Genomic DNA, 57,671 nt, shown 5'->3' with positions numbered 1-57,671 from the left:
GTGAAAGCAGGACCAGTGCCATGGCGATAGGCAAGGTGGAGATGAATCCGAAATACTTGAAGCCGAACGCACCCAGCAGGCCACCGCTAAAAAAGGCTGATACCAGCATCAGGTGCAGACGTAGTTTCTGCACGTTCGCATCCACTTCATGATGATGACCAGGTTGGTCCTGGTGGCGGTTCCAATAAATCAATTTACCCATTTCGATACCGATATCAGTCACCAGACCAGTCACATGCGTGGTACGGATTTCTGCATTTGAAATCTTGGTGATCAGGGCATTTTGCAGGCCCATGACGTAGCACAGCAATACCGTCGTCAGCGACACGGTAACGACCGCATGTTCTTGCAGCCGGGTGCCGACCAGGCCAAACAATAGCAGCAGCAGTGCTTCCAGCAAGAGCACCGGGGTGTACACATAGCGAAACTGATTGCGTTTGGCGTAATTGACGATTAAGGCTGTACAGGCTGCCCCCCAGGCGAACGCGAACAGCATAAAGAGGGCAGCAAAGGCTGGCAGGAATTTGCCAAGAATAAAATCATCTGCGGCCGATGACAACATGCCCGTCATATGGGATGTGTATTGCCCGACTGCCAAAAAACCACCTGCGTTCAGGGCACCAGCCACGCAAGCCAGCGTGACGCCCAGATGCCGGTTGGATTGTGGCGTCCGTTTGGGGGAGGTCAGGCTGGACAAATAATGTAAGGGCATGTGCACTTCAAACTAAGGTACTAAGGTACTAAGGTACTAAGGAACTAAGGCCGTCGAAGCCTTAGTGTAGCCGAAAGTACCCTTGATAGGCCAGACCTGCCGCTGGATCGCAGTAAGCGCAGTGCTTATATCACCTTGCTCTGGGCCGCCAGTACCTGACGATGATCCTTGAAGTTCAGGGCGCAGCGCTGTATGAAATCACCCAGCGGGTTTACCTTGTCCTGGCCTGAGTCAGGCGCTTTTGCGTCCACTTCCGGGAACAGGCCCATACCGGCCATCAGTGCATACCATGAACCAATGGGATAATATTTTTCTATATCCTGCCTGCGTATTTCATCGCCCAGATCGCGCCCTTCCAGCCAGGCGGCGAAGATGTGTTTCAGCGAATCGGGGATGCCATTCAGATTGGCTGCATTGGCTTTCCAGTATTCTGTATCGGTCCGGGTATTGGTTTTGTAATGCGCAATGATGTAGTTGCGATGGCCATCAAAATAGTCATTGATTTCCTGGTTATAGACTTGCTGTGCCTGCTCGCTGAGATCGCCTTTTTCCAGGAAAAGGCAAAATATGGCAGCCGTCATTTGCGTCAGGTAAAGCGCAGTGGCTTCCAGTGGTTCCAGGAAACCCTGTGACAGGCCAACTGCAAGACAATTTTTATTCCAGTGTTTTTCGACACGTCCCAGTTTCATCTTCAGGTGACGTGCCTGGGTGTCTGATTCCAGCAAACCCAGTTTGGCACGCAATTCATGTTCTGCCTGCTCTGCCGTGGTAAATGAAGAGCTGTACACATAGCCGTTGCCAAAACGGTTTTGCAAGGGAATGCGCCAGGACCAGCCATGCTTCATGGCAGTAGATACGGTCTGTGTGGGTATCGCGTCACCGATATCCGATGGCATCGCAATCGCGGCATCATTGAACAGATTGTCGGCATAGCTGACAAAAGGGGTCTTCAGGGTTTTGCCTATCAGCAGTGCCGCAAAGCCGGAACAGTCAACGAAGAAGTCCGCTTCCATACTGCTGCCATCGTCCAAAATAACTGCAGCGATGTTGCCACTGGCATCTTGCCGTGCATCGGTGATATGGGCGCTGACGTGACGCACACCCATTTCCAGTGCTTTCTTGTGCAGGTATTTGCCCAGCAACATGGCATCAAAATGATAGCCATAGGTGGTGAAGAAAGGGAAGTGATGGGCGGCGATAGGGGCCAGGTACTGGTCCGCCAGTTCAGATGAAAGGAAGAACTTGTTTGGCAGGGCGCACACGTCTGCACCTCGCAGGCGCGCTTTGACGTTGTTGACAAACACCGGCAGGGTCAGGTTATCCACCATGGTGGCAAACTGGTGGAAATAGCTTTCATGGCCAGCTTTGGTCGACCAGCCATCAAAAGTGATGCCGGCCTTATAGGTGGCATTGCATTCTGGCATCCATTCGCTTTCCTGTATGCCCAGGTTGTCGAAGAATTTTTTCAGTACCGGTGTGGAACCTTCGCCTACACCAATGACGCCTACCGTCGGTGATTCGACAACAGTGATCTCTACACCCTTGTCTTTGACCGAGTTAGCAATAATCAGGGCAGCCATCCATCCGGCAGAGCCGCCGCCGACGATCATTATTTTTTTAATGGGTTCTTGCATGGTCACGGTCCTGGTCGGTCAATGAAAAAAAGTGATGGAGCAAAACGCACCATCACTTTAAAAAAATCGGGAAGAGGGCCAAAGCTATCCGGGCCCTCCGCCTGATCGGAGCAAATTACATCTTGGCGTGCAAAGTCAGGAAGATTTGACGGCCATTTTTATACAGGGATGCTGGCAAATCTGCTGCGCCTGGAGTTTTGGTGACCGAGCTGACCAGAGGATTGTTCAAGTCCTTGCCATCCAGAGAGATGGAGAAATTGTCGCTGATCTGGTAAGCCAGAGTGGCAGACAAAGTACCGATATCGTTCTGGTAGGCAGCGCTGTTACGGCTGGTACCATTCAGGAAGCCGGAACGATAGCTGTATGTCAGACGTGCGCTGAACTTGCTGTCTTCATAGAACACACCCAGGTTGTACGCGTTTTTGGATGTGCCGATCAAAGTACAGTCCGGTGCCAGTACATCGCCGCACTTGGAACCAGGAGCCTGACCGGTTTCCTTGCCCAGTGTGTAGGTGTAGTTGGCATTGATACCAAAACCAGCTGGCAATGCCTGGATGTAAGACAGTTCCAGACCTTTGACTTCAGCTTGTGTATTGATCGGCGTGCTCATCGCATACACAGTGTTTTTCTTCTGGATCTGGTTATAGAAGGTACCTGTGCTTGCGCCATACGTCACGTAGCCATCCAGCGCCGAATAGAACACGTCGGCAGACACCATGGATTTTGGAGCGAAATACCATTCCACGCCCAGATCAACCGTGTTGGCACGGATAGGTTTCAGGTTAGGGTTGCCACCGTTACCTGTACCTTGTACGTCACGCAGATCCAGACCCGCCATCTGACCCAGTTCAGGACGTGCCATGGTGCGGGAAACACCAAAGCGGGCGACGATATCCTTGGTCACATCCAGACGGAAGTTAGCACTAGGCAGGAAATCGACATAGCTGTTTTTATAGGTTTTCGGTTCAAAATTGCCGGATGCCCCGATCTCATTGCGTGTAACTTCTTCGCTGGTGCGGGCAACGCGTACACCAAAATTACCGCTGAAGCCTTCACCACCAAAATCAGCCATCACGTAAGCAGACTGAGTTGGTTCCTTGATGGAAAACTCATTTTGCAGCAGGTGACCACTGTAGTTGGTGTACTGTGACAGCCAGGCATTCACGGCAGACTGAGAGAAAGTCCAGTAGCCAGCGCCATTTGCACCCAGATCATTGAAAATGCCAGGGAAAGATGTCAGGCCAGACATAGGCAGGTTGGCTGCATTCGACAAACCTGGCAAAGCATTGACACCGATAGAGCTCAGGTCACGCTTGTGTTCTGCTGCGCGGAAACCGAAGCGTACGGTAGGAATGCCGGCAAGGTCGGTTTTATATGAGCCATCAATCTGCGCGTAATCTTCTTTATCGTTGGCAGTAACGTGGGAACCGTAGGTGTACGGTGCGCCAGGTGTGCCAGGTGCACCGTTGTTGAAACCACCGATAGAGAACTTGTCTGCACCAGGTGTAACATAAGTGACTGCCTTGTCAGAACCATTGATGGTGTAGCTGCCACCTGTCCACGGCATCCAGATACCCATGGCACCACTGACGGTATTGCCCAGACCTTTTGTGGTACCCAGTTTGCCGCTCAGCGTGAAACGATCATTGACGCGGACAGAACCGTCGATGTTAAAGAATTGCGACTGGCTTTCAGCAATAGGGCGTGAGAAGATTTCCTGCACGGCGCTGGACATGCCACTGCACGGTACGCAACCGGCCGGATTGCCGACGTTCAACTGGCTGATCACGCCCTGGCTCAAAGTACCGGATACAGCACTGGTAGGGAAACCCGTCGTTGCCCAGGATGGACCAACGAAACGACCCAGTGACTGCATGAAGTTGTGGTTGATGTTAGGAGCGTCCAGGTGTGACTGGAATGCGGTCACATCAATGTTCACATCCTTCGATGGTTTGAACTGGAAGTCAATCAAACCACCCTGACGGGTACGCTGCTGTTCAAACCAGGCCGTACCACCAAGGAAGTTGGTGATAGCGCCAGATGCTGGCGAAGTTGCTGTATTGGCGGTACCCGCACCCTTGATGGCATTGTCGATAGGGCTGCCGACATCAACTTTGTCCCACCAGATCTGATTTTCCTGACCGGCACGGCTCAGTGTACGTTTTTGATGGAAACCCTGCACCAGGATACCCATGGTGGATGCATCATTTTTCCATGCGACCATGCCACTCAGTTGCGGATCGGATTTGCTGGAATTTTCAGAGTTGACCATGCCAATACTGGCCTGGGCATTGAATTGTTTTTTGAAATCCAGCGGCTTGCGTGTTTCGATATCCACCACGCCCTCAGCGCCGCCTTCCAGCAAATTAGCCTGTGAACCTTTGTGTACCGTCACACGGCCAATCAGTTCAGACGGGAACAGCGAAAAGCTCACGCTGCGGCCACCGCCAACGATATTGTCGGCAAACCAGTCACCGCTGGATACAGAATGGCCGTTCAAGGTTGTCAGCGTCAGGCCAAACGGTGTACCGCGCAGGGCAACACGGTCATTTTCACCAAAGCTGCCTTCGCCACCACCGGCTGCAGCAACGCTGACGCCAGGCACGCGTTGCAGGGAATCGGCAACGTTTTTATCCGGCATCTTGCCGATGTCTTCTGCGGTAATCACTTCAACGAAAGTATCAGCATTACGTTTTTGATTCATGGATTGTTGCAGCGATGCGCGGATACCAGTAACGACCACTTCTTGTGGTTCTGTCGGTTTTGCAGCTTCTTGCGCCTGCGCTTGCATGGCCACACCCATGACCAGGAGTGCAACTGCAGATGCCATCGGCGTTAGATTACTTCTCATCGGACTCAATTTATTTTGCATTTAATTCTCCTTCGGTTTGAACCCGTCGACTACTCAGGCCCGTTACAAAAAATTGCTTACTCCCCCAAATACCTTACGCACTTGACGTAGACGACAGTGACTATTTTCGGTACCACCCGCTGCATCGTAAAGTTCATTCTGAGTTAACTACCACTCGAAACAACTACACCGGATGTGATGAACTTTAGTGATGCCTAAACAGGTTGTCAATCGGTATCTAAGTGGTATCTATGCGATGTTTAATTGGTTTGCAATCTGTCATGTATATATCATGTATGCATATGATTTTATTGAATAAATTATTTTTTTTAATTTACCAATTAAAGAAGTGGACTGATGTTTTAAACCCACAGCATGAACTTTGAGGCCAAGTTTTTACCTGGAAAAGTGGATTTAAAGTGGAATTGATTTTGGTTTTATTTCGTGAATTTCCGTGCGACAATTTTCAGCACGTTTTTGCCTTGGGCAGCGCTGCCTCTGTCACATTGCAGGTCAAAAGGCGAGATTTTCCGGGTGGGTAACGCAGGTTTCAGAGCAGACGAAACGGCGAATAAAGCGGGTCCGTAAATGACATCCTGTGAGTATCGTCGATCGTGAACTGGTCTTTGTGCAGCATGTGCTGCACGTGTAGCATTTTAGAATTTGCCGCCAGCGAAAACGCAGGCGGCGGATAGAGTGAATGAATACGTGGTCTATGCAAAGACTTTGGTGGCGTAGCTCACCTGATAGTGGTGGGCGCTGCGCATGCGGCAGCGCCCCAGACCATTTCTCTTATTTCCAGCAGGCTGACTTGTCCTTTGCGTCAAAAGAATTACCGGGCATAGGTTCCAGCGGAACGAACGAGGCGTGGTTCTGTGACTGTTTGCGTATGGTTTCTGAATAAGTGCCAAGCGCTTTGTTCATAGTATGCAGCCGGTCTATGGGCTTCACCTGCTGCAAGGGCAATGTGACTACGCCTGACTTGTATACCTCGGCATTGCTATAGGCTGTGCCACTGACGATGGTGCCGACCAGTATCGCCTTTAAATCTGACGCACTATAACCCTGTGCATTTTTACCGCCAACCACATCAGGCGGCAACAGCTCGCGGTTGACTAGCCAGCCATCTTCTTTGCTTGCCACGGTATTGCCAAAATTGATCAGTTCGTCAACGGTGTTGTTGAGTGCGATGTAGTCACGCAAGGGCAACGACTTATCGCCCGTTCCAGTTTCCTGGACATGGCTGGCCAGGTGAGGGCCTGCCGCGCAAGAGTTGCCGAATGAAAGCTGAATGCCGCTGCCATTGTTAAACATGAAGGTGCCGCGATCGGTACCGCCCGGTGGTGACGGTGCCTCATCACCGCAGTAGGTTGCATGGGATGATGTATCTTGCAAGACATGAAGAAAAAGTCCGATACGTGCGATCTGTACGGGAACGGGCACGGGAGCCGGGGCCTTCCACAAGGTGCCGGTAGTCTTTTGTTTATCGTCAAGATAGGCGCCGAGTTTCTCGTAATAATCTGAGCTACCTGTATTGGTATCGTAGTTCAAGACTTTCTTGCCGGCCGGTACATTGAGCGCTATTCCCTTGTCGCTCTTCATGATCACGGGGACAGTACCACTGATATTCATGCCGGTCAGGCAATCAAGACCGTTGGATGAAGTGAGTCCGACGGTACAAAGCAGACCCGGGTCGCGTGTCGGTAGCAGTGCCCAGGTCCGCATGTTTGCCAGCGTTTTCTGGTAGGTGTCGTCAATGCGCACGGGATAGCCGGGCTGCGGATAATGCAGAGGATACAGTGACTGCACGCCGCCAGCGCCATGCACATCGGTGCCGTATCCATTTGGTGAGAAAGATACGACATAGTGATCAAGAGGGCCATCGGTTTGCGCATTCGTTCGTACGAAACCGTTGAAGCTGGTGCTGATGTAATTTTTTCCTGAGTTCTGAGCTGATGCCTGGACACCGCACTGGTCAATCGGTATGTACTGGCCATAGTCAGTCACTTCGTCGTAGGCAGCGATCCAATACGCAACGTCTGTTCGAAACCCAAGTGCCTGCGCGATGAAGTAGGTGGCATCAGCATGGATCATGCTGCGGCCTGGCTTGATGGTAGCAAAATCAATCAGTTGTGCCGGGCAGGAGCGATTTGGCGAAACTGCCGACGGGCAAGTAGGTTTTATGCACCAGCTAATTACATCCTTTTCATTTTTGCGGGGTAGACAAATATCCTCCAGAAACGCGTGGGCGGTGGCTGGGCCGAGCAACAGGCAGAAAGACAGGGTGAGGGCTGGGAGGCGCATAATTTAACTCATTCAAGGTTGTCAGATGGCAAGCAGGCGACTGCAAAGCGCTACAAGCATCTGGACCAAAGAAATGAACAAAACGAACAAAAGCCGGGCTTGCCCAATGCCAACGCTAATTCCAATGCTAATTCCAATTGGCATTGAACTTGCCGCTTCCAGAAGGGGCAAAGCGAGCTTCCTCTTTGTGGTAACTTGGTAACTTGGTAACTTTGTAAGGCATGCAGTTTGCGACGAAGCGCGTCTTCACTACCAACTATCCGCGCCAGAGGCTAACAGTAGCACATTGTGGGTATATTTACATGTCTTTTTTGCATGCAAATAAGATAAATAATCAAAACCTATGCATAGCTTCCTTGGAGGGGAGGGGGCGCATTGCACGCCACACCTACACTGCACCTTCAGCCAGGCAAATCTACCTGGCTGACTGTCTCATGTTCTGCCGCGATAAACGATTCCAGCGACGCCACCAGGTTTTTGAGTGCAGGTTTGCCGATGGCTTGTTCAAGATGCTGATATTGCTGATCAATCAGCGTCACCATCTGTCGCATGATCTTAATGCCGTACGGTGTCAGCCTGACCATGACGCGGCGCTGGTCTTCGGGCATGCGTTGGCGACTGATCAAATCCATCTCTTCCATGCGGGCCAGCATGCCGGCCATGCTGGAACTCAGCATCAGGCACATGTCGCAGATTTCTCTTGGCTCCAGTTGCGCATGTTCGTCCAGCACCCGCATGATGCGCCATTGTTGTTCCGTCAGGCCAAAGTGATGCAGGACAGGGCGAAAATGCGCCATCAGGCTGTCACGCGCTTTTAAAAACAGTTGCGGTAGGTTGTGGCTGAACACTTGTTGCTTCATGGGGGCACCTGGCTGTGCTGGTTATTCTGGCAAGCCTGAATTATACAGCTTGACTTACTCACATGTGAGTGAAATAATTACTCACATGTTAGTGATATATTTTTCATCGTCCTCTATTTGCCTCTCCGGATCGTTCAGCAACCGGGGGAGGCAATCATGATCGTACGCGACCGCCCGTCCGGATTCAGCCTGTTCCTGATTGCACGCGGGTCTATCCTGCCGCGCATACGCTTTGCACTGGTCATCAATATTCCGGTTGCGACGCTGGTTACCTGGTCGCATGGGGATTTGTTCAGACTCAAAATCACGCTGACGACGATACCCTTCAGCCTGATCGGTCTGCCATTGGCCATTTTTTTGGGCTTTCGTAATACTGCGGCCTATGACCGCTATTGGGAAGGGCGCAAGCTGTGGGGTGAGCTGGTGCTGCGCAGCCGCAATTTTGCGCGTCAGTGTCAAAGCCTGATTGGTGGCGCAGAGCCTGCCGTCGCCAGTCTGGGCCTGGCCGATATAAGAGTACGTATGGTCTACCGCGCCATAGCGTTTTCACATGCCTTGTGTCAGCAATTACGCGACCTGCGTCAACCGGACGAATTGCGCGCTTACCTGCTGGCCGATGAATGGCAAAAAATCAGCCAGGCGAATAATCCATCTGTTTTGCTGATGCTGCATATGGGCCTGGACCTGGGAGCCTGTCTGCGCGAGAAAAGAATTGATGAATGCCTGGCTGCCACGATTGATGCCAGCATGAGCGCACTGACCGGTGCAGCCGCTGCCTGCGAGCGTATCAAGAGTACACCCATCCCTTTTTCATACACCTTGCTGTTGCACAGGACCGCCTACATCTATTGTTTTTTGCTGCCTTTTGGTCTGGTTGACTCCATCGGTTTCATGACACCGTTTGTGGTGGCAATTGTTGCATACACCTTCTTTGGTCTGGATGCACTGGGTGACGAAATTGAAGAACCCTTTGGCCTTGAATCGAATGATCTGCCGCTGGATGCGATTTGCCGCACCATAGAAATTAATTTGCGGGAATCGCTGCAAGATACGAACTTGCCCCCGGCACTGGCACCGGTCAATTTTTGTCTGACTTGATCCAGGCCAGGCTGGCCAGATTGACCAAGGCTCAACCACTGTTTTCATTACCCATCAATAACCTACAGGTGCACCATGAACGAACAAATCCAGGCACGCATACGTCATCCCCAACTGCTTGAGCGCATCACCAGCGCCAGCCAGGCGGCATCCTGGGTGAAGGATGGCATGACCATAGGCATGAGCGGATTTACGCGTGCGGGCGATGCAAAAAAAGTCCCCCTGGCCCTGGCTGAAAGAGCCCACACCGAAAAGCTCAATATCACCCTGATGACAGGTGCGTCGCTGGGCAGTGATGTTGACAAGACACTGACACAGGCAGGTGTGCTGACACGGCGCATGCCATTCCAGGCCGACCCGGTGTTAAGGGCCGCCATCAATGCGGGCGAAGTCATGTTCATTGACCAGCATTTGTCAGAAACCGTGGAACTGCTGCGCACCCGGCAAATTGCCGGTATTGACATCGCCATCATTGAGGCGGCGGCGATCACCGAAAGCGGTGCCATCGTGCCGACTACTTCGGTGGGCAACAGTGCCAGCTTTGCCATTCTGGCCAGGCAAGTGATTATCGAGCTGAACATGGCCCAGGCCGCCGAACTGGAAGGGTTGCATGATATCTTCATCCCCAGGCAAAGGCCTCTGCGCGAGCCCATGCCACTGATGTCAGTCAGCGATCGCATAGGCACCACCAGCATCCAAATACCGCCAGAAAAAATCATAGCAATTGTTATTACGGATCAGCACGACAGTCCATCCACAATACTGCCACCAGATGCAGACACGGCGCTCATCGCCAATCACCTGGTCAGTTTTTTCAAAAACGAAGTAGAGCAGGGGCGGCTGGGCAATAGCCTGCTGCCCATCCAGGCTGGCATAGGAACCATCGCCAATGCCGTCATGACAGGCTTTATTGATAGCCCGTTTGAGCATCTCAGCATGTATTCTGAAGTCTTGCAGGATTCAACTTTTGATCTGTTTGATGCGGGCAAACTAGATTTTGCATCCGGCTCCTCCATCACCTTGTCGGCAAAAAAATATGACCAGGTGTTTAGTCACTTTGCACGCTACAAAGACCGTCTGGTGTTGCGCCCGCAAGAGGTCAGCAATCACCCTGAAATCATACGTCGTCTGGGCATCATCGCCATCAATACGGCATTGGAAGCCGACATCTATGGCAACGTCAATTCCACCCACGTCATGGGCACTCACATGATGAATGGCATTGGCGGTTCAGGCGATTTTGCCCGCAATGCCTATCTGGCCGTCTTCGCTACCAAGTCTCTGGCCAAGGACGGCAAGATATCCAGTATTGTGCCCATGGTGTCGCATGTTGATCATACCGAACATGATGTCGATATCATCGTTACCGAAGTTGGTCTGGCCGATCTGCGCGGTCTGGCACCGCGCGAGCGGGCACAACTCATCATCAATAATTGCGTCGCCGAACCCTATCGCCACATGCTGCAAGATTACCTGACGCGCGCCACCGCCCGCAGTGGCCATACACCCCATATACTGGAAGAAGCATTGTCATGGCATGTGCGGTATCAGAATACAGGGTCCATGCAGAGACAGACAGGCGGATAAAGGACCTGGCCAGAGGGAGAGAGCACTGTCGCGCCGGTCGTTGACAGTTATCATTCCTTCGGCTGGCGGTTTTCGTAATTGCGCGTGCAGGCAGCGCGCAGCAGAATGCAAGCTCAAATAAAGCTGTTTATTCTAATAACGAGACTACCACCATGTTCAAGCCCCTGCTGTTGGCTTTGGCGACGCCGCTGTTGTTTGGCGTGTCGCACGCTGCCGATCTGCGCAGCATCCACATTGATGTCACCTCGCCGACAACACAACGCGATCACTTCACAGATTTTTCCGTCGGTTCTGACTACCCCGGCACGCTGATGCGCGAAGATAGTCTGGCGCAGTTACAGACCGTTAAGACCGAACTGGGTTTTCGTTACCTGCGCTTTCATGGCATTTTTCATGATGTACTGAACACCTATACCGAGCGTGACGGCAAGCCGGTATATGACTGGACCAAAATCGATTATTTGTATGACCGCCTGCTGCGCATGGGTATCAAACCTTTTGTCGAGCTGGGTTTTACACCGCAGGCGATGCGGGGTTCTGACAAGACTATCTTTTACTGGAAGGGCAATATCTCGCACCCCGACCCGGTCAAATGGACAGCCCTGGTGGACGCCTTTGTACGCCACCTGCAAGCGCGTTATGGGCGTGAAGAAGTCAGAAGCTGGTATTTTGAAGTATGGAATGAACCCAATCTCGCGATTTTTTGGGAAGGGGCTGATCAGGCTGCCTATTTTGATTTATATGAAAGAAGCGCCCGTGCCATCAAGGCCATAGACCCACAGCTGAAAGTGGGCGGGCCCGCCACCGCCGGTGCGGCCTGGGTGCCAGAATTTTTGGCGTTTACCCAAAAGACCGGCGCACCGGTTGATTTCATCACTACCCATACTTATGGTGTTGATGGTGGTTTCATTGACGAGCATGGCGTCAGTGACACCAAGCTATCCACTTCACCCCATGCTGTGACAGGTGATGTAAAAAAGGTGAGGGCGCAGATCAAAGCCTCTGCACGCCCGGATTTACCACTCTTCTTTACCGAGTGGAGCAGCAGTTATACGCCGCGTGACCCTGTGCATGATTCTTACATCAGCGCCGCCTACATTTTGAGTAAATTGAAATCCAGCGAAGGTCTGGCGCAAGGCATGAGCTATTGGACCTATACCGATCTGTTTGAAGAACCGGGTCCACCGACGGCATCGTTTCAGGGTGGTTTTGGTTTGCTCAACCCTGAAGGCATACGCAAGCCAGCCTACTTCGCCTACAAATACCTGCACCAGTTGGGCGAAGCTGTCATTGCCACCCAGGACCCGCAAAGCTACGTGACACGTACCGATGACAGGGCCTTGCAGGTGCTGGCCTGGGATTATCGCCAGCCCTTACAAGACAAGAGCAACCGTGGCTTCTACACCACTGTGCTGCCATCCAAAAACCTTACACCCCTGGAACTGGATGTCAGTGGCCTGCAAGCCGGGGATTACACCGCATATATCTATCGCACGGGTTTCAGATCGAATGATGCTCACACCGCATACCTGGAAATGGGTTCGCCCGCCAGGCTGAACACGACGCAGTTAAAGACATTACAGGATGTGACGACGGATCAGCCAGAGCTTCGCCAGTTGAAGGTGCTGCAATCAGGCAAAGCCAGCATCAAAATTGATATGCACGAGAATGATGTGGTTCTGGTCAGGCTGCTACCCCGATGACGAAAATGGCCTGCCAGGATAGTCTCTGGCAGGCCATAGTATCGACAGACAACTGGCAGGTTTAATCTACCAGAGTGATGAATTCAGCACGCGGGCGACGTACTTTTTTCAGGTTTTGCAGCCAGTCACCTTCGGTAGCGCGATAGCCCAGCGGCAGGATCACGACGGAACGCAAGCCTTTTTCGCGCAGTTTCAGTATTTCGTCGACTTTGGCCGGATCAAAACCTTCCATAGGCGTGCTGTCGACTTCTTCATAGGCAGCGGCGATCAGTGCTGATCCCAGGCCGATGTAAGCCTGACGGGCAGCGTGCTGGTAATTGGTTTCGGCATCACGTTTTGGGTAGCTGGCCAACAACATCTGGCGATAGTTTTCCCAGCCTTCGTTTTTGAAGCCGCGTTCTTCATTCACCAGGTCAAACATGTAATTGATACGTTCTTCGGTGTAGTTGTCCCATGCTGCAAAAACCAGAAGGTGGGAGCAGTCGGTAACCTGTGCCTGATTCCAGGCGTGCGGTTTGATTTCTTCACGCACAGTCGGGTTGGTCACAACGATTACTTCGTAAGGTTGCAGGCCACTGGAACTGGCAGTCAGGCGCACTGCTTCCAGGATACGGTCAACTTTTTCCTGTGGAACAGCCTTGGTCGGTTCCATTTTTTTGGTGGCATAACGCCATTCGAGCTTGCTTAACAATTCAGACATGGGTTCTTACTTTCTGGGCAATAAGGTTAAAAATTACTTCAGCAATGAAATGAGTTCTGATTATATGTGGGTTTGCCTGAACGCGTTTCAAGTGCTGATTTTTTAAAATTGATTGATGAATTTATATCGCGAAATAACAGCTGCCTAATGTATAGCCACGTATGGCCAGGCTTGGCCAGTCATGGTTCTGATTACTTCGCCTGCTACGCGGCAAAGAATTGACTTCGTTGTTAGCAGTTGCTGTAATGCCATGAGCCATCAACAGTCGTTTCGTTTAGTGTGTATTTGCCATCCCTTATCAACGGAGTGAAGTAAATCATGACCAAAAAGTTCATTGTCAATCAAATGGCGGCGACCGCAAAATTCAATCGCAGCAGACGCAATTTGATGCTGGGCATGGCTGGCCTGGCTGGCACGCCAACATTGGTCATGGCGCAAAACAGTGAATCGAAAAAAAACACAAACACGCTCTGGTATAGGCAACCAGCATCGTGCTGGGAAGAGGCACTGCCAATCGGCAATGGCCGCCTGGGGGCAATGGTTTTTGGGCGGGTAGGGCAAGAGCGCCTGCAACTGAATGAAGATACCTTGTGGGCAGGTGCGTCCTATACGCCGGACAATCCGGATGCGCGGGCAGCATTGCCAGAAGTACGGCGGTTGATCACTGAAGGCAAATTCAAAGAAGCGACTGATCTCGCCGGCACCTATATGATGGGCAAGCCTCTGAAGCTGATGCCCTATGGCAGCCTGGGTGACGTGTTGCTAACCTTGAACGGTGCCGTGCAGCCAGCGAAGTATGAACGCCAGCTTGATCTGGCGACGGCGATCAACACTACTACATACCAGACAGCAGATGGCGCATTGGTGCGTGAAACATTTGTTTCGGTACCAGATCAGGTCATCGTCATGCATATGACGGCGGAACAAGCACGGCTGAGTCTTGAACTGGCTTACCGCAGCCCGCGCAAGGTCAAATATCCGTCTTCTGACTATCAAGGTGCCGATGGTTTGATCAAACAGGCAGCGGTTGATTGGCTGAAGACGGAATTGGCAGACGAGCTGAGCGCTGGCTCCAGCATGGCAGCAGAAGGCAAAGACGCCGTCCTGATCACAGGTAGCAATGAACCTGGCCCTGACGGCAAATCCGGTTTGCGTTATGCCCTGCGTATCAAATTACTCACCGATGGCAAACTTGCCTTGAGTAAGGGTGGAATGACAGTCAGCAATGCCAGCACAGTGACACTACTGATCGCCGCTGCCACCAGCTATGTCAATTACCACGATGTCAGCGGCGACCCGGTTGCGCTTGTAAGGCGTCAAACCGAACAGGCTGTAACCAAACCTTATGAGGTGCTCAAGACTGAACACATCCGCGCTCATCAGGCGCTGTTCAACAACATGTCCATCAACCTGGGTAGCACGGCGCAGGCCGCACACCCTACGGACATTCGCATTGCTGCCGCCGAAACGGCAGACGACCCGGCGTTGTCTGCCCTGTATGTTCAGTATGCACGTTACCTGATGATTTCTTCTTCGCGCCCAGGCACCCAACCGGCAAACTTGCAGGGTATCTGGAATGAAGGCACCAACCCGCCGTGGGGCAGCAAATACACCATCAACATCAATACGCAGATGAACTACTGGCCCGCTGACCCGGCAGGACTGGGTGCCTGCGTTGAACCATTGCTGCGCCTGGTAGAAGACCTGGCAGTGACCGGTGCCAAGACTGCCCGTACCATGTATAACGCCAGCGGCTGGGTGACGCATCACAATACCGACCTGTGGCGGGCTGCCTCGCCAAATGATGGGCCACGCTGGGGCCTGTGGCCTTGCGGTGGCGCATGGTTATGCAACTCTGTATGGGATCATTATGATTACAGCCGCGATGCCGACGTGCTGGCGCGCCTGTTCCCGGTCATGCTTGGTGCTTCAAGGTTTTTTCTCGACACCTTGATTGAAGACCCCAAAGGCCGTGGCCTGGTGACATCCCCTTCACTGTCACCAGAAAACTCGCATCCGTTTGGAACGTCCTTGTGTGCCGGCCCGGCCATGGATCGCCAGATCGTGCGCGACTTGTTTAAAAACACCGTAGAGGCCGCACGCCTGCTGAAGCAAGAAACTGACTTGACAGTCCGCATCGCCAAGACGCTACCGCGCATAGCAATCGATCAGATTGGAAAAGCCGGACAATTGCAAGAATGGCTTGACGACTGGGATACCCAGGCCCCCGATCAACATCATCGCCACGTTTCCCACTTATATGCTGTCTATCCTAGCAGCCAGATCAATGTGCGTGATACACCAGATTTGTTGCAAGCCGCAAAAAATAGTTTGCGCCAGCGCGGCGACTTGGCCACAGGCTGGGGCACAGCATGGCGCATCTGCCTGTGGGCGCGCATGGGTGACGGCGACCATGCGCACAGCATACTAAAGGCCTTGACCGGCCCCAGGCGCACCTACCCGAATATGTTTGATGCCCACCCGCCATTTCAGATCGATGGTAATTTCGGCGGTTCGGCCGGCGTGTTGGAAATGCTGCTGCAATCGTGGGGAGGGGAAGTGTTCTTGCTGCCAGCCTTACCAACTGCCTGGCCATCAGGTGAAGTCAAGGGCATGTGTGCACGCGGTGGCTTGATCGTCGATATGCAATGGCGGGGTGGCAAGTTGGTATCAGCGATATTGCAGGGGCAGCCTGGTGCAGCCGTGCGGGCTGATTATCGTGGTGTGAAGATGGATGTCAGCCTGGATGCAAAGGGTATGCATCGTCTGAAACTACCTGCTTAACTGGCTTAAAAAAGCTGATATTTTTCAGGCAGCTTCAACATGATCGGCGCTACAGCCAAAACTGTAGCACCAATATTTTATGGCTGATCAATCAGGCCTTCTCAGCCGGTACCTTCCAAAAGCGTACCGCCAATGCTGCTAGCGCTGTTGCAGTCGCAAGGCTGGTGACACCTGTCCAGCCCCATTGTGCCAGCAGGGCACTGCCCAGAGTAGCACCAGATGCCATGCCGATGAACATGCCGACAAAAAGTACCGCATTCAGACGGCTGCGTGCACCGGGGTCTATGCTGTAGACGATGGTTTGATGAGCGATCAGCGTTGCCTGTACACCCAGATCAAAACCGACCGTACCTATGCCCAGCAACCACAGTTGCGCAGTGGGTGACAAGAAAGGGCTGAAGTTCATTGCCGCAAAGGACACAGCAGTCAGGCCCGCACCAAGTTTGGTGACCAGGCCCGGCCCATGTTTGTCGGCCAGGTGACCGGCCACTGGGGCGGCCAGTGCACCTACAGCCCCAGCCAAACCAAAGGCACCCGCTACTGCACTGCCCATATGAAACGGCTCTGCATGCAGCATCACTGCCAGGGTGGACCAGAAAGCACCGAAACCCATCGCCAGCAAACCCTGTGCCAATGCGGCACGACGCAACATGCCGTGGCGGCGCAACAAATCCAGCAGTGAACCCAGCAAGGCGCGATAGCTCAAGGTGGTTGTCGGTGCAAAATGCGGCAAGCCACGCCATATGGCAACACCTATCAGCGAGACCCCGGCAGCAGCCAGCACAAACATCGTACGCCAGCCAAAATGCTCTGCCACAAAACCGCTGATCACACGCGACAGCAAGATACCCATCAACAGCCCGGTCATGACCGTGCCCACCACCTTGCCGCGCCTTGATTCATGCGCCAGCGTGGCCGCGGCGGGCACAATATCCTGCGCCATGGTCGCCGTCAGCCCGATAGCCAGGCTGGCAATCAGCAATATACTGAGTGACTGCGCAAACGCCGCCGCAATCAGCGACACCACCAGCAAGCCAGCCTTGATAAGGATGATGTTACGACGATCATGCTTGTCCCCCAGCGGTGCCAGCAGCAAGATACCCAGCGCATAGCCCAACTGCGTCAGGGTCGGCACAAAACCGATATCCAGATCGCTGACACCGATGTCTGTGGCAAGTACACCCAGCATGGGCTGGCTGTAATACAGTGATGCCACCGACAGACTGGCGCCACTGGCCAGCAACAGCACCATCGATGATGACGGTTGCTGGTGCACTGCGTTGGCGCCAGCTGCTGCATGAGAGACAGGTGCCGTTGCTGGTGTCTGTAAGGCCAGAGCAGGACCAGACTGGCCCGATATATTCTGGTTATGCGAATTATGAATGGAAGACATGATTTGTTCCTTGTTTTTTGCTGGTGATTACAAAGGCTGCTTGAGTAAATGCAGTGTATTGCGCCGCAAAATAAAACGGTAGTAGCATGGCTCGCAGATTTGTTATACATTTGACGTATGACCAAAGCCCGCGCTTCCCGCCTCGACAATACTGCCAATGTCGCTAATGCCGTCAATGTCGCCAATGTCGCAACAGCGGCCCTCATGACAGGGGCTGGTGACCGCATAGAGCTGATGCAAACCTTTGTCCGCATCGTTGAAGCGGGCAATCTGTCTGCTGCTGCCGTCCAGTTGGGCACGACCCAGCCCACCGTCAGCCGCCGCCTGCAATCGCTGGAACAGTTTTTGGGTGTACGTCTGTTACATCGTTCCACCCACAGCATGCGCCTTACCGCAGATGGTGAACGTTGCTACGAACATGCCAGAAACCTGCTGGTGAACTGGGCCACGCTGGAATCGGATATACGCGGCAGCAATGAAGAGCCAGAAGGCGTGCTGCGGGTAGTCGCACCCCACGCCTTTGGGCAAGAGCGCCTCATCAAGCCTTTGGCCGACTATCTCAAGCGCTATCCGCGCGTGTCTGTTGAATGGCTGCTGCATGACGACACTTCACTGCAAGACTTTATCGCCGCCGGCATAGACTGCGCCATCCAGGTCGGTGAAATCGCCGATTCGTCGTTGGTAGCCATCAAGCTGGCCGAAGTGCCACGCATCGTCGTCGCTGCGCCATCCGTGCTGGCAGGTAGACCCATGCCGCAACATGCTATGGATCTGGCAGGCTTGCCATGGTTATCGCTGCGCACGTTTTATCGCAATGAAGTCTTTCTGCATCATGTACAAACAGGAGAAATCCAGCGCCTGGCCTTCACCCCGCGCCTGAGCACAGACAACCTCTACGCCCTGCGTACCGCAACACTGGAAGGCCTGGGCGTAGGCATAGGTTCCGCCTGGATACTGGTCGACGATCTGGCCACAGGCCGCCTGATACAACTGGCCCCGCAATGGCAGGCCACACCATTGCCGGTAAGCTTGGTCTACCCCTACGCAAAATTCTACCCGGCACGCCTGCGGCGGTTTATTGAAATGATACGGGCGGCGGTGCCGACTACTTTGCATTGTTGAGTTGTTGAGTGGTTTAAATTGCATTTATTTTTGTTACAATCACTGGCCTTTCTTATTTCTTGATTTTTATTTTCCTCTTCCCCGAGACTCACTTGACTGGTACGCAAGATAGTCAAGGCAGGTCCATTTTTAATCTGACATGATGAAATTTCAAAATACAGCAGTACTTTCTATCGCTCTTGTTTTATCTGCCTGCGGCGGCGGTAGTGGCGGCTCTGCAAATAGTGGCGGTGCCACGGGTGGGGCCAACTCCGGGATTGTGTCGGGGCAAGGTTGTACCAATAAGTTCGGGCGCAATTGGACTGCGGTGGATGGGGTAAAGCAGAAGTTGGAATACTTTAATAATGTTGTCTATGGCAATGGCGTTTTTTTGGGAATAGGGTACGGAAAGGCAGTAATAAGTCGGGATGGCGAAAACTGGGTTAACGTGGCTTCTTCCGGTGTACATGGTGGCTATGCATTGACTTATGCCTTGGGAAAAATCTACATGGTAGGCCAGACTGGTGGACTAACGGATAATCGAATGATGGCATCAAGCACGATCGATGGTACAAGTTGGGATAACGTGATTATAGGCGACAGCGCGAATCCATCTCTGCAAGCACTGCCAAATTTTGACCCCAAAAGCATGTCCTATGGTAATGGGAGATTTGTACTGGTCGGTGGTGATGGCAAAATCATCTGGAGCGCAGATGCCCGGAGTTGGCATGCCGCAGCAAATGCGGCTGATCTCAAAGTTTATGTCTTTGGCTGGAGTACATTTGCGAATGGAAAATTCTATACTGGGGCAGGTCTCAATGTATATGTCAGCAGTGATGGCAATACGTGGCAGCAACAGAAAATCGTTGGCGACGGGGCATTCCCGGCTTCGTATATATCAGGCATGCGGTATTTTAATGGCATGTATGTTGCTACTGATGGACTAGGCAATATTGCCAACAGCAGCGACAGCATCAACTGGAAAACTGTCGCGAAGGGGCGAACCTTCCTGCAGATAAATGGTAATGCGCTGGTTGCTGGCGGTGGACAATTGATGGCGGTCGATTCTGCGTCCAACTTTACTAGAGATGGCGATGATATTTTTTACAGCTGTGACGGCATCCAATGGGAAAAAACGAAAGTCCCAAATGGCAATTATAGTTACTCAATAGCGATAGGCGACAGTATTGCTGCGGGTGTGGGCAACACGCCAATTTTTTCCAAGTATTGATTTGTACGGATGTTGTAGTCTGGGTTCGCTATAACGGGGACACGCACATTCTGAAACCTTGATTCATGAAAAGCGAAACACTCTGAACTTGTTTCGCTTTTCTACCGCCTCACCCCCTGCCGATCCGACGTAATAAACTGCCCCATGATCGCCGTCAACGAATTGGCTTGCGTCAGCAAGACTGTAGAAGCGCTTGCCAGGTTGTTGACGACGCTGGCGTTGCTGTTGACGGTGTTGCTGATGGTGCTGACTTCGGTATGGACTTGTTCGACGCCTGTTGCCTGTTCTATGCTGGATTGATTAATGGCAGAGATCATCTGCGACACCTGGTTGACGCTGGCGACGATTTCTTCCATCGTTAAACCAGCCTTGCTGACCAGGGTATTGCCCAGTTCGATGCGTTGTGTGGAATCGGTAATCAATGCCTTGATTTCTTTGGCGGCACTTGCACTTCGCTGCGCCAGATTTCTGACTTCGCTGGCTACCACGGCAAAGCCGCGTCCCTGCTCGCCGGCTCTGGCGGCTTCAACTGCGGCATTCAACGCCAGGATGTTGGTTTGAAATGCGATGCCGTCGATGACGGAAATAATATCGACAATTTGCCGGGAACTGTCTTTGATCGAATCCATGGTCTGCACGACTTCGTTGACGACATGCCCACCTCGTTGCGCTACTTCAGAAGCTGCTTTGGCAAGTTCGTTGGCACTGGTAGAATTTTCCCGGTTTGCTGCAACACTGGATGTCAGCGATTCTATCGACGATGCCGTGCGCTGTATCGATATGGATTGTTCTTCGGTACTGTCGGCCAGTGCATTGCTGTCAGCCGTAATTTGTTCGGATGAGCTATGTATCGTGTGGGCGCTTTGCGATACCTGCACGATGGTGGATTGCAGTAACTGGATTACCGCATCCAATGACTTGCCGGAATCGCTGATGGCGTCATGTGGATGGTCTCTGAGGTTAATGATGCCGCCACCCGCGTTCAGGCTTTCTGTGTAAGACTTCAATTCAAATTCTTGTATCCTGTCATTGCGGATAATCGATGCAATGTAAATCAGTACGGCGGCTTCTACCACAACATAGCCGGCATGGATGAGCAATATCACCAGCCCTGGTTTGGTGAAGCAAAACACGCCAAATTCCAGCGACTGCAAATAATCAAAACTGACATGATGAATGGCGATGGTGGCGGCTGCTGCCGCGATCACTTTCCAGTCTGCGTAGATGAGCAAAAACGCCAGAAAAGCAAAAATTCCGAAGTGGAATTCTGTCATCCCGCGTGCCTGATGGATATGCAGTGCGCAATACGCCATCAACAGTACAGCGTTGCTTAATCGTGTCAACACAGCGCCTGGAAATTTAAAAGTGAAGAAACCAGAGATCAGCAGAAAGGGGATGCCCATCCACAATGCCAGACTCCAGGTGTCATACCAGTTGGCGATGGCAAACGCGAAAACCTGCATGCCGATCAATACAGAAAAAATGAGTTTGTCGGCACGCGCATAGGTGCCGGCCATGTGTTGGGTTTTTTGATAAGTCATACGTAAGCAGGAAGAATGTTTTTCTTCCTGCTCAGCCTGTTGCGAGGGGAAGAATTTATTGACCAGAAATTATTTTGATAAGCGCATTTCTGGCGCATGTGTTGACTATATATGGATTGCAGGAAACAAACTGTAAAAGATATTCAAGCAGCTTACTCATGCCTTGTCCTGAATGTTATGCATAAGAGCAACATGTATTTGTGATTCCACAAGATCCCTTGCTTGCCACAGAGAGTGGGGTGGCTTTTTGAGATGTCGAATAAGTAAGTCTGAATGTTGCCTGTATTGACTGAAAATAATCCTTGGCTTGACTACGAATGTAAATGATATTGATTCTCATTGTTAACATGTGTATCATTCTGCGGATGGAAGATGGCAATGCAGTAATAAATTGACATCGCACGCAATCAATTTCGATACACAAGCAGAGGCATGTTTTGAACCACTCAAACCTTAAACAACCAAAAAACCTTCGTCTTACTGATGATCTGGTCATTAATTCAATGAAAAAGACGACATTGGCATTGGGTATTTCCAGTGCGATGTTCATGCCTATGGCTGCCATGGCGCAAGAAGCTACGCCACCTGCTGCCAAGACACAGAAAGATGCGCAGAAATTGCAGGAAGTGGAAGTGTTGGGCAAGCGCGTTGAATCCAATCCAAATGCTGAAATTGGTGCTCCTTATAAAGCAAAATCATCTGCTGATTCCCGCCACACCCGCCCGCTGGCAGAAACGCCACAAACCATCTCGGTGTTGACCCGTGCAGCGATTGATGACTCTGGCCTGACCGATCTGAAACAGGTATTGGGCGCACAGCCAGGTATTACGCTGGGTACCGGCGAAAACGGTAACGCCTTCGGCGACCGTTACATCATCCGTGGCCAGGAAGCGCGTAGTGACGTGTTCGTCGATGGCTTGCGCGATCCAGGTATGTCTACACGTGAAAGTTTCGTGATCGAACAGCTGGAAATTGCCAAAGGCCCCAATTCCAGTTTTGCCGGTCGTGGTACTGCCGGTGGTGCGATCAACGCTATCACCAAGCAAGCTACCCTGGATCATGATTTTGAGCGGGTTTCTATAGGTATCGGCAGTGATTCACAACGCCGCGTTACTGCTGACATCAACAAAGGTTTTGGCGATCATTTTGCTTTGCGCGCCAATGTGCTGTATGGCGATGAAGACGTGCCTGACCGTTCACCTGCTAACCGCAAGCGCAAGGGTATTGCCTTGTCCGGCCTGTATGAAGTCAGCAAGGATTTGTCTGTTACGCTGGATTACTATGGTCTGCGCACCAAGGATACATCTCCGGATCTGGGTTACTACCTGGTTGGCACAGTGCCTAACCGTGTACCGGCAACCAATGTGCCAGTGTATGGCCAGGCAAATGATTTCCTGAAATCTGATGTAGACACGGTTACAGCCCGTGTGAACTGGACGCTGGCGCCTGACCTGAAGCTCACCAGCCTGACGCGTTACGGTAAATCCGGCAACGGCTATGTCACTACAGGTGCATCTTCTGCAACGCGTTACAACGGTGCAACCGGTGTGGCTTACACCACGGGCGTTCTCGATGGCGGCCACACTGGCTGGCAGGATATCGATTACTTTGCACACCAGAGTAATCTGCGTTGGGACAAAGTGCTGGGTGGCCTCAAGCATGAGTTCATTTTCGGTGCTGAATATGCTGACCACAAAGTGGTATCCGGTACCTACGCCATTACCAATACTGGCACATTCAATTGCAAAACCACAGCCGGCATTGGCGCCAACAATGGCTTCTGCTTTACTGACAGCAATGGCACACCAGTTGCTAACCTGAGCAATCTGGCTGGCCGTAATTCCAGCCGTCTGACCTGGAACCAGGATTGGCATATCAAGGCATTGGCACTGACGCTGATGGACACCGTTGATCTGACTGACAAATTTACGGCCTTTGGTGGCTTGCGTGCAGATTCCTTTGACCTGAACCTGACACGTCGCAATAACACGACAGGCGCCATCACTGGCGACTACGGTTACAAAGACACACTGGTGAATGGCCATCTGGGTCTGAGCTACAAAATCACTCCCAAGCTGATCGTCTACGGTTCTGTTGCCAGCGCACAGGACATCAACGGCGGTGAAGCCGATGCCGGTACCAGCAGTGGTTACGGTGGTGCTGTTCTGTATCAAAACCAGATCGCTGGTGCCAAGCCTGAAACATCGATCAACTATGAACTGGGTGTGAAGTGGAATCTGCTGGACGACAAATTGCTTGCTACGGCAGCCTTGTTCCAGACCCAGAAATCTGATGTGATGGAAGGTGCCAACTATGACACAGTCGGTACATTCAATTCCGGTAAAAATCGTGTGCAAGGTCTGGAACTGGGCCTGAGCGGTAATCTGACCGAAGACTTGTCCGTACAGGCTGGCGCGGCTTTCATGGATTCCAAAGTGCTGGCTTCTTCTACACCGGCAAACATTGGTAATCCATTGAGTAACTTCGCCAAGAAAACCTTCTCGATACAGGCCAAGTACCAGTTGACCAATGCGTTCTCGTTTGGTGGTGCAGCACGTCATGAAAGTGATCGTTGCGGTGGTCAGCCTGACACAGCGGCAGGTTACACAGCTGCTGGTCTTTGCTCGCAACCAGTACCTTCGTTCACGGCATATGATGTGTTTGCTGCATATCGCTTCTCACGTCGCTTTGATGTCCGCGTCAATGTATTGAACGTCACGAACAAGGACTACTACACAGCCGTGTACCGTTCTGGTGCCTTCTTGTATAAAGGTGACGCACGTGCAGTACGCGTCGCGCTGAACTACGAAATGTAATCTACGAAATGTGAAGCATCTGCCAGGCGAACTGGTGATTCAGATAAAATACGGGTTCTTTGTTGAAATTGTCCATTGATGAATAAACCGTCCAGCTCTGTTAATCAGCCAGTCGCCGGTGGTGCCACTGGTGGTATTCCGGCAGATATACGCTGCGCCCAGGATTATGAAATCGTGGCGCGGCGTACCATGGCAGAACCCAGCTACGCCTATGTAGCCGGTGGCAGCGGACGCGATCTTACCGTGGCAGCCAACTTGGCCGCGTTTTCACAATGGTCCATCTATCCGCGTGTGTTGCGCGACGTCAAAGACGGGCATACGCGCCTTACATTGGGCGCACAAAGCTTTCTTCATCCCATACTTTTAGCACCCGTGGCTTTCCAGAAGCTTGCCCATCCGGCTGGTGAAATTGATACCGCGCGGGCCGCACAGGCCATGGATAGCTGCATGGTATGCAGCACGCTGGCATCTTGTCGCCTGGAAGACGTGGCGCATGCAGCGGGGCCACACAAGTGGTTTCAACTGTATTTTCAAACCCGTCGTGATGACACACTGGCCCTGCTGGCAAGGGCAGAGGCGGCAGGTTTCAGTGCCATCGTGGTGACGCTGGATGCATCCATACAGGTGGCAAGCATAGGCGCACTGAAAGCAGGTTTTCGCATGCCCGCCGATTGCGTGGCGGTGAATCTGCAAGATGCATCTGCTGAGCCAGAGGCTGACTTTTCTCCGGGGGGCAGTCGCATTTTTCAGGGAGTGATGCGGGCTGCGCCAACTTGGTCTGATCTGGCCTGGCTGATGACGCAAACGTCTTTGCCGGTATGGGTAAAAGGCGTTTTGCATCCCGACGATGCTCGAGCGCTGCAGGCCGCCGGTGTTGCTGGTGTCGTGGTTTCCAACCACGGCGGGCGCAGCCTGGATGGTGCACCTGCCAGCCTGACTGTGTTGCCGGCCATCCGGGCTGCGGTGGGGGACGATTTCCCTTTGTTGCTGGATGGTGGCATACGTTCTGGTGCGGATATTTTCAAAGCGCTGGCGTTGGGGGCCAATGCGGTACTCATAGGGCGTTTGCAAATGTATGCACTGAGTGTTGCCGGTGCCCTGGGCGTGGCCCATATGATCAAACTGTTGCGCGAAGAACTGGAAGTGTGCATGGCCCAGGCCGGCTGCGCCACCCTTAGCGACATCAGCGGCGAGGCTTTGCTTCGCTGTCAATGAATTAACCAATAATTAAGGCTGACGGTATGTTGATTGTGATAGCGAATGTCTTGAGCAAGGATGAAGTCCGGCAGTTCAGGGCGCATCTTGATCAGGCCGAATGGCAGGACGGTGTACGTACTGCCGGTACCCTCGCGCAGCAGGTCAAACGCAATTTGCAGATAGATGACAATTCTGAGCTTGCCATCAAGCTGGGCAATCATATTCTGCGCAATCTGGGTCAGCATCCGGTCTTCATTTCTGCCGCTTTGCCACAAAAAATCTATCCGCCAAAATTCAATTGCTACCAGGATGGTGGCGGATATGGCCTGCATGTTGACAGCGCCATCATGGTGCAGCCCGGCACAGGCCAGAACTTGCGCAGCGATCTGGCTGCCACGCTCTTCCTGGCTGAACCAGAAGAGTATGAAGGCGGCGAGTTGGAAATCGATACCGACTTCGGCGCCCAGACCGTCAAGCTCGCAGCGGGCGACATGGTACTGTACCCGGCTTCCAGCCTGCACCGGGTCACACCCGTGACATCCGGCGCGCGGATTGCTTCGTTTTTCTGGATAGAAAGCATGGTCAGTGACGGTACAGAACGTAGCATGCTGTACGACCTGGATCAGGCAATCCAGAAATTGAGCATGACGGTAGACTCACAAAATTCGGCACTGCTGACGCTGACAGGCGTGTACCATAATCTGTTACGCCGCTGGGCCATCACCTAAGTTTTAAATCACTTGTCAGGAGTAAGCGATGCAATCAAGTATGCGAATAATTACGGGATCAATTACACGATCAATTTTTGTAAAAATCGTCCCGGTGGCGTTTGCTATGGTAGCAAGCAGTGCCTGGGCACATGGCGACGTCAAATGCACCGACCAGCCAAAAGCCAAGTGGCGTCCACATACCGAATTGCAAGAAAAGCTGACCAAAGAAGGCTGGCAAATCCGCCGCATGGAACAAACTACCAGCTGTTACGAAGTCTACGCCAAAGACCCTAAAGGCAAACGCGTTGAAGCATTCTTCAACCCAGTGACCTTCGAACGCGTTGAAGAATAATCAGCCCGCTGGGGACATGCCCGTTCGGGACATGCCCGTCTGGGACCTGACGGTGCGCCTCGTCCATTGGGCACTCGTGCTCAGTATTGCAGCGGCGTGGTTCACCAGCGGCCAGACTGGCGTGGCCCATGAATATATCGGCTATGGCGCTGGCCTGCTGGTAGTAGTACGCCTGATCTGGTCAGGCGTGGGCAATCGCTATGCACGCTTTAGCCAGTTTCTTAAATCGCTGCCAGCGACACTGGATTATGTGCGCCAGGTCATGCGCGCCCAAGCACCGCGTTACGTCGGCCACAACCCCCTGGGTGGCTGGATGGTCGTGGCGCTGCTATCTTGCGTGGTAGTGCTCGTATTGACCGGCTGGGCCATGGGCACCGATCTGCTGTGGGGCTACGCCTGGCCTGTACGCACCCATGTCACCATCGCCTGGATCATGGTCGGCCTGATAGTCTTGCACGTGACAGGCGTCGTATTCACCAGTTGGCAACATCACGAAAACCTGGCCAAAGCCATGCTGACCGGCAAAAAGCCAGCGGCTGGGCCGGGTGATGTGGATTAGTGATAGCAGACGGACAGAATGTCGTATGGGCGTTTTGAAATCTGCGTATCTATAAATTTGAATGTGCATTGGCCCGCACTACACAATTTCCCTATCCACAAATTATCCAAATAAATATTTCCATGTACAGGCAGCAATGCCTTCGTGCACACCACCGATGTCCGGCGGCGATCAGCACCCTAATACCACCTCAATAAATCATCATATTGATTACTTGAATGCCACGCCAGCATGTGCTTGCCATAGTCGCGCGTAGGCATCCCGTGTTTGCCAGTTATCATTCCAAGACTAAGTACTTTACCGTGGTGCATGCAGCTCGTGGCTGTACTGCAACTTGCTTAACGGCTGGCGGGAACTGGCCTGGTTTTAGAGTCAGGTGAAGACAGGCGGGAATTTCGTTACATTTTAAATGAAGATACCACTTAAATACCTATTGACATCCACTAGGGAAAAAACTTACAGTGAAGCCTGAAATGGTAGCAGATGTAGCGTCGCTGGTTTGGTGGCGTCAAAAAACATGAATAGCTCACTTATCAATGAATAAACAAGCAGAAAATCAGCATACACCAGACGGGCAGAATACTGTACACAGTACGCTTGCTGCCATGGCTTGCCGTTATCTTGTCGGTGCCGATGGCGGTGGTACTGGCACGCGAGTGGTGTTGGCTGATGCAGCAGGCAAGGAACTGGGGCGTGGCAGCGCCGGGCCGTCTGGCCTGGCCCTGGGGCGTGACAAGGCCTGGCAATCCATCTTGCAGGCGACGCAGCAGGCATTTGCTGCCGCCGGTCTGGCCATGCCGCCGTTGCAGGAAATTGCCGTTGGCTGCGGACTGGCAGGTGTACACAATATTCATTGGACCAAAGAATTCGTCGCCCTTAATCCCGGCTTTGGTGCCGTCTGCGCTGAAACCGATGCCTATACCACTTTGCTGGGCGCGCTGAATGGCAAGCCTGGCGCAATCATTGCTTTGGGCACTGGCAGCGTTGGCGAAGTATTGCTGGCCAGCGGGCAGCGTCGTGAAGTGGGTGGCTGGGGCTTTCCCGTCAGTGATGAAGCCAGTGGTGCGTGGCTGGGCATGCGTGCAGTGAATCATCTGCAGCGCGTGCTGGATGGTCGTGATCTTGCCAATCCCTTTTCCGGCGCCGTGCTGGCACATTGTGGTGGCGACAAGGACGCCGTCTTTGCCTGGCTGGCGCAGGCCAACCAGACCCGATATGCAGAACTGGCACCATTGGTGATACGCTTTGCCGCCGAAGTCGACGTGGCACGTGCCATCATGCTGGATGCCGGTGCCGAGGTTGCCATCATGGCGCAGGCGCTTGACCCCTCTGGTGATTTGCCGATTGCCCTGTGTGGTGGTCTGGCTGTTGCCGTGTCTGTATATCTGCCAGCAGAACTGGCAGGGCGCATACAACAGCCGCAGGCAGATTCAGCAGCGGGTGCCATGATACTGATACAGCAGTATCTGCAAATCGGACAACACGGGCAACACCGGCAACACCAATAAACCAAGAGAGAGAAACATGCTGGCACAACTGATAGACTTCAAACCTGACGCAGAGAGTTCTACTCCCCTGTATCTGCAGTTGGCAAATAAACTGGCTAACGGCATACATAGCGGTCTGTGGCAACCGGATGAAGCCTTGCCGTCAGAACGCATGCTGTCTGAAACCCTGGATATCTCACGCGTCACCGCACGCAAAGCCATCGACATGTTGTGCGAGCGTGGCATGCTCACCCGTAAGCATGGTTCCGGCACTTACATCACCCCCAAGCTTGAACAACCCTTGTCGCGCCTGACCAACTTCAGTGAAGAATTGCGCAATCGCGGTTTTGTGCCAGGCTCACGCTGGCTGTCACGTGAAACCGGCATCGCATCGCCAGAAGAAATCCTGTCGCTGGGCCTGTCGCCGAATACCGTGGTATCGCGCCTCAAGCGTTTGCGTACTGCCGACAATGTGGTGATGGCGATAGAAAGCACCACCATACCGGCGCTGTATATACCGAACCCGAAACTGGTCAGCGACAGTCTGTATGGCTATCTTGAAACACAGAATCTGTCGCCCACCCGCGCGCTGCAACACATACGCGCTGTCAATGCAACGGCTGAACAGGCAAGACTGGCAGATATCAAACAGGGGGCGGCGATGTTGTTCATCACCCGCGTGGCTTACCTTCCCACTGGCGCAGCGATTGAGCTTTCCCACTCGTATTGCCGCAGTGATTATTATGATTTTGTGGCGGAGTTGTTCAGATGAGTGTGGATCAACAATTGCAGGGTCAAATACTGACGCCACAAGGCTGGGTCCACGGATCGCTGGCCTTCTCTGAAAAAATACAGGCAATTACTGCCACCGATAACACTACGGCAGCAGATGCAGAAAGCAGTTATTACATACTGCCGGGCTTTGTCGATTTGCATGTACATGGTGCCGGTGGCAAAGACACCATGGAAGCCGGTGATGCCGTCGAAGTGATTGCCCGCAAGCATGCACAACATGGCACGACCAGCATGCTGGCTACCACCATGACTGCGCCGCTGGCAGATCTCGAACTGGCCTTGCAGGCCATTCGTCCATCGGCAGAAAAACGCAGCAGCGGTGCTGCCCGCGTGCTGGGCGTGCATCTGGAAGGCCCGTATATCAATCCCGGCAAGCTGGGCGCGCAGCCAGATTTTGCGCATGCAGGCTCGCTGGATCAGGTACGGTACCTGAACGCAATCGCGCCGATCAAACTGATTACCGTGGCACCCGAAATGGAAGGCCATCTGCAACTGGTGCGCGAGCTGACAGACATGGGCATGCAGGTACAGATAGGGCATACCCTGGGTACCTACGAAGAAGGCAAGGCAGCGCTGGAAAACGGTGCCACCGGCTTTACTCACCTCTACAACGCCATGTCACGCATGGATCACAGGGCACCCGGCATGGTCGGTGCTGCTCTTGCGCATGCACAGTTCTCTGAAATTATTCCCGACCTGGTGCATGTGCATCCGGGGGCGATCAGAGCCGCCATGCGCGCCATACCGCATCTGTATTGCGTGACTGATTCCACTGCTGCATCCGGGATGCCGGATGGCCAGTACATGCTGGGCCGCCAGGTCGTGCATAAATGCCTGGGCGGTGTGCGTCTGGAAGACGGCACGCTGGCAGGCAGCACCCTGACCATGGATCAGGCCCTGCGCAATCTGGTCAGCATAGGCCTGGATCTGGAAGATGCATCGAAGCGTGTTTCTACCTACGCAGCCGATTATCTGGGATTGAATGAGCGTGGTCGCCTGCAGGTTGGCAGCTACGCAGACCTGGTCGTGCTGGATCGTCAGCTCAACCTTATCGCTGTTTATGTAGAAGGAGAAAAGATTGACCTCGCAGATGCTTAAGGAAGCATGTTCTTCCGCCGATTTTGTAGCCGCACAACTCACGCAGGATAATGATCGTTACGGCGCACTGGGTGCCCACCTGCGTGCTCATCCGCCAGCTTCGGTCGTGACGGTGGCACGTGGCAGTTCTGACCATGCTGCCAATTATGCGGCCTACCTCATCATGGCCAGGCTGGGACGCATCGTCGCGTCACTGCCCATGTCGCTGGTGACACTCAATAATGCGCCCCTGCACGCCAAAGACGCATTGGCGATTGCGGTTTCGCAATCTGGCCAAAGCCCGGACGTGGTCGAGCCCATCCGTTATTTCCGTGAAGGTGGTGCCACCACCGTGGCGCTGGTGAACGATGCCGCGTCACCCCTGGGGCAAAGCGCAGAATGGACCATGCCCCTGCATGCCGGCCCGGAGCTGAGCGTGGCGGCCACCAAGAGCTTTATTACCTCGCTGGTTGCAGCTGCACGCCTGGTCGGTCACTGGCAGGATGATGCAGAATTTCTGCAAGCCATAGAACAATTGCCAGACGCTTTGCGTGCCGCGACACAATTTGACTGGTCACCAGCACTGGATGTGTTGACACCTGCATCACGCATCATGGTGGTGGGCCGTGGCATCAGCTTCCCTGTGGCATTGGAATCGGCATTGAAGTTCAAGGAAACCTCGGTCATCCAGGCAGAAGCCTTCAGTGGTGCAGAAATCAAGCATGGCCCCATGGCACTGATACATGATGGTTACCCGCTGCTGATCTTCGCAACCCGTGGTCCGTCACAGGCTGGCCAGATCGCCCTTGCCGAAGAAATGCGTGGTCGCGGTGCCAATGTCTTGCTGGCTGCACCTGATGATGTCAAGGAACGTAACCTGACCCTGCCAGTGGCTGCCACACCTGATCTTGACCCCATCGTGGCGATACAGGCGTTTTACGTCATGGCCGCCAATCTGTCGATTGCCCGTGGCCTGGACCCGGACAAGCCACGTCATCTCAGTAAAGTGACAAAAACCAATTAGACTGTAGCACTACGCCGCCACGCTATTTTTTAAAAACTTAAAAAATAGATACTCCCCCTAGTATTTTTACTAACAGCAATGCAGATGTAGAAAAAATGCGAAATTTGATAGAAATTGGGGGGAGTATTACCAAGGCTTGCGGCCTGGGGCAAAACCGCTGGCTCAGGTGCATGACCATGCTGCTTGTTTTGAGCCTGGGTTTCAGTCTGCATGGCAATGCCTTCGCTGTCCAGAAAATCGAATTCTGGACCATGAGCCTCAAGCCAAAATTCATCCCTTACTTCCAGCAACTGGTTAGCAACTACGAAGCGCAACACCCCGGCATCAAGCTCGAATGGGTGGATTTTCCCTGGGATATCTTGCAGTTGAAACTGATCACTGCCATTGCAGCCGGTACCCCGCCGGCGCTGGTGAATCTGAGTGTGCCCTGGGCAGAAGAAATGGCGCGTGACGGTTTGCTGGAGCCAGTCGATGCCTGGCTGTCAGCACCGGGCGCGCCAGTTGATTACACCGATGCGGCGCTGGCCGATTTGCGTTTCAATGGCAAGGTGTATGGCTTCCCGCATTACAGCAACGTCAATGTCATCGCCTATAACCGCAAGATACTGGCAGCCGCCGGCATCACTCAGGCACCCAGAAGCATGGATGAATTGCTGGCACAGGCGGTGCTGATTTCTGCCAAAACCGGCAAGCCCGGTTATGCACCGGCACTGGGCAAGATCGATGGTTTCTTCATGCAGCAGGGGCTGGATTTGCTGCGCGATGGCAAGGCCGTTTTCAATTCACCAGCCCATGTGGCGCTGGTCAAAAAACTGGCGGCGACCTACAAGGCAAACGGTTTTTTGAAAGACAAATTATTTGCCGAAGATAACTTCCCGGCGGTGGTGGATGCCTATCTGGGCGGGCGGCTGGGTGTCATGGTCAGCGCACCCACTGCCATCAAACGCATACAGACAGACGCGCCGGAAGTGTATGCGCAGACCGGTATTTTTCCGGTACCAACGGGGCCAACAGGCATCAATGACGGTGGCTGGTTATTCCACTTTGCCATACCCAGGGGTGTCAAAAAACAGCAACTGCCCGAGATTGCCGCTTTTGCCCGCTACCTGACCAGCAACGCCAACCAACTGACGTTTGCACGGCTGGCCGGTGTTATGCCGACCACCAGGCAGGCTTTGTCCAATCCTTACTTCAAGAAAGTAGCGGCGAACGCCGGTGCATCAGAACAGGCACTGGCAGTCGCTGCCAATTCCATGAACGCCTCGCGCAGTCTGTACGTCAGTGGTATTGATGATTATGATGAATTGCGCCGTTTCCTGGTCAAGGCAGTGGAAGCCGGCGTCACCGGTCGCCGCGATATGCAGCAAGCCCTGGATGAAGCCGTCGCCATCTGGAACCGTAAATTGCAGGGGGCAAAGCAGCCATGAACAGACAAACTGCATCCGCTTCCATGACAAGACGGCGTAATCTGCTGGCCTATGCCTTCCTGGCACCGGCCCTGTTGTTGCTGCTGATGTTTTCTTTCTGGCCGGTAATGTATGGCTCTTACCTCAGCTTTACCGATTTTAGTCTGATACGCGAAGTGCATTGGGTGGGCTTTGCCAACTACCGTGCCCTGTTTGCGAATGACATGTTTTTGACCGGGCTTAAGAACTCGCTGCTGTTTTTGCTGGTCGTACCTTTTACACAGTTAGGTGCTATCTCGCTGGCCGTGCTGGTCAATAATCAGTTACCCGGCATACGCTGGTTTCGTGCTGCCTATTATGTGCCGGTGGTGACCACTGTTTCAGTGGTGGGCATCATGTGGGGTTTCATGTTCCATGAACAGGGCACGCTCAATTATGTGCTGCTGCAACTGCATGTGATTGCAGCGCCGCTGGGCTGGCTGTCGGACGATACCCTGGCCCTGTTCGCTGTCATGTTCGTCTCTTTCTGGCGTGGCCTGGGCTGGTATATGGTCATGTACCTCGCAGCTCTGCAATCGCTGCCATCCGAGATGCAGGAAGCCGCCATACTCGACGGTGCCAATCGCTGGCAACGTTTCTGGCGTATCACCGTGCCGATGTTGAAACCAACCATCCTGGTATGCAGCATCATGTCGGTTCTGGCGGCTTTGAAGGCATATCAGGAAGTCGATGTGCTGACCCAGGGTGGCCCCATGAATTCCACCTTCACGGCCCTGTATTATGCGTATGACCAGGGGCTAAAACACCTGAAGCTGCCGCGTGGTCTGGCTGCCAGTTTCGTGGTGTCTGTGTGTTGCATGGCGATTGCCTTTGCCTGCCTGCGCTGGCTTAAACCCGGGCATAGGGAATGAGCATGAACATCAAAAAAATCCTGCGCACGGCATCGCAATATGGCTTGCTGAGCCTGATTGCCGTCATCTGTATTTTTCCATTCTGGTGGACGCTGGTGGTGGCAATGTCTACCGAAGGCAATCTGTTTGAATTTCCGCCTACCTTCTGGCCGCGCGGTATGTCGCTGGACAATTTTATCGAGGCATTCCGCGTCATACCCATCATTGCTTTCTACAAAAATTCTTTGCTGATCACCCTGGCGACAGTGCTGGGAAAACTGGTGGTGTGTTCACTGGCGGCTTATCCTTTGTCACGCATGCAGTTCAGCGGCAGCAAGCTCATCATGGGGGTGATACTGGCAACCATGATCTTGCCGTCTGAAGTTAACTTTCTGGTCAATTTTATTACCATCACCAAGATATCCCTGGTGAATACCTATACCGCCGTGGTGTTGCCGAATATCGTGACAGCAGTGTCCATACTCTTGCTGAAACAGGCTTTCGATGAAGTACCGCAAGACTTGCTGGATGCAGCAAGGGTGGATGGTGCTAGTGAATGGGTCATCTTTTACCGCATCGTCTTGCCGCTGATTACCCCCTGGCTGGCAACAGTGGGCATACTGACCGCAGTCGAGGCCTGGAATGAATACATCTGGCCATCTATCGTCATCAGCAAGCCGGAAGATTTTCCCCTGTCAGCAGGTGTGCTGTATTTGCGCGGCACCTACGGCAGCAGCACCCGCGTGATCGCGGCAGGAACCATTTTGACAGTCGCGCCTATATTGGTCGCCTTTTTATTTACCCAGCGCTTTTTTATGCGCGGCATGGATGGAGCAGTGAAATGATGCAAGACAACAATAATCAGCAAACCCTGACACGTGAAACAGCACGCCGCCTGGCCGGGCAACTGGTGATGATACGCATGCCCATCACCAGCCTTGACGACGCATCGGTACAATTTTTAAAAGACAATTACATCCGTGGTATTTGCCTGTTCAGGCAAAACATGGTGGACGAAATCCAGTTGAAGAAACTTACGGCTGATCTGCGCATTGCCTTGGGGGAGGAAGCGCTGATCGGTATCGATCAGGAAGGGGGCGCAGTCGTGCGTTCCACCTGGGTACCGCAGCCCCCGGCGGCAATGTCGCTGGGGGCCAGCGATGACCCGGAACTATGCCGCCAGGTGGGGGCCGCAGTTGCCCGTGGCGTCAAGGCTCTGGGTTTCAACTGGAACTTTGCACCGGTGCTGGATTTGAACAATAACGTCGATAACCCCGTCATCTCTGAACGTTCGTTCGGCTCTGACCCAAAGCGTGCCAGTGAACTGGCGCTGGCCTGGATGGATGGCAGCCTGTCTGAAGGTGTGGCTTGCTGCGTCAAGCACTTCCCCGGTCATGGTGACACCAATGTCGATTCCCACCGTGATTTGCCCACCGTGAACAAAAGCCTGGCCGAATTGCAGGCACTGGAACTGGCCCCGTTCCAGACCGCAGTCAGCCGCAATGCCCCCGCCATGATGACTGCGCATATCGTCTACCCGGCACTGGATGCAGACAATCCCGCCACCATGTCCAAACCTATCTTGACTGGCCTGCTGCGTGACCAATGGAATTACCAGGGCGTGGTCATCACCGACGGCATGGACATGCACGCCATCGCCGGGCGCTACGGCGTCGGCAATGCGGCAGTGCGCGCCTTGCTGGCGGGGGCTGATATGGTCATGGCATTGGGCACCACAGAAACCCAGCTCGAAACCCTGAATGCACTGACCGAAGTCATTTTGTCTGGCGGCATTTCTTTGGCCGAAGTACAGCAAAAACTACAGCGCATGACGGCGCTGACAAAAACCTATCCCTGCATAGACACCGCCTACCAGACCGACATGGCCGACCGCATCCTCATGTCCAGCGCCTGGAAGCGCGGCCTGACCACGCAGGGCAATCCCGTACCGCCAGCAAGGGGTAGCAAGGTGCGCCTGATCATCAGCGCCGATGTCGTCAGCGATGGCGTGTCAGAAGCGGGCATCTCCGCAGCCAAGGTCAGTGCCATGCTGTCCAGCTTGTATGATGTAGACACCGTTACCTTTGACAAGGCCGACACCTTTGACTGGAGCGCCTTGCCCGATGATGGCCGCTTTGTCATACTCGCATCCACCGTGCGCATACGCTACAGCAAACAGGTACGCGACAGCTGGAAGCCAGACCTGCAGCTGGTCTTGTGGAACCCGTTCCAGATGCTAGACATCCAGGCCCCGGCCCTGATCACCTATGGCTTCGCACCACCCGCCATCGATGCCGCACGCGCCTGGTTTGCCGCTGAAGTACTCGCCAGCGGCCAGATCCCGGTCGCCGGGTTTTCAAGCGCTGCAAGCTAATCAAAGGGGCAGGGCATGGCCGAAGTCAGACTACAGCAGATCAGCAAATCCTATGGCAATAACCAGGTCTTGCAAGGCATAGACCTGCACGTGCGCAATGGTGAATTCATGGTCTTCGTCGGCCCATCGGGCTGCGGCAAATCGACCCTGCTGCGCATGATCGCCGGCCTTGAAGATATCAGCGCCGGTGAACTGTACATCGGTGACGCGCTGGCCAACGACATCCCACCCGCCAAACGTGGCCTGGCCATGGTGTTTCAGTCGTATGCCCTGTATCCGCACATGACCGTGTATGACAACATGGCTTTCAGCCTTAGCCTTGGCAGCATGAGCAAGCAAGACATTGATGCAGCGGTGCAGCACGCCGCTGGCATTTTGCAAATGACCCACCTGCTGCAACGCAAGCCGCGTGACCTGTCCGGCGGCCAGCGCCAGCGCGTCGCCATCGGGCGCGCCATCGTCCGCAAACCCGGCCTGTTTTTGTTTGATGAACCGCTATCCAATCTCGACGCCAGCCTGCGTGTGCAAATGCGCATAGAACTCAGCAAGCTGCACCGGGAACTGGCCGCCACCATGATCTACGTGACGCACGATCAGGTCGAAGCCATGACTCTGGGCCAGCGCATCGCCGTCTTCAACGGCGGCAAGATAGAACAGATAGGCGCACCGCTGGAACTGTACGACAGACCCGCCAACCGCTTCGTCGCCGGTTTTCTGGGTTCTCCCAAAATGAATTTCCTGCAAGGTAAAGTCAGCCGCTGCGCCGACAACCAGGCAACAGTAAGCCTGGTCGGAGGAGCACAACTAGAGGTCAGCATCCCCTCCTGCGCACTCACAGAAGGACAGGAAGTCAGCATAGGCATACGCGCAGAACACGTGGTGCCAGCAGCACAAACACCAGACCGCAACAACCAGCTCACCGCCTGCATCAGCTTCATCGAACACCTGGGCGACGCCGCCATCGTCTACGCCACATTGCCCGGCGAAGAAAATCTTTTCGCTATCAAGCTGCCAGCGGATACCTCAGATTTATTCTCGGGAGCGGATTTGCGGATTCAATTGCCGGCGGGGAGGTGTCATGTGTTTGATGCCAATGGTGTGGCTTTAGGTCGATAAGCCAGCGACCACAACGACCACAACGACCAGTCTATTTTTTGTCTTCACTCAAGGCATAGGCAACAATCGCATTGGCATGCCCATGCCCCATTTCATGTTCAGCTTTGAGTTTGTTGACAATTTCCATGTGCTTCAACCCCTTGTTTTGCTGAACTAGGTCCAGCCAGTACTGGATAGGTTTGCCATACTTTTTTTCTATCGATGGAAAATAAGAAGCGGGACCTGTGACTTTTTCTTCGCTGGACATGTGGTATTTCCTTTCTCTGACTTGTTTTAATGCATACCCGGTTTTTATCTATGGAAAGTCGGTTTGATGCGCAGCGCTGCTGTTTTGTGTCAGTCCTATGTATTTCTATTTTCGACATGAGGGGCGGCACACAGCTTGCCGGGCGACCTTCTCTCGATTGAGGACTTAGGTCACGCGCTCAAGCGCAGCCACAGGATAAATTTGTACTGAACCTGGGTGAGACTCGGACTCGACGGCATAGCCCTCAGGCGTCAGTTTTGTGCTGTACCAGCCGACTACTTGGCCCTGCCAAGCGGCACCAGATTTCTTGCGTACGCGATCTCCCATGCCAAACGTGGCGCGCAAGGGGAACGCAAACTGGCCAGCAACTGGAGTACTGACTTCATCGCTACTTTGATCCATATCTAAGCTTTCTTTTGAATGTCTTGATGTGATCCCTTGATCCATTCTACTACTTGATCGAGCGATGACATTGAAATTTCGCCCAAAGCAGCCTGGCACCGTTACTCCATTTCTCCTTGGAATTGATTGTGCCGCTTCATTCTTAAACATCCCGGTCTTGCAGGATTTGTCTGTGCTCATTGTCGATACAGAAAACCAGTCTGCCCACACATCTGTCTTGAAATCCGCAGAAAACGAAAGTTGCTCTTGTGATATTCGCTCAATTGGGGAATACTGCATTCAGGTATTGTCAGTGGCTTATCGACAAGTCAGGATAGAATCAGCTTGAAAGTGGGAAGCCCATGTTCCTTGCTATGCACATTTCCTCAGATCGGCTCAGGCGCATGGCTGCGTGCCATGCAGGGCTGAGTAAGGTCGCGCCTGGGCTGTTGCGTGCCATGCTGGCATCCTGTTTTTGCGTGCTGCTTTGTGCCAGTGCGTTTTCATTCGCAGGCGAGGCCAGTCAGAAGTCCAGTCTGAAATATTTCCCGGTTGGCCCTATCTACGAATACCGCTGGAAGTTGCTTGAACTTGCACTCGCACATACCCGTGATGAAGCAGCCGATGTGCGGCTGGAACCCTTTGCTGAAGACGTGACGCAGAATCGTGGTATTTCCTTATTGCAGTCAGGGGCGATCGATGTGATTGCCCTGGGCACCAATACCGAGCGCGAGGCGCAGATGCTGCCTGTCAAAATCGACATCTTGCGTGGAATTATCGGTTATCGGGTGTTGGTGATTCGCAAGGCAGACCAGGCCAGTATTGCGCTGATGGATGAACAGGCATTGCGTCAACAACTGACTTTTGGCCTGAATAGCCAGTGGGCTGATTTGGCGATTTTACGTGCCAATGGGTTTACGGTAGTGACTTCGACCAATTATGAAAACCTGTTTGGTATGTTGGCGGGTGGGCGCTTTGATGCATTTACGCGCGGTTTGAATGAAGCCTATCTGGAAATTGAAAAACATAAGGCGCAATTTCCCCAGTTGACGACAGAAAAAAGCAAGGCGCTGTATTTTCCTTACCCTGTTTATTTTTGGGTTCGCAAAGACAATAAACAACTTGCATCAAGAATCGAGCGTGGATTGAAGCTGGCTTTGGCAGATGGTTCATTTCGCCGGCTATTCGAGTCTTATCATGCAAAAGAAATAAAGCAGTTGGCAAGCGAGCGGCGTCAGTTAATCCGTCTTGCCAACCCCGTCTTGCCAGCAGATACCCTGGAACCGGATACCCGCTGGTGGTGGCATTAGATATAGTTTTTGGAAGGAAAATTGATGTTCCTGGCGCAGACACTTTCCCGACGTTTGTTGTACACCATGCTGCCATGGTATCTGCTGGTGGCCATCAGCATGACAGCGGCACAATTGCTGATCCAGTATGTCAGCGTTAGCCGTGATATTGATGGCGATCTGGTTTCATTGGGGCAGACGATTGCCCCGCATGTGAGCAATGCAGTATGGGAACTGGACCGTCCGCAATTATTGAGCATTGCACAAAGTGTCAGCCAGAATGCGATTGTTAGTGGTGTGCAGATTGAAAATGCTGCTGGTGAAATCTTGCTGGAAATGGGCAATGTGCCGCCAACGGCCAAAGAGCCAGCAGGGTTTTTTACGCGCCAGATCAAGCGTTCCCTTATTCCTCTTTTTTATCATGCGCCACGTGGCGACAGCCGTTTGCTTGGTCAGTTGAAGATGTATTCTGGTCATGATGTGATACTGGATCGTGTCAAATACGGTTTCCTGATCGTGTTGCTGAATTCCATTATTGTTACCAGTGCCTTGTGGCTGATTTTTTTGTGGACCATACGCTATCGTCTATCCAATTCTGTGACCACCGTCGCCACGGCTGTTGCGAACTGGCGTTTTCGTGCCAGCGATATGCCGATGGAAGATATCACTTATCCGTATCGGGATGAACTGGGTGAACTGGTGAAGGCTTTCAATGAAAGCCGTCAGCAGTTGTTTGATTCCTTGCAGGAGCTTGACGAACTCAATCACAACCTGGAAAAAATAGTGACTGAGCGCACCCAGGAATTGCAAACAGCCAAGGAACAGGCTGAATCTGCCAATCTTGCCAAAGGCCAGTTTCTGGCGAATATGAGTCATGAAATCCGCACACCCATGAATGCAGTGCTGGGCATGCTGTATCTGGCGCTGAAAGGCGAGCTGAACTCGACTCAACGCAATTATTTAAGCAAGGCGCAAGGCGCAGCCCGTTCGCTGTTGGGTATCATCAATGACATACTGGATTTTTCAAAGATAGCCGCAGGCAAGCTGGAGATTGAGCAAATTGAATTCTCGCTCGAAGCAGTGCTTGAACAACTAACCGATGCCATCAGCTACCAGGCTGAACACAAGGGCATAGAATTCCTGATCCGGTATGACGTTGCCATACCCCCTGTGTTGATAGGTGACCCTTTGCGGCTGGGGCAGGTCTTATTGAATTTGTGTGGCAATGCTGTCAAATTTACAGAACAAGGCGAGGTGGAGCTAGGCTTTCAATGCCTGTCATTGACAGCGACAGATGTCAGGCTGCAAGTGTATGTGCGGGATTCTGGCATAGGTATCGCCGCAGATATGCGGGACGGTTTGTTCACTAAATTTACCCAGGCAGACCAGTCGACCACACGCCGTTTTGGCGGCACGGGGCTGGGCCTGGCAATCTGTAAAAATCTGGTTGAGTTGATGGATGGGCAGATTTGGATAGAAGATACCCAGCCTGGCAAGGGCACCACCTTTTGCTTTACCGTCCAGCTGAAAATCGCAACCAAGACGCAGACCGCTGCCACCAGCCTGATAGAACAAACCGGGCGCCTGCTGGATGACTTGCGCATTCTGGTGGTGGATGACAATCAGGTATCGCGTGAGATTCTGACAGAAATGTTGAGCTATTTTCATGTGGATGTCAGCACCGCAGAAAATGGTGGCAGTGCACTGGACATGCTCAGAAACGCGGGCGAAAAGGCTTATGACCTGGTTTTGATAGACTGGCGCATGCCGGGTATGAACGGCGACGAGGTGACCAGGCGCATACGCAGTGATACCGCCATCAGGTCTCAACCCAGGATAGTGATGGTGACCGCCTATGGTCGCGAGGATGTGATACGTTTTGCCGAGCAGGCGGGCGTGGATGGTTTTCTCATCAAGCCGGTATCACCTTCTGCCTTGTTGGATGGCATCTTGACGGTGTTGGGTCGCGCCCGCATTCTGGGAAGTGCAGACAGGCTGCGTATCACGCTGCCCGACCTGGCTGTCAGTGGCCAACTGGCGGGTGCCAGTATTTTGCTGGTGGAAGACAATGATATCAATCGTGAGTTTGTCACCGAATTTTTGCGCAGCGAAGGTATTGATGTGGATCAGGCCGTCAATGGCCTGGACGCAATCGAGCAAGTGCAAAGACGTGACTATGACGCCGTGCTGATGGATATACAGATGCCGGTCCTGGATGGCCTGGAGGCGGCACGGCGTATCCGTGCCCTGGTCAATGCGGATGGCAGTGCACGTTTTGCGCAACTCCCTATTATTGCGACGACCGCGCTGGCAATGGCACATGATGCTGAAAAGACACAGGCTGCGGGGATGAATGATCATGTCACCAAACCGATCGCACCAGAGAAACTGATGGCAGTATTGGCCAGGTGGATACACATTCCAGATCCCAGAACAGGTGTGCGTATTGCCGCCCGGCAGGTACATGAAATACCGCCAGAGTGGCTGGCTGTGACGGGGCTGGATGCGCGCGAGGGTGTGCGTCGTATAGGTGGAAAAACCGCCGCTTATCTAAAGCAGTTGCGTCGCTTCAGGGGCAATTATGCAGATATGAGCAGCCACTTGAAAAAAATGCTGGAACAAAAAAATCTGCAACAGGCAGAAGAGTATTGTCATATGCTGAAGGGCGTAACCGGAAATGTGGCTGCCGTCGCGTTGCACAGTAAAATAGTCGACATTGATAAGGTGCTAAAACAGGGCGAAGTGCCTGCTCAGACACTGCTGGATGAGCTGCAAGGCCTGGTACAGGACCTGTTTGCTGATATTGACAGACTGGACAGCGCAGCAGAAGCGGCCAGGACTATAGCCAACGCCAATACTGACGCCAACACTAACGCCCTGGCGTCAGCAAGCCTGGATGCGACACAAGTCAACGTGCTATTGCAACAACTGCGTCAGGCATTGGAGTATGATCTGGGTAGTGTCGAGCCGGTAATGGGGCGATTGCAGGCCGGGGTCAGCGGGACGCATCTGCAAGCGGATCTGGCTGCCATTGCGGCCAGTGTTGAAGTGTTTGATATTGATGCCGCGCTTGCCTTGCTGTCCGATCTGAAAAAACGTCTGAGTCCACTAAGCGAATGACAAGTATCATGACCGACATTGCCAATACTGCCCATACTGCCCATGTAAATAATACCCGCCAGCGCATACTCATCGTCGATGATGTGGTTGAAAATCTGCACGGCCTGATGAACATGCTGCGTGACGCGTACGCCATCATTGCCGCCAGTACCGGCGAAAAGGCTCTGGAACTGGCACAACGGCAACCGCAACCTGATCTGATATTGCTGGATATAAAAATGCCGGGAATGGATGGTTACTCTGTCCTGGCGCATTTGAAAGCCAACCAGGCTACGGCAGACATCCCGGTAATTTTTGTGACTGCCATTTCAGATGCTGGTGATGAGGCACGTGGACTGACCCTGGGTGTGGCCGATTACATTACCAAGCCCGTCAATCCCGATCTTTTGTTGTTGCGCGTGCGCATACAGCTTGAATTGCAGCGCTATCGCCGTTATCCCATCAATTTTGATATCACCCGCCATATTGATCCGGCGCATCCACCCACGCTGCTGTTGGTGGATGACGTACCGGAAAATATTCATGAATTGATGGAAGCACTGAAAGGCAGTTATCGCATCACGGTGGCCAATTCCGGTGCCAGGGCGATTGAAATGGTCGCTGGTGCAACGCCGCCCGATCTGGTCCTGCTTGATATCATGATGCCGGGTATGGATGGGTATGAAGTTTGCCGGCGCATTAAGGCTACTGCTACCGGCAATCGTATCCCCGTCATTTTTGTGACCATCTTCGATACCAAACAACAAAAACTCAAGGGCTTTGACGTTGGCGGTGCCGACTACATTACCAAGCCCTTTGATATAGACGAGGTGCATGCGCGGGTGCGCACGCATCTGGAGCTGGCCAGGCTCAGGCATTTTCTTGAACTGCTGGTGGCACAACGAACGGCCTTGCTGATCAAGAGTGAAGAAAAATACCGCATCCTGGCTGATTATTCACCCAACTGGGAATACTGGATGGCACCCGATGGCAGCTATCTGTATGTATCCCCGGCTTGTCTGGATGATTCAGGCTATACTCCGGAAGAGTTTTTTGCTGATGCCGGACTGATAGAAAAAATCATACACCCTGATGATCTGGATGCCTGGAAATTGCATGGACCCCATTCAGGTGATGCCGGTGATGTGAATGATGCAAATGGTACAAATAGTGCAAATGGTGCAAATGGTTCTGCACTGATTTTTCGCATAAAAGCCAAGGACGGTGTCGAGCACTGGATCGAGCATGTGTGCAAGAGGGTGCACGATGCCAGGGGTAAATACCTGGGCTTGCGTGGCTCACACCGCGATATCTCGCAAAGGCGCTATGCCGAAGAAAAGCTGGATTTTTTTATCAATCGCGATCCGCTCACAGGCTTGCCCAATCGTGCACTGTTCCATGAATTATTAAATCATGCCTTGCAGTATGCTGAACGTGAACACACACAGTTTGCCTTGCTTTACATTGATCTCGATAATTTTAAAACCATCAATGAAAGCCTGGGCCATAGCCTGGGCGACCAATTATTGATAGAAGCCGCACGGCGTCTGAAAACCCTGCTGCCCGATAGCAATGCCATTGCACGTATCAGTGGTGATGAGTTCAATATCATCCTTCATCCGGGAGATGGTATGCCCTGGGTAGACCTGCTGGCACAGCGCGTGATAGAGGAAATGGCCAGGCCCGTCGAACTTGGTCCGCATAGCGTGTACGTCGGTGCCAGTATCGGCATTGCCCTGTATCCGAATGATGGTAGCGATACTGAATCGCTGCAAAGCAATGCTGCCTCTGCCCTGCATCAGGCCAAGGCACAGGGGCGTGGTATCTTGCGCTTCTTTTCTTCTGACATGAGCCGTCGCGCCAAAGAACGTCTGACGCTGGAAGCAGATTTGCGCCGCAGTATAGAACGTGACGAGTTGCGCCTGCATTATCAACCCCAGGTGGATTTGATTAGCGGCCACATCGTGGGGCTGGAGGCGCTGGTGCGCTGGCAACATCCTGTGCGTGGCCTGATCCCGCCAAACAGTTTCATTTCGCTGGCTGAAGAGAGCGGTTTCATCGTGCAGTTGGGGGCCTGGGTCTTGCACAAGGCTTGCCAGCAAATCAGGCAGTGGTCAGACATGGGGTTTTCTTTGCGTCAGGTTGCTGTGAATATATCAGCATTGCAGTTGAGTCGCGGAAATCTGGTAGAAATAGTGCGGGCATGTTTGCAAGAAACCGGCATCGCAGCTCACCAGCTGGAACTGGAAATCACTGAAAGCAGCATCATGCTGGATCAGGAGCAATCTTTCAAATCCCTGGCGGATTTAAAGGCGCTGGGTGTACGCTTGTCTATTGATGATTTTGGCACGGGTTATTCTTCTCTCGCCTATCTGCAACAGCTCGAAGTACACAAGCTCAAGGTTGACATGGCCTTTGTGCGCGACATGACGAGCAACAGCGGCAATGCTTCCATCGTCAAGGCCATCATTGCCATGGGTCATAGCCTGGGTCTGGAAGTCATTGCGGAAGGTGTCGAAGATATAGGTCAGGCGCGCTATCTGCGGTCCCTGCAATGCGATGTGATTCAGGGTTACCTGATCAGCAAACCGCTACCAGGTGACGCCATGACGGATTTCATGGATACCTATGTTCCGCAAGAAACGCAGGCGAAAGAAGAGCGCCTGGCACTGTTGCTGGTGGATGATGAGGCGGGTATTCTGTCTTCGCTTTCGCGTTTATTCCGACGTGAAAATTATCATATACTGGTTGCCAGCGGTGCTGAAGAAGCGCTGGCCTTACTGGCATTACATCCCGTGGGCGTGATCCTGACTGATCAAAGAATGCCAGGCATGACAGGCACAGAATTATTGGCCCGTGCGCGCAAACTATATCCCAGGACGGTACGCATGATCTTGTCTGGGTATACCGGCCTGGATAGTCTGACGGAGGCAATCAATCGTGGTGAAATTTATAAATTCCTGACCAAACCCTGGGACGACCAGGATTTGCTGGAAGCAGTGCGCGATGGTTTCCGGCGCTATGCCGAGTTGAATGGCAATGAAACACAAAATGAATAAACAGGACTGGATCAATAGAGCGTTGAAGTGGCGTGCTGAAGTGGATTGTTGAAGCCTGAATTTGCGTCAGCGTAGTACCACTGAAAATTTCTCAGCTAAAAAATCTACCAGCGCCCGTACCCGGTTCGGTATGAAACGACCACTGGGCAACAGCGCATGCAGTGGATAGGGATCTGTCTCCCAATCTGTCAGCAAGGGCACCAGGCTGCCGTCTTGCAGTTCTGTCCTGACATCGATCAATGACTTGAAAATGATGCCGGCACCGGCGACTGCCCACATGCGTGCCAGCGAGGCGTCGTCAACACTGCGGTCGCCGCTTACACGTACTTCTTTCCATTTTCCCTGCTGGGCAAAGCGCCAGGTTTTGTGCAGGCGGCCATTGCGCTCGAAAATCAGACAGTTGTGTTGCGTCAGGTCTTGCGGGCTTGTGGGGGCAGGGTGGCGTGCCAGATAAGATGGTGCAGCGCATAGTAGCGGACGGTTTTGGCACAGCAGGCGTGCCACCAGACGTGAATCTGTCAGGGTGCCATAGCGCAGCGCCACATCGACTTCATCCCGCACGACATCCAGCGGTCTGTCACCCACATTCAGTGCCAGTTGAACACCTGGGTGCAGGGCCAGAAATTCATCCAGCCAGGGCATCAGGGTCGTGCGCGTCAGGTCGGACGGGGCAGCGACCCGTATGGTGCCGACCAGGGCGGTGCGGGCCTCTGATACCTGCGATTCGCCTTCATCGAGTAAATCAAACGCCCTTTGCGCATAGTCGAGCAGGATTTGCCCCTGGGCGGTGATGCGCAGGGCGCGGGTTGAGCGTTCAAACAGACGTGTACCCAACTGGGTTTCCAGCCGTTTCATGGCGGCGCTGGCGGCTGCCGGGGTCATGCCCAGTACACCGGCTGCGCCAGACAATGAGCCACAGCGCGCGGTCTGCACGAGTACATGCAGGTCACTTATATTTTCAATTTTCATTTGAAAGTGATAGTTATTTATCGGGCTTATCAATTTATGCTTCAGATTCTACAATGCCTGCACTGATCTGGAAATGATTCTGGATGCTATTCAAACTATTCAAACTATTTAAGCTATTTAAAATATTTAAGGACTCAACATGAAAGCCATTGCTTACCGTCATTCATTACCCATCGATAACAGCGCATCCCTGGAAGATGTGGAATTGCCGACACCAGTACTGGAAGCACGCGACCTGCTGGTGCGTGTAAATGCCATTTCCGTCAACCCTGTCGATACCAAGGTCAGGGCAGGCAGTCCGCCTGCTGAAGGTCAACTGAAAGTACTGGGCTGGGATGCAGTTGGTGTGGTCGAGGCTGTTGGCCCGGACGTCATTCATTTCGGCGTTGGTGACCGTGTGTATTACGCCGGCGCCATCAATCGACCCGGTGCGAATAGCGAATTGCATGCGGTGGATGAGCGCATCGTCGCCAAAGCACCAGCCAGCCTGGATGATGCGCAGGCTGCGGCCTTGCCACTGACCAGCATTACGGCGTATGAACTGTTGTTTGATCGTTTGGGTGTACCCAAGAATGGTGGTGCCGGGCAGACGCTGCTGATCGTTGGTGGTGCCGGTGGTGTCGGTTCCATACTGATACAACTGGCGCGTCAGTTGACGCAGTTGCGGGTGATTGCCACGGCGTCCCGCCCTGGCACACGGCAGTGGTGCCTGGATCTTGGCGCGCATGCGGTCATTGATCATTCAAAGCCGCTGAGCGAAGAACTCCAGACGCTGGGTATTGATGGCGTGGATATCGTCGCCAGCCTGACGCAGACGCCGCAACATTATGCACAGATCATCGCCAGCCTCAAGCCGCAAGGCCGCCTGGGTGTGATCGATGATATGGCAACACTGAATCTGATGCAGTTGAAATTCAAATCGATTTCCCTGCACTGGGAACTGATGTTCACCCGTTCAATGTTCCAGACGCCGGACATGGATGAACAGGGCAAGTTGCTGGCCGAAGTGGCCGCACTGGTCGATGCCGGTAAGGTTCGCACAACAGTCAACGCCAATTTTGGCAACATCAATGCCGCCAATCTGCGCAAGGCGCATGCCCTGATAGAAAGCGGCAAGGCACAGGGCAAGATTGTGTTGCAGGGCTTTTGATGTCCGGTATGTTGCCATACCTATCCTGAATTTTTTGCTAACTTGTGGCTAACTTATTGTCACCTTGTGGTCACCTTGTGGTCACCTTATGGGCACAAGCTGGCACATGTATTTTCATCATTTACCAGAAAGAATTACACCATGCCTGATTCGCAAATCACTAAATCATTTTCCGCAGCCAGTATCACACAGGAGGCTGCCAGCGCATTGATAGTTGCCGCCAGTACCGCCGCCAGAGATATCGGTATCGATGTGACGATAGCCGTTACCGATAATGCCGGGCATCTGAAGGCCTTTGAGCGTGCTGATAGCGCGGCTTTCCTGACGGTGGACGTGGCCATAGACAAGGCCTGGACAGCAGCGTCCTTTGGTTTGCCTACACATACCTGGACCGCAATCATCAGCAATGATGTCGTGGCCCAACTCGCTCACAGGCCGCGCCTGGTTGCTGTTGGTGGCGGTTGCCCCATTATCGACAATGGCAAAGTGATCGGTGGCATAGGCATATCCGGCGGGAATGCGCTGCAAGATCAGCAGGCCGCTGAAATTGCCTTGCGGGCACTGGGTTTTGAGATAAAAGCCTGAGACTGACCTATCCATGTGCCGGGCCGATCTGCGGCAAGTGTCAAAGATGCGGCCGCCACATACCCATGAAAGCGACGGCAATGCCTATGCCGCTTGCCACGCTCAGCACCAGCAATCCGCCTGCCATGCTGTAGCGGGCAAGGTTGCTCTTGCTGTCCTGGCTGCGCAGGTACAGTTCCAGCACCAGCAGGGGGATTAGTGAATTCGCAAACGACAAAAAGCTCAGGAATGGACCTTCAAAAGTCTTGGGATTAAAACCGGCCGGACCCTGGTTGACCGCTATCCAGAACATCAGGCCTATCCGAAAGAACCAGACGCCGTTGGCCAGCAAGAACAGGCGCAGCGCCCAGCGCCGGTGCAGTGAAAACTTGCGTGCCAGTGCATGACGCAAGGCCATGCCTGCACAGAATAGTATCAGCAAGGCATTCAGACTGACACCCAGATGCTGCACAAAGTCACCCACGCCATCACGAAACCACACCATGTAAAGGCCACTGCTTGCAGCGACGACCAGGCTGCCCAGATAGATGCGGCCGTTCCAGCGATGGAAGACCGGTGCACGTGCACGTAGCTGCGGTATCAGTTGCAGTATGCCAGCCAGGGTGATGCAGGCCGCCAGAAAAATATGCGTAATGATGGCGGCATTGCCGATGTTGTCGCCTTTGATGTAACCATGCGGCAGTACCTTGCTCCATGCCGCCAGGTCACCCCGCAAGGCAGATGCGACGTAGAAGCCGAGGATGTAATAGACGAATAATAGCTGGCCTATTATCGCAACGGAAAACCATAGTCTTGCCGCATAGTTCAGGGCCATGCTGGCAGGTTTTTTCAGCGCACGTGACAGCGTATGTGGCGGGGTATTCTTGTTGGCCGGTTCATGCATGCTGGCTGGATCAGGTATGGTGTCTATGCTGCCTGTGCTCATGGGATAGCTCCTTGATTGATTGCTGAGGTTGTATCTGGTTGTGTCTGGTTGTGTCCGGTTGCGTCTGGTTATGTACAGGCGTGAAGGTGCCTGCAAAGTCTGGTTTGCTTTTTGCGTGTCCGATGTTCGTAAAGATTGCAGTTGACTGTTTTGGTCGGCTACAGCTTGAGCCTGCTTCTGCGGTGCTTACATCTGTCTGAACAGATGCAGGTAGCTGCGGCTCACGGGCAGGACTTCGGGGCGGCCGCGTAGTTGCAATTCGGCGGTTTCATTCATGCCGCGTGTCACTCCGGCGACATAGTGCAGGTTGACGATGACGGAGCGGTGGGTTTGTGCAAAACGATCCGGGTCCAGTTCGTCACTGAGTTCACGTATGCTTTTGCGTATCAGGGCATCGCCACCATCCCAGGCGACCAGGGTGTATTTGTCGTCAGCGCGCAGAAAGGCGACCTGTTCTACCGGGATCAGGCGCACGCTGTTGCCGACTGATGCCTTGATCCATTGCAGATGATGTCGTGGTGGATTGCGCTGACGCAAATCATTTGCCATGCGGTCCAGCAGGGCATCATAACTGGTGCCGGTATCAACAGGTTGTGTCAACCTTTGCTGCAAGCGTGTAATGGTGTCGGCCAGGCGTACTTCGTTGATAGGTTTGACCAGGTAATCCACGGCACCCTGTTCAAACGCCTGTACGGCATATTGCTCAAAGGCGGTAAAGAAGACGATATGTGCCCGGCGCGCAATCGAGCGCGCTGCCTCTATGCCATTCAGGCCTGGCATGTGGACATCCAGAAAAACAATCTGCGGCAGATGGATATCGAACAATTCCACTGCTTCGCTGCCATTACGTGCCTCCGCAACGATGTGCAGTTCTGGCCACAGGCGGCTCAGGTGTGAATGCAAGTGCTCGCGCAGCAAGGGTTCGTCGTCTGCGATCAGTGCGGTGATCTGGCTCATGCAGTCTTCTCCGGTTTAAAAATCAATTCCACGCGCAGGCCATGCGGCAGTTGCTCATGCAAATCCAGACGTGCATCGCTGCCGTAACAGGCTTGCAGGCGGTTGCGTACATTCGCCAGTCCGGTGCCGGGCTGGGCGGTTTCTGCCATGCCCACGCCGGTGTCGCTGACCCACAGGGTGACCAGGCCGCTAGCGGTATCTTGTTTGCCGCCGACTTCTATACGCCCGCCTTCAGTGCTGGGGTCTATGCCGTGGCGTACGGCGTTTTCTACCAGCGTTAGCAAGGCCATGGCTGGGAAGCGCAGGTCTTTCAATTCTGGTGCAAGCGCAAGTTCAAACTGCAGCCGGTCCGGCATGCGCATGTGCATGATTTCCAGGTAGGCACCCAGCAATTGCATTTCGTTTTCCAGCGTCGCATCGGCATCATTCAGGCGCGGCATGGCGGCGCGCAGATAGGCGATCAGATGGCGCAAGACCGGTGCCGCATTGTCCGAACCGGATTCAACCAGGGCCTGTACATTGGCCAGGGTATTGAACAGGAAATGCGGCTCTATCTGCGCCTGTAGCAGACGCAGGCGGGCATCCAACACTTCTCGTTCGAGGGCGTTCTTCTCCAGCTCCAGTTGCAGGCGGTCTGCACGTTCACGTTGCTTGTCTTCGCGTTTGATGGCAGCGACGGCGACCAGTGGGCCAAAAAACAGTGCAAAAATCGTGCTGGTGGCAAAACCGGACAAGAGGTTATTCGCCTTGATGAAATTCATAAAATTACCTGCTATCGCCACATAGGCCGCCAGGCTGGCAAACGGTGCCAGCAGGCAGACCGCCGCTACCCGCACCAGCCAGCGTGGTACCCAGTGTGGTAGCCATTGCAAACGCCAGGTACCTGAGACGCTAAAGGCCAGCAGCATCACCATTGCGATGAAAGTCGTGCGCCTGAGCACCAGCCAGAATGGCGACTGGAAGACAGGCGTCGTTATCCAGGCTATCAACAGACTGATCATGAAGACCACGACGATTTGCCGGGGGCCTGGCAGTGCAGGCCAGCGTGGAGAGGATGTATGAGCGGTTTTCATGAAGCCAAGATAGCCGTTGCCGGAAATTTCGACAAGTCATCCCGCCTGTCTATGCGATGGATGACGGTTTTTAGGGGTTGAATGACGGTCAGCCTTGAGGTAGGCATTTGAACCAGGCATTGAGCCAGGCATTGAACCAGGCACACATCTTAACCATCGTTTGCAAATTTGATTCTGTTACTGCAAGTATTCTGTAATATTTCTACATTACACTGAACAGCGTAGTGATATTCCAGATATGTTGCTGGAAAAAATCAAAGAATGAGGACGCAATGATCAGGAAATGGATGTTTGCAGTGTCGGTGCTGATGGCATCGCCAGCAATGGCAGACACCTTTCGCATTGCCTATTATGAAGGTGGTGATGCACCTTTTGTCCTGGTGGGCCCCAAAGGGCCTGGCGGTATCTTTCCCGACCTGATGGCTGCCATCGTCCGCCTGAGTGGCGACAAGCTGGATCAGCAATACCTGCCCATGCGCCGTTTGCTGAAGTCTTTTGAAGATGGCCAACTGGATATTGAAGTGGGGGCCAATCCCAAGTGGCGTGCTAATTCAACGGTGCCGGGTGTCTACAGCATGGCTTTTGGCCTGCCCAAAGCCGTGCTATGTTTCCGACCGGGCGAAGTCCCTAAAAAGCAGGCAGTCAGCGATTTTTATGGACAGAAGATCGGCGTGATTTCTGGCTATTCTTATCCTGAATTTGAAGCAGCCTTTGCAACTGAGCAGATACAGCGCGCAGACATTTTCAATTCTCCCAATCTGTTGCTGACCCTGAAAGCCAAGCGCTTTGACCAGATCATCATCAGCAGCTACGTCCGGCAATACTGGACTAAAGTCGATGCCAAGCGCTATGCCTGCGATGAAGGCCGCATGATCGACGAAAGCGAAATGATGCTGCGCATACATCCATCCCGTGCAGCTGCGCTACCCAGGCTGAATGCTGCCATCGCCACGCTGAAAAAAAGTGGTGAACTGGATGCCATATTCAGGCGCTATACCAATTAAGCCAATTAAGCTCTCTTTGATTTTAATACGATGCTGCCGGTGCTGAGGCTGGTGAAGCCAAGGGTTTGCCTTTGTCCAGCACATATACGCCGACCAGCTTGATCGTTGTGTTGCCGTGATTTTTTGCGCTATGAACCGTACCGCCAGGTACGACAAAACCTTCACCAGCTTTGATCTTGCGCGGAGTTTGGTTGGCGACCAGTAACTCTATTTCACCGTCCATCACATAACTGATTTCGTCACCCGGATGAGTGTGCCAGTCAACCTTGCCACCAGCAGCTACATCAATGCGGGTAAGGTAATCTTCTTTTCCGGGAATGGATGAATCTGCCTGGGTAATCGGGGTACGGGTCACACCGATGTTTTGCGCCAGCAGGCCTGCGCTGACCAGCAGGATGCCGATGGCACCGGCGTAGTGCCATGATTTCTTTGTCGTAGATTGCAAGATAGGTCTCCGGTGCGGGTTGGCATGCGTCATTACGCATGGTGTCCATTGCACGCCCATTTGCTGAGTGCGTCAAGTATTATTTTTTAATTAACTTTTGATTGCTCACGGGCAAAAGAAATGGCGCAAGTTTTACGTTGCGCCATGGAACTGTTTCCGTGCATTTTTTAAGCGTCGGCAGTCTTGCCCAAACCTTCGGTTGCGCCTGATTTGCTGGCACCCGGTGGAACGTCGCCATACGACACGAAGCGTGTCATGATCAATACCGGAATGGCACTGAGCATGACCCAGATAAAGAAGTTCTTGTAGCCCAGTGATACCTGTATATCACCACTGATGGTCTTGAACAATACGAAGCCCAGTTGCATGACACCCGTGCCCAGCGCATAGTGGGCAGTCTGGTATTTACCGGGGGCCACCACCTGCATGATGAACAGGATCAGACCAACGAAGCCAAAGCCATAGCCAAACATCTCGAATGCCAGTGCTGTGGTGATGACGGCCATGCTTTCCGGCAGGCTGCTGCTCAAAAAGAAGAAGGCCAGGTTAGGGGTATTCATCGCCAGTATCAGCCACGGCAGTGCACGCTTCAAACCCAGCCATGATGCAAAATAACCGCCGAGTATGCTGCCACCCAAAAATGCTACCGTGCCGGCAACGCCATACGCCGTGCCCACCTGGTCAGTCGTCAGGCCCAGGCCGCCCAGATTTTTTGCTTCGCGCAAGAACAGCGGGCCTATGGTTTGTATTTGCCCTTCCGCAGCGCGGAACAGGATAATGAAAACGATGGCGAGCCAGATACCAGGCTTTTTAAAGAATTCAACAATCACGTCCTGCAAGGTCACAAAAATGCTATGCATGGAAGCTTTGGTTTCTGTATCTTTAGTACCGGGCAGTGACCAGCTGTTATACAAACCCAGGCTGAACAGGAGCACACCCATAATGGCAAAAATGATGGTCCAGGCCTGTGCCGGTGCCAGGGTTTTTTCCAGATAGCCAGCCAGATACACCAGGGGGCCAAGGGTAATAAATTTTGCTGCATTGAAAAACGCCCCTTGCCAGCCGGCATAGCTGGCTTGCTGGGTGTTGCTGAGGCTGGCCATGTATAAACCGTCGGCTGCAATGTCATGCGTTGCTGACGCGATTGCCACCACGCCAAGCAGGGCAATACTGATGGCAAAATAGGCCGGTAATTGCAAAGACAGTGCCAGCAGGCCCAGCGCAGCACCACCTATCATCTGAAACAGGACCACCAGCATTTTCTTGCTGCCTGCGGCTTCCAGGAAAGGGCTCCACAAAGACTTGAATACCCAGGCCAGCCCCACCAGACCCGTCCAGTGGGCGATCTGGTCATTCGGCACGCCCATGCTTTTGTACATCAGGCCAGCGATCAGGGCGACGGCATAAAACGGCATGCCGGATGCCAGGTACAGGCTGGGTACCCATCGCATGGGGTGCTGGGGCAGGTCTTTTTCTGTGCTCATGATGGGTGTCTCTGCTGAATGATGTTTTCTGAAAACGTTTCTGGCTGCCTTCTTGCAGCGTGCAGCCACAACATACTAGGCACAAAAAAACTGGTCAACTGGTTTTATACTTATAATGCCACTTAAGTGCCAGTGAACGAATAGTAACAGTGCATCCGCATGCTTTTCGTATGGAAAATGGGCACGCTTTTGCAGACTTGTTGCTTTCACAGACAGGTCATGAAGATATGTGGTTTCTTGACAGCGCGGTCAATACCACTTTGTTTTATTTTTGCACTGGTATTGTCGCAAGTGTTTTGCCGGTCCAAGCGTTTTCCACCCTAAGGCCAGTAGACAAAGGGAAATTGGTATTTTTAGACTGGTCTTGAAGCAGCACCGGGATGCATTTCATTGCGGATACAGATGATAAGCGCTGCAATGACGCTGCAAATGAAAAAAGCGTCAGCAAACCGGAAGTTGCTGACGCTCGATCGCTACAGATCGCAAAAAGGTTTTTACAACATCAGCGCTGCGGTCAGGGAATCGATCTGTTCTTCCGAATCAGACATCACATCCTGAAAGTTGCCGTCTTCAAATTCAAAATTGATGCGACGTGAAAAGCGTGCGATCTTGTCACCCTCATTGTTATGCAGGGGGGACAGTACCGGTGCGATGTCGTTTGCCAGAATCAGGGTGTCACCCAGGGATTCCGGCGGGAAGGCGCAAACGCCGTGCCACAGGGCTTCGACAGCCTGCATGACACTTTCGGGTATGCCCAGCCTGCGCATGATGCCGCGACCGATCAGGCGTTCGCCATATTCTATCCAGGTAGCTGGTTCACCATCGAGCAGACCAGGGAATTCTTCTGCGCGTGAAATCAGGTAAAAGCCGCCGACTTCATGCACGATACCGGCAAAAATCGCGGTTTCAGGATCAACCTTGGTAACCTGCTTGGCAATCACCTGCGCCAGTGAGGAAACATGGGCCGAGTGTTCCCACAACTGTGCTGCTTTTGCCTTCAGTGCCGGGTCTTTGACCTGGCTGTTCAACTGTCGCACGATGACGGATGCCAGCATGGCTTTCAGCGTACGAAAACCCAGGCGATTCACTGCCAGGCGCACGTTGGTGACTTCATTGCCGGAACGGTTGTAGGCAACAGAATTGGCCAGCGCTACGGTACGGGCTGACAACAAAGGGTCTGCTGCGATCATTTTGGCTGCTGCGTCAACATGGCAGTCCGGGTCATCCAGCGCCTTTTGCAGGCGCAGTGATGAATCAACGCTGGTCGGGAAGACCAGATCACCCCGGTTAACCTCGGCGGCAATGGTTTTAAATATTTCCAGCTTGTCCATGAATATCTCCCAATATTGATATGGTGATTCCTCTATGGGCTTGTAGGGGTTGAAGCCAGCAACACCCGACATTCTGTTCAAGCCACAGCATACTGATCAAGACCTATCCAAAACCACCCAACTACGTTGCAACGCCAGCCGACTATTTGTACTGTCTTCTCGGCACCTTGGGGGGAGCAATTTTGCGTAAGTCCTGCTTGTGTATCTGTTATGAGTTTTAAGAAGTTGCCGTACGGAATCATCTGCAATCTGTATCTTAGCCAAAAAATTCTCAAAAGCAACTTCTAATTTAACTTTTTTTAATAATTCAGCCAAGAGCGTATTACAAAGCCAAGATTGGATAGAAATCCTTGTCAGCCTGCTATTTGATTAGTACCAGTTTAGCAGGCGATGCACTTAAATCTAGTTGTTTTTGCAATTTATTCCAGATCACACAGGCGCAATTATACCCTCCGGCCCCATACAGACATTGTGAACAAGGATTAACTGAAAACCTTTTCAAGACCATGCATACGCAACTTCAAAACAAAGGCAGAACCCGTCAAATGCGGGCTCTGCATTCATTTAGTCTTCAAGATACGTGACATTGATATCCAGCGTAATGAATAGCCGGGGATAATCATCCCGTTTCACCACGACATGGAAGACGCCCGATTTTTGTGGTGCGGTGTACAGGCCTGTTGGTGTGATGGTACCGCCATCGGCTTCGACTACGCTCCAGGTCACCGGTTGCTTTATGTTGGCGAGGTAGGTGACGTTAGGCGGGTAATTATTGTCTGCCCTTAATCCTATGCTGGCACCTGGCATCAGCGTGATCAGGCGGCCAGGCACACTTAACACCGGTACGAAATCGGGTGAGTTGTTGTCCACCACCACCGTGGCATTCACTGCGACGGTAGGATAATCCTCCCTTTGTGCCTGCACATGATAGGTGCCGGCTTTGGTCGGGGCACTGTATTCACCGTTTAGGGTGATGCTGCCGCCATCGGGTTCCAGCACGACCCATTTCACGGGCTGGCGTATATAGTTGACGTTCGGCGGGTAATTCATCTCTGCACTGAAATTCAGTTTGCCACCAGGGGGCAATAAAACCGCACCGGGAGTGATATTGATTTTCGGCGCATTGACCCAGATGCCGGGCCCGCTGCATGGCAGGGGCAAGCCATTCAGGCCCGTCAGCACGCAGCCTGGCTGACCCAGGGTGACGATGTCCTTGCTGGTCGCAGCCTTGGTCAGCATGAGCAGGAAAGGGTCAAACAATTTGCCATCCATGTTCAGCTTCAGATTGTCCAAAGCCTTGTCTTGCGCATCGCCAGTGCCTGCACTGCCGGGTACGGCTGCCTTCAGTGGCGTGGTGAAAAAATCGTCGATCTTGCTGGTATCGGCCATCATGCTGATTGCCTGCGTGATCTCGATCTGGGCCGCCTTGCTGCTGTTGACAGTAACTGTTCTGGCAATGGCATCGGCATCAGGAGTGGTGAACACCGTGCTCATGCTGGTGCGCATCAATCTGGTGGATAACATTTCTGTCAAAGGCGTGAGGTTGATGACACCGCCATTGATGCTGATGGCATGCAGTTTTCTGCTGTCGGCAGCATTGGTGACTTCCAGCACGCAAGGCAGGGTTGCCGCTGTGCTGTTGCCGGTGCTGACAGTCATCTCAAAACTGCCGTCGGCAGCGGTTTTTGCCGTGCCGTTGCCAGCGCGACATTTGGCGCTGACGGTGGCACCCGAAATGGCCATGCCGGTTGCCGCCGTGCCACGCAAAGCCAGACTGGCACCAGGTGTGCTGGTGCCAGCACCGACACTGCCATTGCCGCCACATGCCGCCAGCATCGCTGCTATGGCGCACAGGCCAAGTACATAGTGAGGTTTCATTGTTTTCCCGCTTTCTGTGATGAATTGACATCATCATAGAAGCTAGCGGGAAAAAAATACCGCCCAAAATGTCTGCAAATTGTCATCAATTTGTAGCGCTGGGTTTGTACCCCTGATACACGCTCTCGTGCCCATCACTGAGCCCATCACTGAGCCCATCACTGAGCACATCAATGAGCCCATCACTGAGCCCATCACTGAGCCCATCACTGAGCACATCAATGAGCCCATCACTGAGCCCATCACTGAGCCCATCACTGAGCACATCACTGAGCCCATCACTGAGCACGTCATTGTGCACGTCACTGAGCACGGGAGCAGATGGGTTTTATTGCAGTTTGAACGCCCTTGCGATGGCGGTCCATGGAATGTATTTGAAGTTTTGTGTGCCATCCGGCAGACGCTTGTAGCCATCCTGCACTACCAGCATGCCTTTGCTAAATTCGCCACCAAAGTTGACTGCACTGACATCCAGGCCATCTGTTTCTGAGGT

Annotated in this window: 45 protein-coding genes (2 of these 45 only partly in view); 26 read left to right on the top strand and 19 right to left on the bottom strand. The window is 53.1% G+C overall.

The window, feature by feature from the left end; translation table 11 throughout:
* From ACO0LK_RS21010 to hpaR, 5 genes are all read right to left on the bottom strand, one after another.
* Positions 1–712 carry the 5' portion of a YoaK family protein gene (locus ACO0LK_RS21010; RefSeq protein ID WP_422978498.1) on the bottom strand. The gene continues 38 nt to the left of window position 1, outside the view, so the window shows 712 of its 750 coding nt (coding positions 1–712); the start codon lies at positions 710–712; its stop codon lies beyond the left edge, outside the window.
* 125 nt (positions 713–837) lie between these two features.
* The gene (locus tag ACO0LK_RS21005; protein WP_422978496.1) at positions 838–2,346 is read right to left on the bottom strand and encodes a tryptophan halogenase family protein; all 1,509 of its coding nucleotides are present in this window, start codon (positions 2,344–2,346) and stop codon (positions 838–840) included.
* A gap of 115 nt (positions 2,347–2,461) precedes the next feature.
* On the bottom strand, positions 2,462–5,218 hold the full coding sequence (locus ACO0LK_RS21000) for a TonB-dependent receptor (RefSeq protein WP_422978494.1): 2,757 nt from the start codon (positions 5,216–5,218) through the stop codon (positions 2,462–2,464).
* A 771-nt stretch (positions 5,219–5,989) separates the two neighbouring features.
* Positions 5,990–7,291: a hypothetical protein gene (locus ACO0LK_RS20995; RefSeq protein ID WP_422978492.1), complete on the bottom strand. Its 1,302-nt coding sequence runs from the start codon at positions 7,289–7,291 to the stop codon at positions 5,990–5,992.
* Positions 7,292–7,902: 611 nt separating this feature from the next.
* A complete protein-coding gene (gene hpaR, locus ACO0LK_RS20990) occupies positions 7,903–8,361 on the bottom strand; it encodes a homoprotocatechuate degradation operon regulator HpaR (RefSeq protein ID WP_422978490.1) in 459 nt (152 codons plus the stop codon).
* A gap of 156 nt (positions 8,362–8,517) precedes the next feature.
* On the opposite strand from hpaR, the gene ACO0LK_RS20985 reads away from it, so the two are divergent.
* The 3 genes from ACO0LK_RS20985 (at position 8,518) to ACO0LK_RS20975 (ending at position 12,749) form a co-directional block, all read left to right on the top strand.
* Positions 8,518–9,459 (top strand): bestrophin family protein, encoded by a 942-nt coding sequence (locus ACO0LK_RS20985; protein WP_422978488.1) that lies wholly within the window; start codon positions 8,518–8,520, stop codon positions 9,457–9,459.
* Positions 9,460–9,534: 75 nt separating this feature from the next.
* Positions 9,535–11,046 (top strand): succinate CoA transferase, encoded by a 1,512-nt coding sequence (locus ACO0LK_RS20980; protein WP_422978486.1) that lies wholly within the window; start codon positions 9,535–9,537, stop codon positions 11,044–11,046.
* Between the two features lie 152 nt (positions 11,047–11,198).
* Positions 11,199–12,749 (top strand): GH39 family glycosyl hydrolase, encoded by a 1,551-nt coding sequence (locus tag ACO0LK_RS20975; RefSeq protein WP_422978484.1) that lies wholly within the window; start codon positions 11,199–11,201, stop codon positions 12,747–12,749.
* 61 nt (positions 12,750–12,810) lie between these two features.
* On the opposite strand, the gene ACO0LK_RS20970 is transcribed toward ACO0LK_RS20975, so the two are convergent.
* Positions 12,811–13,449, bottom strand: a complete 639-nt coding sequence (locus tag ACO0LK_RS20970; protein WP_422978482.1) for an NAD(P)H-dependent oxidoreductase — start codon at positions 13,447–13,449, stop codon at positions 12,811–12,813.
* Positions 13,450–13,767: 318 nt separating this feature from the next.
* On the opposite strand from ACO0LK_RS20970, the gene ACO0LK_RS20965 reads away from it, so the two are divergent.
* Positions 13,768–16,233, top strand: coding sequence for a glycoside hydrolase family 95 protein (locus ACO0LK_RS20965; RefSeq protein WP_422978481.1), 2,466 nt, complete (start codon positions 13,768–13,770; stop codon positions 16,231–16,233).
* 91 nt (positions 16,234–16,324) lie between these two features.
* Here ACO0LK_RS20965 and ACO0LK_RS20960 read toward each other — a convergent pair whose 3' ends face one another.
* Complete coding sequence (locus ACO0LK_RS20960) at positions 16,325–17,626, bottom strand: MFS transporter (protein WP_422978479.1); 1,302 nt, start codon at positions 17,624–17,626, stop codon at positions 16,325–16,327.
* 204 nt (positions 17,627–17,830) lie between these two features.
* Between ACO0LK_RS20960 and ACO0LK_RS20955 the strand changes: the two genes are divergently transcribed.
* Both ACO0LK_RS20955 and ACO0LK_RS20950 read left to right on the top strand, forming a co-directional pair.
* On the top strand, positions 17,831–18,748 hold the full coding sequence (locus tag ACO0LK_RS20955) for a LysR family transcriptional regulator (RefSeq protein WP_422978613.1): 918 nt from the start codon (positions 17,831–17,833) through the stop codon (positions 18,746–18,748).
* Between the two features lie 142 nt (positions 18,749–18,890).
* Positions 18,891–19,958, top strand: a complete 1,068-nt coding sequence (locus ACO0LK_RS20950; protein WP_422978477.1) for a hypothetical protein — start codon at positions 18,891–18,893, stop codon at positions 19,956–19,958.
* A 101-nt stretch (positions 19,959–20,059) separates the two neighbouring features.
* Here the strand turns inward: ACO0LK_RS20950 and ACO0LK_RS20945 are convergent, their stop codons facing one another.
* Positions 20,060–21,499, bottom strand: coding sequence for a methyl-accepting chemotaxis protein (locus ACO0LK_RS20945; protein WP_422978475.1), 1,440 nt, complete (start codon positions 21,497–21,499; stop codon positions 20,060–20,062).
* Between the two features lie 503 nt (positions 21,500–22,002).
* Here ACO0LK_RS20945 and ACO0LK_RS20940 point away from each other — a divergent pair.
* The 14 genes from ACO0LK_RS20940 to ACO0LK_RS20875 all read left to right on the top strand — a co-directional run bounded on the left by ACO0LK_RS20940 (position 22,003) and on the right by ACO0LK_RS20875 (position 37,302).
* On the top strand, positions 22,003–24,315 hold the full coding sequence (locus tag ACO0LK_RS20940; protein WP_422978473.1) for a TonB-dependent receptor: 2,313 nt from the start codon (positions 22,003–22,005) through the stop codon (positions 24,313–24,315).
* A 78-nt stretch (positions 24,316–24,393) separates the two neighbouring features.
* Positions 24,394–25,530 carry an alpha-hydroxy acid oxidase gene (locus tag ACO0LK_RS20935; protein ID WP_422978471.1) on the top strand — a complete coding sequence of 379 codons (1,137 nt, stop codon included), beginning with the start codon at positions 24,394–24,396 and terminating at the stop codon, positions 25,528–25,530.
* A gap of 26 nt (positions 25,531–25,556) precedes the next feature.
* Positions 25,557–26,240, top strand: coding sequence for a Fe2+-dependent dioxygenase (locus tag ACO0LK_RS20930; RefSeq protein ID WP_422978469.1), 684 nt, complete (start codon positions 25,557–25,559; stop codon positions 26,238–26,240).
* A gap of 106 nt (positions 26,241–26,346) precedes the next feature.
* Complete coding sequence (locus tag ACO0LK_RS20925; RefSeq protein ID WP_422978467.1) at positions 26,347–26,574, top strand: PepSY domain-containing protein; 228 nt, start codon at positions 26,347–26,349, stop codon at positions 26,572–26,574.
* A gap of 31 nt (positions 26,575–26,605) precedes the next feature.
* Complete coding sequence (locus ACO0LK_RS20920; RefSeq protein WP_422978465.1) at positions 26,606–27,133, top strand: cytochrome b/b6 domain-containing protein; 528 nt, start codon at positions 26,606–26,608, stop codon at positions 27,131–27,133.
* A 536-nt stretch (positions 27,134–27,669) separates the two neighbouring features.
* Positions 27,670–28,641 (top strand): BadF/BadG/BcrA/BcrD ATPase family protein, encoded by a 972-nt coding sequence (locus ACO0LK_RS20915; RefSeq protein ID WP_422978463.1) that lies wholly within the window; start codon positions 27,670–27,672, stop codon positions 28,639–28,641.
* A 16-nt stretch (positions 28,642–28,657) separates the two neighbouring features.
* Positions 28,658–29,392, top strand: coding sequence for a GntR family transcriptional regulator (locus tag ACO0LK_RS20910; protein WP_422978461.1), 735 nt, complete (start codon positions 28,658–28,660; stop codon positions 29,390–29,392).
* Positions 29,389–30,513, top strand: a complete 1,125-nt coding sequence (gene nagA, locus ACO0LK_RS20905) for an N-acetylglucosamine-6-phosphate deacetylase (RefSeq protein ID WP_422978459.1) — start codon at positions 29,389–29,391, stop codon at positions 30,511–30,513. The genes ACO0LK_RS20910 and nagA overlap by 4 nt, the downstream gene beginning before the upstream one ends.
* Positions 30,506–31,516: an SIS domain-containing protein gene (locus tag ACO0LK_RS20900; protein WP_422978611.1), complete on the top strand. Its 1,011-nt coding sequence runs from the start codon at positions 30,506–30,508 to the stop codon at positions 31,514–31,516. Before nagA ends, ACO0LK_RS20900 begins: the two co-directional genes overlap by 8 nt.
* Positions 31,517–31,692: 176 nt before the next feature.
* Positions 31,693–32,943 carry an ABC transporter substrate-binding protein gene (locus ACO0LK_RS20895; protein ID WP_422978457.1) on the top strand — a complete coding sequence of 417 codons (1,251 nt, stop codon included), beginning with the start codon at positions 31,693–31,695 and terminating at the stop codon, positions 32,941–32,943.
* Positions 32,940–33,833 (top strand): carbohydrate ABC transporter permease, encoded by an 894-nt coding sequence (locus tag ACO0LK_RS20890; RefSeq protein ID WP_422978455.1) that lies wholly within the window; start codon positions 32,940–32,942, stop codon positions 33,831–33,833. The genes ACO0LK_RS20895 and ACO0LK_RS20890 overlap by 4 nt, the downstream gene beginning before the upstream one ends.
* Before the next feature lie 2 nt (positions 33,834–33,835).
* The gene (locus tag ACO0LK_RS20885; protein WP_422978453.1) at positions 33,836–34,657 is read left to right on the top strand and encodes a carbohydrate ABC transporter permease; all 822 of its coding nucleotides are present in this window, start codon (positions 33,836–33,838) and stop codon (positions 34,655–34,657) included.
* Positions 34,654–36,186 (top strand): beta-N-acetylhexosaminidase, encoded by a 1,533-nt coding sequence (nagZ, locus tag ACO0LK_RS20880; protein WP_422978451.1) that lies wholly within the window; start codon positions 34,654–34,656, stop codon positions 36,184–36,186. The genes ACO0LK_RS20885 and nagZ overlap by 4 nt, the downstream gene beginning before the upstream one ends.
* 15 nt (positions 36,187–36,201) lie before the next feature.
* The gene (locus ACO0LK_RS20875) at positions 36,202–37,302 is read left to right on the top strand and encodes an ABC transporter ATP-binding protein (RefSeq protein WP_422978449.1); all 1,101 of its coding nucleotides are present in this window, start codon (positions 36,202–36,204) and stop codon (positions 37,300–37,302) included.
* A 31-nt stretch (positions 37,303–37,333) separates the two neighbouring features.
* Here the strand turns inward: ACO0LK_RS20875 and ACO0LK_RS20870 are convergent, their stop codons facing one another.
* Both ACO0LK_RS20870 and dfrB read right to left on the bottom strand, forming a co-directional pair.
* Positions 37,334–37,549, bottom strand: coding sequence for a DUF4287 domain-containing protein (locus ACO0LK_RS20870; protein WP_422978447.1), 216 nt, complete (start codon positions 37,547–37,549; stop codon positions 37,334–37,336).
* Between the two features lie 165 nt (positions 37,550–37,714).
* Positions 37,715–37,951, bottom strand: coding sequence for a trimethoprim-resistant dihydrofolate reductase DfrB (dfrB, locus tag ACO0LK_RS20865; protein ID WP_422978609.1), 237 nt, complete (start codon positions 37,949–37,951; stop codon positions 37,715–37,717).
* A 383-nt stretch (positions 37,952–38,334) separates the two neighbouring features.
* Between dfrB and ACO0LK_RS20860 the strand changes: the two genes are divergently transcribed.
* From ACO0LK_RS20860 to ACO0LK_RS20850, 3 genes are read left to right on the top strand one after another with little or no spacing between them, the layout of a single operon-like run.
* A complete protein-coding gene (locus tag ACO0LK_RS20860; RefSeq protein WP_422978445.1) occupies positions 38,335–39,240 on the top strand; it encodes a substrate-binding periplasmic protein in 906 nt (301 codons plus the stop codon).
* Between the two features lie 24 nt (positions 39,241–39,264).
* A complete protein-coding gene (locus ACO0LK_RS20855; protein WP_422978443.1) occupies positions 39,265–42,339 on the top strand; it encodes a response regulator in 3,075 nt (1,024 codons plus the stop codon).
* Positions 42,340–42,347: 8 nt separating this feature from the next.
* Positions 42,348–45,377, top strand: coding sequence for an EAL domain-containing protein (locus ACO0LK_RS20850; RefSeq protein ID WP_422978441.1), 3,030 nt, complete (start codon positions 42,348–42,350; stop codon positions 45,375–45,377).
* A 66-nt stretch (positions 45,378–45,443) separates the two neighbouring features.
* Here ACO0LK_RS20850 and ACO0LK_RS20845 read toward each other — a convergent pair whose 3' ends face one another.
* Positions 45,444–46,346, bottom strand: a complete 903-nt coding sequence (locus ACO0LK_RS20845) for a LysR family transcriptional regulator (protein WP_422978439.1) — start codon at positions 46,344–46,346, stop codon at positions 45,444–45,446.
* A 139-nt stretch (positions 46,347–46,485) separates the two neighbouring features.
* Here ACO0LK_RS20845 and ACO0LK_RS20840 point away from each other — a divergent pair, with 139 nt between their 5' ends.
* Both ACO0LK_RS20840 and ACO0LK_RS20835 read left to right on the top strand, forming a co-directional pair.
* Positions 46,486–47,496 (top strand): zinc-binding alcohol dehydrogenase family protein, encoded by a 1,011-nt coding sequence (locus ACO0LK_RS20840; RefSeq protein ID WP_422978437.1) that lies wholly within the window; start codon positions 46,486–46,488, stop codon positions 47,494–47,496.
* 141 nt (positions 47,497–47,637) lie between these two features.
* Positions 47,638–48,081, top strand: a complete 444-nt coding sequence (locus ACO0LK_RS20835; RefSeq protein ID WP_422978435.1) for a GlcG/HbpS family heme-binding protein — start codon at positions 47,638–47,640, stop codon at positions 48,079–48,081.
* 40 nt (positions 48,082–48,121) lie between these two features.
* Here ACO0LK_RS20835 and ACO0LK_RS20830 read toward each other — a convergent pair whose 3' ends face one another.
* The 3 genes from ACO0LK_RS20830 to ACO0LK_RS20820 all read right to left on the bottom strand — a co-directional run bounded on the left by ACO0LK_RS20830 (position 48,122) and on the right by ACO0LK_RS20820 (position 51,036).
* Positions 48,122–49,006 carry a DUF2306 domain-containing protein gene (locus ACO0LK_RS20830; RefSeq protein ID WP_422978433.1) on the bottom strand — a complete coding sequence of 295 codons (885 nt, stop codon included), beginning with the start codon at positions 49,004–49,006 and terminating at the stop codon, positions 48,122–48,124.
* A gap of 186 nt (positions 49,007–49,192) precedes the next feature.
* A complete protein-coding gene (locus ACO0LK_RS20825; protein WP_422978431.1) occupies positions 49,193–49,963 on the bottom strand; it encodes a LytR/AlgR family response regulator transcription factor in 771 nt (256 codons plus the stop codon).
* Entirely contained in the window at positions 49,960–51,036 is a 1,077-nt protein-coding gene (locus tag ACO0LK_RS20820; protein WP_422978429.1) for a sensor histidine kinase, read from the bottom strand. Before ACO0LK_RS20820 ends, ACO0LK_RS20825 begins: the two co-directional genes overlap by 4 nt.
* Before the next feature lie 272 nt (positions 51,037–51,308).
* Between ACO0LK_RS20820 and ACO0LK_RS20815 the strand changes: the two genes are divergently transcribed.
* On the top strand, positions 51,309–52,040 hold the full coding sequence (locus tag ACO0LK_RS20815) for a substrate-binding periplasmic protein (RefSeq protein WP_422978427.1): 732 nt from the start codon (positions 51,309–51,311) through the stop codon (positions 52,038–52,040).
* A gap of 22 nt (positions 52,041–52,062) precedes the next feature.
* Here ACO0LK_RS20815 and ACO0LK_RS20810 read toward each other — a convergent pair whose 3' ends face one another.
* The 5 genes from ACO0LK_RS20810 to ACO0LK_RS20790 all read right to left on the bottom strand — a co-directional run.
* A complete protein-coding gene (locus ACO0LK_RS20810) occupies positions 52,063–52,485 on the bottom strand; it encodes a cupin domain-containing protein (protein ID WP_422978425.1) in 423 nt (140 codons plus the stop codon).
* A gap of 167 nt (positions 52,486–52,652) precedes the next feature.
* A complete protein-coding gene (locus ACO0LK_RS20805; RefSeq protein WP_422978423.1) occupies positions 52,653–53,969 on the bottom strand; it encodes an MFS transporter in 1,317 nt (438 codons plus the stop codon).
* A gap of 494 nt (positions 53,970–54,463) precedes the next feature.
* Entirely contained in the window at positions 54,464–55,300 is an 837-nt protein-coding gene (locus ACO0LK_RS20800) for an HDOD domain-containing protein (RefSeq protein WP_186947560.1), read from the bottom strand.
* 564 nt (positions 55,301–55,864) lie between these two features.
* Positions 55,865–57,178 carry a hypothetical protein gene (locus tag ACO0LK_RS20795; RefSeq protein ID WP_422978421.1) on the bottom strand — a complete coding sequence of 438 codons (1,314 nt, stop codon included), beginning with the start codon at positions 57,176–57,178 and terminating at the stop codon, positions 55,865–55,867.
* Between the two features lie 328 nt (positions 57,179–57,506).
* Positions 57,507–57,671, bottom strand: the 3' portion of a protein-coding gene (locus ACO0LK_RS20790; RefSeq protein ID WP_422978419.1) for a phytase. 1,704 nt of this gene lie beyond the right edge of the window; only the last 165 of its 1,869 coding nucleotides appear in the window; its start codon lies off the right edge, out of view; the stop codon is at positions 57,507–57,509.

It is taken from the genome of Undibacterium sp. Ji49W (assembly GCF_049340205.1).
GTDB lineage: Bacteria > Pseudomonadota > Gammaproteobacteria > Burkholderiales > Burkholderiaceae_D > Undibacterium.
Note: the sequence above shows the minus strand (reverse complement) of the source record. Positions and strands in the feature narration are given on the sequence as shown.

Bases quoted from the DNA above. Each gene is read 5' to 3' on its own strand.
- ACO0LK_RS20850 (WP_422978441.1), top strand. From the start codon at position 42,348: ATGACCGACATTGCCAATACTGCCCATACTGCCCATGTAAATAATACC.
- ACO0LK_RS20820 (WP_422978429.1), bottom strand. From the start codon at position 51,036: ATGAAAACCGCTCATACATCCTCTCCACGCTGGCCTGCACTGCCAGGC.
- ACO0LK_RS20915 (WP_422978463.1), top strand. From the start codon at position 27,670: ATGAATAAACAAGCAGAAAATCAGCATACACCAGACGGGCAGAATACT.
- ACO0LK_RS20945 (WP_422978475.1), bottom strand. From the start codon at position 21,499: ATGACTTATCAAAAAACCCAACACATGGCCGGCACCTATGCGCGTGCC.
- ACO0LK_RS20845 (WP_422978439.1), bottom strand. From the start codon at position 46,346: ATGAAAATTGAAAATATAAGTGACCTGCATGTACTCGTGCAGACCGCG.
- ACO0LK_RS20985 (WP_422978488.1), top strand. From the start codon at position 8,518: ATGATCGTACGCGACCGCCCGTCCGGATTCAGCCTGTTCCTGATTGCA.
- ACO0LK_RS20805 (WP_422978423.1), bottom strand. From the start codon at position 53,969: ATGAGCACAGAAAAAGACCTGCCCCAGCACCCCATGCGATGGGTACCC.
- ACO0LK_RS20885 (WP_422978453.1), top strand. From the start codon at position 33,836: ATGAACATCAAAAAAATCCTGCGCACGGCATCGCAATATGGCTTGCTG.
- ACO0LK_RS20890 (WP_422978455.1), top strand. From the start codon at position 32,940: ATGAACAGACAAACTGCATCCGCTTCCATGACAAGACGGCGTAATCTG.
- ACO0LK_RS20940 (WP_422978473.1), top strand. From the start codon at position 22,003: ATGAAAAAGACGACATTGGCATTGGGTATTTCCAGTGCGATGTTCATG.
- ACO0LK_RS20835 (WP_422978435.1), top strand. From the start codon at position 47,638: ATGCCTGATTCGCAAATCACTAAATCATTTTCCGCAGCCAGTATCACA.
- ACO0LK_RS20795 (WP_422978421.1), bottom strand. From the start codon at position 57,178: ATGAAACCTCACTATGTACTTGGCCTGTGCGCCATAGCAGCGATGCTG.
- ACO0LK_RS20875 (WP_422978449.1), top strand. From the start codon at position 36,202: ATGGCCGAAGTCAGACTACAGCAGATCAGCAAATCCTATGGCAATAAC.
- ACO0LK_RS20930 (WP_422978469.1), top strand. From the start codon at position 25,557: ATGTTGATTGTGATAGCGAATGTCTTGAGCAAGGATGAAGTCCGGCAG.
- ACO0LK_RS20855 (WP_422978443.1), top strand. From the start codon at position 39,265: ATGTTCCTGGCGCAGACACTTTCCCGACGTTTGTTGTACACCATGCTG.
- nagA (WP_422978459.1), top strand. From the start codon at position 29,389: ATGAGTGTGGATCAACAATTGCAGGGTCAAATACTGACGCCACAAGGC.
- dfrB (WP_422978609.1), bottom strand. From the start codon at position 37,951: ATGGATCAAAGTAGCGATGAAGTCAGTACTCCAGTTGCTGGCCAGTTT.
- ACO0LK_RS20935 (WP_422978471.1), top strand. From the start codon at position 24,394: ATGAATAAACCGTCCAGCTCTGTTAATCAGCCAGTCGCCGGTGGTGCC.
- ACO0LK_RS20870 (WP_422978447.1), bottom strand. From the start codon at position 37,549: ATGTCCAGCGAAGAAAAAGTCACAGGTCCCGCTTCTTATTTTCCATCG.
- ACO0LK_RS20975 (WP_422978484.1), top strand. From the start codon at position 11,199: ATGTTCAAGCCCCTGCTGTTGGCTTTGGCGACGCCGCTGTTGTTTGGC.
- ACO0LK_RS20800 (WP_186947560.1), bottom strand. From the start codon at position 55,300: ATGGACAAGCTGGAAATATTTAAAACCATTGCCGCCGAGGTTAACCGG.
- ACO0LK_RS20955 (WP_422978613.1), top strand. From the start codon at position 17,831: ATGACAGGGGCTGGTGACCGCATAGAGCTGATGCAAACCTTTGTCCGC.
- ACO0LK_RS20965 (WP_422978481.1), top strand. From the start codon at position 13,768: ATGACCAAAAAGTTCATTGTCAATCAAATGGCGGCGACCGCAAAATTC.
- ACO0LK_RS20860 (WP_422978445.1), top strand. From the start codon at position 38,335: ATGGCTGCGTGCCATGCAGGGCTGAGTAAGGTCGCGCCTGGGCTGTTG.
- ACO0LK_RS20815 (WP_422978427.1), top strand. From the start codon at position 51,309: ATGATCAGGAAATGGATGTTTGCAGTGTCGGTGCTGATGGCATCGCCA.
- ACO0LK_RS20960 (WP_422978479.1), bottom strand. From the start codon at position 17,626: ATGTCTTCCATTCATAATTCGCATAACCAGAATATATCGGGCCAGTCT.
- ACO0LK_RS20910 (WP_422978461.1), top strand. From the start codon at position 28,658: ATGCTGGCACAACTGATAGACTTCAAACCTGACGCAGAGAGTTCTACT.
- ACO0LK_RS20950 (WP_422978477.1), top strand. From the start codon at position 18,891: ATGAAATTTCAAAATACAGCAGTACTTTCTATCGCTCTTGTTTTATCT.
- ACO0LK_RS20830 (WP_422978433.1), bottom strand. From the start codon at position 49,006: ATGAGCACAGGCAGCATAGACACCATACCTGATCCAGCCAGCATGCAT.
- nagZ (WP_422978451.1), top strand. From the start codon at position 34,654: ATGATGCAAGACAACAATAATCAGCAAACCCTGACACGTGAAACAGCA.
- ACO0LK_RS21000 (WP_422978494.1), bottom strand. From the start codon at position 5,218: ATGCAAAATAAATTGAGTCCGATGAGAAGTAATCTAACGCCGATGGCA.
- ACO0LK_RS20840 (WP_422978437.1), top strand. From the start codon at position 46,486: ATGAAAGCCATTGCTTACCGTCATTCATTACCCATCGATAACAGCGCA.
- ACO0LK_RS20980 (WP_422978486.1), top strand. From the start codon at position 9,535: ATGAACGAACAAATCCAGGCACGCATACGTCATCCCCAACTGCTTGAG.
- ACO0LK_RS20925 (WP_422978467.1), top strand. From the start codon at position 26,347: ATGGTAGCAAGCAGTGCCTGGGCACATGGCGACGTCAAATGCACCGAC.
- ACO0LK_RS20825 (WP_422978431.1), bottom strand. From the start codon at position 49,963: ATGAGCCAGATCACCGCACTGATCGCAGACGACGAACCCTTGCTGCGC.
- ACO0LK_RS20970 (WP_422978482.1), bottom strand. From the start codon at position 13,449: ATGTCTGAATTGTTAAGCAAGCTCGAATGGCGTTATGCCACCAAAAAA.
- ACO0LK_RS20900 (WP_422978611.1), top strand. From the start codon at position 30,506: ATGCTTAAGGAAGCATGTTCTTCCGCCGATTTTGTAGCCGCACAACTC.
- ACO0LK_RS20895 (WP_422978457.1), top strand. From the start codon at position 31,693: ATGCTGCTTGTTTTGAGCCTGGGTTTCAGTCTGCATGGCAATGCCTTC.
- hpaR (WP_422978490.1), bottom strand. From the start codon at position 8,361: ATGAAGCAACAAGTGTTCAGCCACAACCTACCGCAACTGTTTTTAAAA.
- ACO0LK_RS21005 (WP_422978496.1), bottom strand. From the start codon at position 2,346: ATGCAAGAACCCATTAAAAAAATAATGATCGTCGGCGGCGGCTCTGCC.
- ACO0LK_RS20920 (WP_422978465.1), top strand. From the start codon at position 26,606: ATGCCCGTCTGGGACCTGACGGTGCGCCTCGTCCATTGGGCACTCGTG.
- ACO0LK_RS20995 (WP_422978492.1), bottom strand. From the start codon at position 7,291: ATGATCCATGCTGATGCCACCTACTTCATCGCGCAGGCACTTGGGTTT.